This is a genomic window from Enterobacter sp. BIDMC 29 (genome assembly GCF_019378755.1).
Classification (GTDB): domain Bacteria; phylum Pseudomonadota; class Gammaproteobacteria; order Enterobacterales; family Enterobacteriaceae; genus Enterobacter; species Enterobacter ludwigii.
The window spans coordinates 4,660,567-4,717,015 of sequence record NZ_CP080000.1 but is presented as its reverse complement, the minus strand read 5'-3'; the positions used below and the strand labels follow the sequence as shown (position 1 = coordinate 4,717,015).

At 56.5% G+C, this 56,449-nt stretch carries 58 protein-coding genes (1 of these 58 cut by a window edge); 31 read left to right on the top strand and 27 right to left on the bottom strand.

Translation table 11 applies throughout. The features are described from left to right. From hpaE to yjiA, 13 genes are all read left to right on the top strand, one after another. Positions 1-1,174 carry the 3' portion of a 5-carboxymethyl-2-hydroxymuconate semialdehyde dehydrogenase gene (gene hpaE, locus JTA15_RS20445; RefSeq protein WP_219372662.1) on the top strand. Its footprint begins 293 nt before the window's first position, so 1,174 of the gene's 1,467 nt are visible here — the last part of the coding sequence; its start codon lies beyond the left edge, outside the window; its stop codon occupies positions 1,172-1,174. A 2-nt stretch (positions 1,175-1,176) separates the two neighbouring features. Further along, positions 1,177-2,034 (top strand): 3,4-dihydroxyphenylacetate 2,3-dioxygenase, encoded by an 858-nt coding sequence (gene hpaD / locus JTA15_RS20440; protein WP_219372661.1) that lies wholly within the window; start codon positions 1,177-1,179, stop codon positions 2,032-2,034. Between the two features lie 9 nt (positions 2,035-2,043). Next, complete coding sequence (locus tag JTA15_RS20435; protein WP_219372660.1) at positions 2,044-2,424, top strand: 5-carboxymethyl-2-hydroxymuconate Delta-isomerase; 381 nt, start codon at positions 2,044-2,046, stop codon at positions 2,422-2,424. Between the two features lie 78 nt (positions 2,425-2,502). After that, positions 2,503-3,306, top strand: coding sequence for a 2-oxo-hept-4-ene-1,7-dioate hydratase (gene hpaH / locus JTA15_RS20430; RefSeq protein ID WP_020885309.1), 804 nt, complete (start codon positions 2,503-2,505; stop codon positions 3,304-3,306). 9 nt (positions 3,307-3,315) lie between these two features. Next, positions 3,316-4,113: a 4-hydroxy-2-oxoheptanedioate aldolase gene (gene hpaI, locus JTA15_RS20425; RefSeq protein WP_032681713.1), complete on the top strand. Its 798-nt coding sequence runs from the start codon at positions 3,316-3,318 to the stop codon at positions 4,111-4,113. A 21-nt stretch (positions 4,114-4,134) separates the two neighbouring features. Then, positions 4,135-5,487, top strand: coding sequence for a 4-hydroxyphenylacetate permease (hpaX, locus tag JTA15_RS20420; RefSeq protein ID WP_020885310.1), 1,353 nt, complete (start codon positions 4,135-4,137; stop codon positions 5,485-5,487). Positions 5,488-5,496: 9 nt separating this feature from the next. After that, the gene (gene hpaA / locus JTA15_RS20415; RefSeq protein WP_219372659.1) at positions 5,497-6,408 is read left to right on the top strand and encodes a 4-hydroxyphenylacetate catabolism regulatory protein HpaA; all 912 of its coding nucleotides are present in this window, start codon (positions 5,497-5,499) and stop codon (positions 6,406-6,408) included. 164 nt (positions 6,409-6,572) lie between these two features. Continuing rightward, on the top strand, positions 6,573-8,135 hold the full coding sequence (gene hpaB, locus JTA15_RS20410; protein ID WP_014168483.1) for a 4-hydroxyphenylacetate 3-monooxygenase, oxygenase component: 1,563 nt from the start codon (positions 6,573-6,575) through the stop codon (positions 8,133-8,135). Between the two features lie 17 nt (positions 8,136-8,152). Beyond that, on the top strand, positions 8,153-8,662 hold the full coding sequence (locus tag JTA15_RS20405; protein WP_014168481.1) for a 4-hydroxyphenylacetate 3-monooxygenase reductase subunit: 510 nt from the start codon (positions 8,153-8,155) through the stop codon (positions 8,660-8,662). A gap of 178 nt (positions 8,663-8,840) precedes the next feature. Then, positions 8,841-9,758 carry a YafY family protein gene (locus tag JTA15_RS20400; protein ID WP_193163358.1) on the top strand — a complete coding sequence of 306 codons (918 nt, stop codon included), beginning with the start codon at positions 8,841-8,843 and terminating at the stop codon, positions 9,756-9,758. 190 nt (positions 9,759-9,948) lie between these two features. Then, positions 9,949-12,102: a carbon starvation CstA family protein gene (locus JTA15_RS20395; protein ID WP_020885314.1), complete on the top strand. Its 2,154-nt coding sequence runs from the start codon at positions 9,949-9,951 to the stop codon at positions 12,100-12,102. 96 nt (positions 12,103-12,198) lie between these two features. Further along, positions 12,199-12,402: a YbdD/YjiX family protein gene (locus JTA15_RS20390; RefSeq protein ID WP_003856610.1), complete on the top strand. Its 204-nt coding sequence runs from the start codon at positions 12,199-12,201 to the stop codon at positions 12,400-12,402. A 10-nt stretch (positions 12,403-12,412) separates the two neighbouring features. Beyond that, entirely contained in the window at positions 12,413-13,366 is a 954-nt protein-coding gene (gene yjiA, locus JTA15_RS20385) for a GTPase (RefSeq protein WP_047356937.1), read from the top strand. Between the two features lie 46 nt (positions 13,367-13,412). Here the strand turns inward: yjiA and JTA15_RS20380 are convergent, their stop codons facing one another. After that, complete coding sequence (locus tag JTA15_RS20380) at positions 13,413-14,771, bottom strand: esterase-like activity of phytase family protein (protein WP_219372658.1); 1,359 nt, start codon at positions 14,769-14,771, stop codon at positions 13,413-13,415. 412 nt (positions 14,772-15,183) lie between these two features. Between JTA15_RS20380 and JTA15_RS20375 the strand changes: the two genes are divergently transcribed. Next, positions 15,184-15,729 carry a YfaZ family outer membrane protein gene (locus JTA15_RS20375; RefSeq protein WP_014168475.1) on the top strand — a complete coding sequence of 182 codons (546 nt, stop codon included), beginning with the start codon at positions 15,184-15,186 and terminating at the stop codon, positions 15,727-15,729. Next, a complete protein-coding gene (locus JTA15_RS20370; RefSeq protein ID WP_020885318.1) occupies positions 15,729-16,049 on the top strand; it encodes a hypothetical protein in 321 nt (106 codons plus the stop codon). Before JTA15_RS20375 ends, JTA15_RS20370 begins: the two co-directional genes overlap by 1 nt. A 43-nt stretch (positions 16,050-16,092) precedes the next feature. Here the strand turns inward: JTA15_RS20370 and JTA15_RS20365 are convergent, their stop codons facing one another. Next, positions 16,093-17,463 (bottom strand): NAD-dependent succinate-semialdehyde dehydrogenase, encoded by a 1,371-nt coding sequence (locus tag JTA15_RS20365; RefSeq protein ID WP_219372657.1) that lies wholly within the window; start codon positions 17,461-17,463, stop codon positions 16,093-16,095. Positions 17,464-17,617: 154 nt separating this feature from the next. Here JTA15_RS20365 and JTA15_RS20360 point away from each other — a divergent pair, with 154 nt between their 5' ends. The 3 genes from JTA15_RS20360 to JTA15_RS20350 are packed head-to-tail and all read left to right on the top strand — an operon-like array spanning position 17,618 to position 20,338. Beyond that, positions 17,618-18,370 carry an AraC family transcriptional regulator gene (locus JTA15_RS20360; RefSeq protein WP_219372656.1) on the top strand — a complete coding sequence of 251 codons (753 nt, stop codon included), beginning with the start codon at positions 17,618-17,620 and terminating at the stop codon, positions 18,368-18,370. A 39-nt stretch (positions 18,371-18,409) separates the two neighbouring features. Continuing rightward, positions 18,410-19,063, top strand: a complete 654-nt coding sequence (locus JTA15_RS20355) for a LysE family translocator (protein ID WP_219372655.1) — start codon at positions 18,410-18,412, stop codon at positions 19,061-19,063. A gap of 3 nt (positions 19,064-19,066) precedes the next feature. Further along, positions 19,067-20,338 carry a DUF445 domain-containing protein gene (locus JTA15_RS20350; protein ID WP_014168469.1) on the top strand — a complete coding sequence of 424 codons (1,272 nt, stop codon included), beginning with the start codon at positions 19,067-19,069 and terminating at the stop codon, positions 20,336-20,338. On the opposite strand, the gene JTA15_RS20345 is transcribed toward JTA15_RS20350, so the two are convergent. The 7 genes from JTA15_RS20345 to JTA15_RS20315 all read right to left on the bottom strand — a co-directional run bounded on the left by JTA15_RS20345 (position 20,335) and on the right by JTA15_RS20315 (position 25,976). After that, positions 20,335-21,411, bottom strand: coding sequence for a DUF2955 domain-containing protein (locus JTA15_RS20345; protein ID WP_025205646.1), 1,077 nt, complete (start codon positions 21,409-21,411; stop codon positions 20,335-20,337). The two genes, JTA15_RS20350 and JTA15_RS20345, sit on opposite strands and share 4 nt — an antisense overlap. Continuing rightward, positions 21,401-22,468, bottom strand: a complete 1,068-nt coding sequence (locus tag JTA15_RS20340) for an HlyD family secretion protein (RefSeq protein ID WP_086533213.1) — start codon at positions 22,466-22,468, stop codon at positions 21,401-21,403. Before JTA15_RS20340 ends, JTA15_RS20345 begins: the two co-directional genes overlap by 11 nt. After that, positions 22,465-22,935, bottom strand: coding sequence for a MarR family winged helix-turn-helix transcriptional regulator (locus JTA15_RS20335; protein WP_121339948.1), 471 nt, complete (start codon positions 22,933-22,935; stop codon positions 22,465-22,467). Before JTA15_RS20335 ends, JTA15_RS20340 begins: the two co-directional genes overlap by 4 nt. 135 nt (positions 22,936-23,070) lie before the next feature. Next, positions 23,071-23,766, bottom strand: a complete 696-nt coding sequence (locus tag JTA15_RS20330) for a helix-turn-helix transcriptional regulator (RefSeq protein ID WP_138613217.1) — start codon at positions 23,764-23,766, stop codon at positions 23,071-23,073. Further along, entirely contained in the window at positions 23,759-24,136 is a 378-nt protein-coding gene (locus tag JTA15_RS20325) for an amino acid-binding protein (RefSeq protein WP_113656619.1), read from the bottom strand. The genes JTA15_RS20330 and JTA15_RS20325 overlap by 8 nt, the downstream gene beginning before the upstream one ends. Then, positions 24,129-24,452 (bottom strand): antibiotic biosynthesis monooxygenase, encoded by a 324-nt coding sequence (locus JTA15_RS20320; protein ID WP_014168463.1) that lies wholly within the window; start codon positions 24,450-24,452, stop codon positions 24,129-24,131. Before JTA15_RS20320 ends, JTA15_RS20325 begins: the two co-directional genes overlap by 8 nt. A 108-nt stretch (positions 24,453-24,560) precedes the next feature. Beyond that, positions 24,561-25,976, bottom strand: a complete 1,416-nt coding sequence (locus tag JTA15_RS20315; RefSeq protein WP_032681732.1) for an aldehyde dehydrogenase family protein — start codon at positions 25,974-25,976, stop codon at positions 24,561-24,563. Positions 25,977-26,076: 100 nt separating this feature from the next. Between JTA15_RS20315 and JTA15_RS20310 the strand changes: the two genes are divergently transcribed. Next, a complete protein-coding gene (locus JTA15_RS20310; RefSeq protein ID WP_219372654.1) occupies positions 26,077-26,979 on the top strand; it encodes a LysR family transcriptional regulator in 903 nt (300 codons plus the stop codon). On the opposite strand, the gene JTA15_RS20305 is transcribed toward JTA15_RS20310, so the two are convergent. Further along, positions 26,966-27,445 (bottom strand): carboxymuconolactone decarboxylase family protein, encoded by a 480-nt coding sequence (locus tag JTA15_RS20305; protein WP_020885328.1) that lies wholly within the window; start codon positions 27,443-27,445, stop codon positions 26,966-26,968. The two genes, JTA15_RS20310 and JTA15_RS20305, sit on opposite strands and share 14 nt — an antisense overlap. 102 nt (positions 27,446-27,547) lie before the next feature. On the opposite strand from JTA15_RS20305, the gene JTA15_RS20300 reads away from it, so the two are divergent. Together JTA15_RS20300 and JTA15_RS20295 are read left to right on the top strand one after the other, a co-directional pair. Beyond that, on the top strand, positions 27,548-28,936 hold the full coding sequence (locus JTA15_RS20300) for a PLP-dependent aminotransferase family protein (RefSeq protein ID WP_219372653.1): 1,389 nt from the start codon (positions 27,548-27,550) through the stop codon (positions 28,934-28,936). A gap of 81 nt (positions 28,937-29,017) precedes the next feature. After that, entirely contained in the window at positions 29,018-29,272 is a 255-nt protein-coding gene (locus JTA15_RS20295; protein WP_059306415.1) for a DUF4282 domain-containing protein, read from the top strand. Positions 29,273-29,331: 59 nt separating this feature from the next. On the opposite strand, the gene JTA15_RS20290 is transcribed toward JTA15_RS20295, so the two are convergent. Continuing rightward, the gene (locus JTA15_RS20290; RefSeq protein WP_032681737.1) at positions 29,332-29,493 is read right to left on the bottom strand and encodes a DUF1127 domain-containing protein; all 162 of its coding nucleotides are present in this window, start codon (positions 29,491-29,493) and stop codon (positions 29,332-29,334) included. 176 nt (positions 29,494-29,669) lie between these two features. Here JTA15_RS20290 and JTA15_RS20285 point away from each other — a divergent pair, with 176 nt between their 5' ends. Then, a complete protein-coding gene (locus JTA15_RS20285; protein ID WP_219372652.1) occupies positions 29,670-31,085 on the top strand; it encodes a PLP-dependent aminotransferase family protein in 1,416 nt (471 codons plus the stop codon). A gap of 65 nt (positions 31,086-31,150) precedes the next feature. Here the strand turns inward: JTA15_RS20285 and foxA are convergent, their stop codons facing one another. The 3 genes from foxA to JTA15_RS20270 all read right to left on the bottom strand — a co-directional run bounded on the left by foxA (position 31,151) and on the right by JTA15_RS20270 (position 34,706). After that, complete coding sequence (gene foxA / locus JTA15_RS20280) at positions 31,151-33,259, bottom strand: ferrioxamine B receptor FoxA (protein ID WP_219373272.1); 2,109 nt, start codon at positions 33,257-33,259, stop codon at positions 31,151-31,153. A gap of 121 nt (positions 33,260-33,380) precedes the next feature. Continuing rightward, a complete protein-coding gene (locus tag JTA15_RS20275) occupies positions 33,381-34,334 on the bottom strand; it encodes an AraC family transcriptional regulator (RefSeq protein ID WP_219372651.1) in 954 nt (317 codons plus the stop codon). Between the two features lie 138 nt (positions 34,335-34,472). After that, entirely contained in the window at positions 34,473-34,706 is a 234-nt protein-coding gene (locus tag JTA15_RS20270; RefSeq protein ID WP_219372650.1) for a DUF2171 domain-containing protein, read from the bottom strand. A gap of 229 nt (positions 34,707-34,935) precedes the next feature. Between JTA15_RS20270 and JTA15_RS20265 the strand changes: the two genes are divergently transcribed. Then, positions 34,936-35,130: a DUF2767 family protein gene (locus JTA15_RS20265; protein ID WP_020885335.1), complete on the top strand. Its 195-nt coding sequence runs from the start codon at positions 34,936-34,938 to the stop codon at positions 35,128-35,130. A 38-nt stretch (positions 35,131-35,168) separates the two neighbouring features. On the opposite strand, the gene JTA15_RS20260 is transcribed toward JTA15_RS20265, so the two are convergent. The 3 genes from JTA15_RS20260 to JTA15_RS20250 form a co-directional block, all read right to left on the bottom strand. Next, positions 35,169-36,290, bottom strand: coding sequence for a cupin domain-containing protein (locus JTA15_RS20260; RefSeq protein WP_219372649.1), 1,122 nt, complete (start codon positions 36,288-36,290; stop codon positions 35,169-35,171). Positions 36,291-36,405: 115 nt separating this feature from the next. Beyond that, positions 36,406-37,008: an ATP-dependent Clp protease proteolytic subunit gene (locus JTA15_RS20255; RefSeq protein WP_014168451.1), complete on the bottom strand. Its 603-nt coding sequence runs from the start codon at positions 37,006-37,008 to the stop codon at positions 36,406-36,408. A gap of 63 nt (positions 37,009-37,071) precedes the next feature. Then, on the bottom strand, positions 37,072-37,842 hold the full coding sequence (locus JTA15_RS20250) for a DeoR/GlpR family DNA-binding transcription regulator (protein ID WP_041162407.1): 771 nt from the start codon (positions 37,840-37,842) through the stop codon (positions 37,072-37,074). A 93-nt stretch (positions 37,843-37,935) separates the two neighbouring features. Between JTA15_RS20250 and JTA15_RS20245 the strand changes: the two genes are divergently transcribed. Continuing rightward, positions 37,936-38,322, top strand: a complete 387-nt coding sequence (locus JTA15_RS20245; RefSeq protein WP_020885338.1) for a VOC family protein — start codon at positions 37,936-37,938, stop codon at positions 38,320-38,322. Positions 38,323-38,355: 33 nt separating this feature from the next. On the opposite strand, the gene JTA15_RS20240 is transcribed toward JTA15_RS20245, so the two are convergent. Then, a complete protein-coding gene (locus JTA15_RS20240; RefSeq protein ID WP_219372648.1) occupies positions 38,356-39,750 on the bottom strand; it encodes an MFS transporter in 1,395 nt (464 codons plus the stop codon). Positions 39,751-39,795: 45 nt separating this feature from the next. Further along, positions 39,796-40,884 (bottom strand): cellulase family glycosylhydrolase, encoded by a 1,089-nt coding sequence (locus JTA15_RS20235; RefSeq protein ID WP_032679554.1) that lies wholly within the window; start codon positions 40,882-40,884, stop codon positions 39,796-39,798. 185 nt (positions 40,885-41,069) lie between these two features. Between JTA15_RS20235 and JTA15_RS20230 the strand changes: the two genes are divergently transcribed. Beyond that, positions 41,070-42,077 (top strand): LacI family DNA-binding transcriptional regulator, encoded by a 1,008-nt coding sequence (locus JTA15_RS20230; RefSeq protein ID WP_163327017.1) that lies wholly within the window; start codon positions 41,070-41,072, stop codon positions 42,075-42,077. On the opposite strand, the gene JTA15_RS20225 is transcribed toward JTA15_RS20230, so the two are convergent. Next, a complete protein-coding gene (locus JTA15_RS20225; RefSeq protein WP_025205684.1) occupies positions 42,063-42,488 on the bottom strand; it encodes a fosfomycin resistance glutathione transferase FosA2 in 426 nt (141 codons plus the stop codon). The two genes, JTA15_RS20230 and JTA15_RS20225, sit on opposite strands and share 15 nt — an antisense overlap. A gap of 199 nt (positions 42,489-42,687) precedes the next feature. Here JTA15_RS20225 and trpS point away from each other — a divergent pair, with 199 nt between their 5' ends. Beyond that, positions 42,688-43,689: a tryptophan--tRNA ligase gene (trpS, locus tag JTA15_RS20220; protein ID WP_219372647.1), complete on the top strand. Its 1,002-nt coding sequence runs from the start codon at positions 42,688-42,690 to the stop codon at positions 43,687-43,689. A gap of 209 nt (positions 43,690-43,898) precedes the next feature. On the opposite strand, the gene JTA15_RS20215 is transcribed toward trpS, so the two are convergent. The 6 genes from JTA15_RS20215 to JTA15_RS20190 form a co-directional block, all read right to left on the bottom strand. Next, entirely contained in the window at positions 43,899-44,849 is a 951-nt protein-coding gene (locus JTA15_RS20215; protein ID WP_219372646.1) for an aminoimidazole riboside kinase, read from the bottom strand. Between the two features lie 108 nt (positions 44,850-44,957). After that, complete coding sequence (locus tag JTA15_RS20210; RefSeq protein WP_219372645.1) at positions 44,958-45,971, bottom strand: OmpG porin family protein; 1,014 nt, start codon at positions 45,969-45,971, stop codon at positions 44,958-44,960. 12 nt (positions 45,972-45,983) lie between these two features. Beyond that, entirely contained in the window at positions 45,984-47,477 is a 1,494-nt protein-coding gene (locus JTA15_RS20205; protein WP_219372644.1) for a glycoside hydrolase family 32 protein, read from the bottom strand. A gap of 14 nt (positions 47,478-47,491) precedes the next feature. After that, positions 47,492-48,757, bottom strand: coding sequence for an OmpG porin family protein (locus JTA15_RS20200; protein ID WP_014168438.1), 1,266 nt, complete (start codon positions 48,755-48,757; stop codon positions 47,492-47,494). A gap of 92 nt (positions 48,758-48,849) precedes the next feature. Then, positions 48,850-50,283, bottom strand: a complete 1,434-nt coding sequence (locus tag JTA15_RS20195; RefSeq protein WP_219372643.1) for a glycoside hydrolase family 32 protein — start codon at positions 50,281-50,283, stop codon at positions 48,850-48,852. Between the two features lie 19 nt (positions 50,284-50,302). Beyond that, positions 50,303-51,541, bottom strand: coding sequence for an MFS transporter (locus tag JTA15_RS20190; protein ID WP_014168436.1), 1,239 nt, complete (start codon positions 51,539-51,541; stop codon positions 50,303-50,305). A 241-nt stretch (positions 51,542-51,782) separates the two neighbouring features. On the opposite strand from JTA15_RS20190, the gene JTA15_RS20185 reads away from it, so the two are divergent. The 4 genes from JTA15_RS20185 to JTA15_RS20170 all read left to right on the top strand — a co-directional run bounded on the left by JTA15_RS20185 (position 51,783) and on the right by JTA15_RS20170 (position 54,704). Continuing rightward, complete coding sequence (locus JTA15_RS20185) at positions 51,783-52,778, top strand: LacI family DNA-binding transcriptional regulator (RefSeq protein ID WP_020885349.1); 996 nt, start codon at positions 51,783-51,785, stop codon at positions 52,776-52,778. A 50-nt stretch (positions 52,779-52,828) separates the two neighbouring features. Beyond that, positions 52,829-53,401 carry a DUF1349 domain-containing protein gene (locus JTA15_RS20180; protein ID WP_219372642.1) on the top strand — a complete coding sequence of 191 codons (573 nt, stop codon included), beginning with the start codon at positions 52,829-52,831 and terminating at the stop codon, positions 53,399-53,401. 288 nt (positions 53,402-53,689) lie between these two features. Beyond that, positions 53,690-53,947 carry a YjhX family toxin gene (locus JTA15_RS20175; RefSeq protein ID WP_219372641.1) on the top strand — a complete coding sequence of 86 codons (258 nt, stop codon included), beginning with the start codon at positions 53,690-53,692 and terminating at the stop codon, positions 53,945-53,947. Between the two features lie 10 nt (positions 53,948-53,957). Continuing rightward, complete coding sequence (locus tag JTA15_RS20170; protein ID WP_219372640.1) at positions 53,958-54,704, top strand: cyclopropane-fatty-acyl-phospholipid synthase family protein; 747 nt, start codon at positions 53,958-53,960, stop codon at positions 54,702-54,704. A gap of 95 nt (positions 54,705-54,799) precedes the next feature. Here JTA15_RS20170 and JTA15_RS20165 read toward each other — a convergent pair whose 3' ends face one another. Further along, positions 54,800-55,252, bottom strand: coding sequence for a SymE family type I addiction module toxin (locus JTA15_RS20165; RefSeq protein WP_074147066.1), 453 nt, complete (start codon positions 55,250-55,252; stop codon positions 54,800-54,802). A 300-nt stretch (positions 55,253-55,552) separates the two neighbouring features. Between JTA15_RS20165 and JTA15_RS20160 the strand changes: the two genes are divergently transcribed. Then, positions 55,553-56,428, top strand: a complete 876-nt coding sequence (locus JTA15_RS20160) for a phosphorothioated DNA-binding restriction endonuclease (protein WP_219372639.1) — start codon at positions 55,553-55,555, stop codon at positions 56,426-56,428. Positions 56,429-56,449: the final 21 nt, after the last annotated feature.

The following is a 56,449-nucleotide window of genomic DNA, read 5'->3' as shown; positions in this document are numbered from 1 at the left end:
CGTGCTTATTCCACGCGCGTCGCACAACTTCGCGTTCTTCGCCGAAGTGTGCCAGCAGATGAACGGTAAAACCTACCCGGTCGACGACAAGATGCTCAACTACACCCTGGTGCAGCCGGTGGGGGTCTGCGCGCTGGTGTCGCCGTGGAACGTGCCGTTTATGACCGCCACCTGGAAGGTTGCGCCGTGCCTGGCGCTGGGCAACACCGCGGTGCTGAAGATGTCTGAGCTCTCCCCGCTGACCGCCGACCGTCTGGGCGAGCTGGCGCTGGAGGCCGGTATTCCGGCGGGCGTGCTGAACGTGGTGCAGGGCTATGGCGCAACGGCGGGCGATGCGCTGGTACGTCACCACGACGTGCGCGCCGTCTCCTTTACCGGCGGCACCGCCACCGGGCGCAACATCATGAAAAACGCCGGACTGAAGAAATACTCCATGGAGCTGGGAGGGAAATCTCCGGTGCTGATTTTTGAAGATGCGGATATCGAACGCGCGCTGGACGCCGCCCTGTTCACCATCTTCTCCATCAACGGCGAGCGTTGCACCGCTGGCTCACGCATTTTCATTCAGCAGAGCATCTACCCGGAATTCGTCAGGCGCTTTGCCGAGCGCGCGAACCGTCTGCGCGTGGGTGACCCGACCGATCCGAACACTCAGGTTGGCGCGCTGATCAGCCAGCAGCACTGGGAAAAAGTCTCCGGCTATATCCGTCTTGGCATTGAAGAAGGCGCGACCCTGCTGGCGGGCGGCCCTGACAAACCCACCGATCTCCCTGCTCACCTGAAAAACGGCAACTTCCTGCGCCCGACCGTGCTGGCAGACGTCGACAACCGGATGCGCGTGGCCCAGGAAGAGATTTTCGGTCCGGTTGCCTGCCTGCTGCCGTTTAAGGACGAAGCCGAAGGGCTGCGTCTGGCTAACGACGTGGAGTACGGCCTGGCGTCATACATCTGGACCCAGGACGTCAGCAAAGTGCTGCGCCTGGCGCGCAATATCGAAGCCGGAATGGTGTTTGTAAACACCCAGAACGTGCGCGACCTGCGTCAGCCGTTTGGCGGCGTGAAGGCTTCCGGTACCGGGCGCGAAGGGGGCGAATACAGCTTCGAGGTGTTCGCTGAAATGAAAAACGTCTGCATCTCCATGGGCGACCATCCGATTCCAAAATGGGGGATCTGAGTATGGGCAAGTTAGCGTTAGCGGCAAAAATTACCCACGTTCCGTCAATGTACCTCTCTGAGTTGCCGGGAAAAAACCACGGCTGCCGCCAGTCCGCCATCGACGGACATAAAGAAATCAGCAAGCGCTGTCGGGAGCTGGGCGTCGACACCATTATTGTGTTCGATACCCACTGGCTGGTGAACAGCGCCTACCACATCAACTGCGCGGATCATTTCTCCGGCATCTACACCAGCAACGAGCTGCCGCATTTTATCCGCGACATGACCTACGACTACGACGGCAACCCGCCGCTCGGCCAGCTTATCGCCGACGAAGCGGTGAAACTCGGCGTACGTGCCAAAGCGCACAACATCCCGAGCCTCAAGCTGGAGTACGGCACGCTGGTGCCAATGCGCTACATGAACAGCGATAAGCACTTCAAAGTGATCTCTATCGCCGCGTTCTGCACCGTCCACGACTTCGCCGACAGCCGCAGGCTGGGCGAGGCCATCGTCAGCGCGATTCAGAAATACGACGGCACCGTGGCGGTGCTCGCCAGCGGTTCGCTGTCGCACCGTTTTATCGACGACCAGCGCGCCGAAGAGGGAATGAACAGCTACACCCGCGAGTTCGACCGTCAGATGGACGAACGCGTGGTGAAGCTGTGGCGTGAAGGCAAGTTCAGGGAGTTCTGCAGCATGCTGCCGGAGTATGCCCACTACTGCTACGGCGAGGGCAATATGCACGACACGGTGATGCTGCTGGGGATGCTCGGCTGGGACACATACGACGGCAAGGTGGAGTTCCTCACCGAGCTGTTCCCCAGCTCCGGCACCGGCCAGGTTAACGCCGTTTTCCCCCTGCCCGCGTCCGCGTAAGGAGCCACCATGCCGCACTTTATTGCTGAATGCACTGACAACATCCGCGAGCAGGCGGACCTGCCAGCACTGTTCGCCAAAGTGAACGACGCGCTTGCCGCCTCGGGAATCTTCCCACTCGGCGGTATCCGTAGCCGCGCGCACTGGCTGGACACCTGGCAGATGGCCGACGGTAAGCACGATTACGCCTTTGTGCATATGACGCTGAAGATTGGCGCCGGGCGCAGTCTGGAGAGCCGGGAGGCGGTGGGAAAGGCACTGTTTGAGCTGATTAAAACCCACTTCGCCGACCTGATGGCATCGCGCTATCTGGCGCTCTCTTTTGAAATAGACGAGCTGCACCCGACGCTCAATTACAAACAAAACAACGTGCACGCTTTGTTTAAGTAGCGCCCTTACCGGGCCGACAACGGCTTTGAACGCAAGCCGGGTGAGCAGCACGCCACCCGGCAACAACAGGAAATCGCCATGCTCGATAAACACACCCATACCCTGATCGCCCATCGTCTGCATCAGGCGGAGCAGTCCCGGGAGCAGATCCGCCAGATCTCGCTCGACTACCCGACGATCACCCTTGACGACGCCTACGCCGTACAGCGCGAATGGGTGAGCCTGAAAATCGCCGAAGGTCGCGTGCTGAAAGGCCACAAGATTGGCCTCACCTCCAAAGCGATGCAGGCCAGCTCGCAGATTAGCGAGCCGGACTACGGCGCTCTGCTCGACGACATGTTCTTCCACGACGGCGGCGATATCCCTGCCGACCGCTTTATCGTCCCGCGCATCGAAGTGGAGCTGGCCTTCGTGCTGGCAAAACCCCTGCGCGGCCCAAACTGCACCCTGTTCGATGTCTACAACGCCACGGATTACGTCATCCCCGCGCTGGAGCTGATCGACGCCCGCTGCCACAACATCGATCCCGAGACCCAGCGTCCACGCAAGGTGTTCGATACCATCTCCGATAACGCCGCCAACGCAGGTGTGATCCTTGGCGGTCGCCCGATTAAACCCGACGAGCTGGATCTGCGCTGGATCTCCGCGCTGCTCTACCGCAACGGCGTCATTGAAGAGACCGGGGTCGCCGCGGGCGTGCTCAACCACCCGGCCAACGGTGTGGCATGGCTTGCCAATAAACTCGCGCCGTACGACGTTCAGCTGGAGCCTGGCCAAATCATCCTCGGCGGTTCGTTTACCCGCCCGGTGCCGGCCAGCAAGGGCGATACCTTCCACGTGGACTACGGCAAGATGGGCTCCATCAGCTGCCGTTTTGTTTAGGAGACCACCATGGAAAACAGATTCAAAGCGGCGCTCAGCGCCGGAAAACCGCAAATCGGCCTCTGGCTGGGGCTGACCAGCAGTTACAGCGCCGAGCTGCTGGCCGGTGCGGGTTTCGACTGGCTGCTGATCGACGCAGAGCACGCGCCCAATAACGTGCAAACCGTCCTGACCCAGCTGCAGGCGATCGCGCCTTACGCCAGCCAGCCGGTGGTACGCCCGTCGTGGAACGATCCGGTCCAGATCAAACAGCTGCTGGACGTCGGGGCGCAAACCCTGCTGGTGCCGATGGTACAAAACGCCGATGAAGCCCGGCTGGCGGTGCGCGCCACGCGTTATCCACCGGCGGGGATCCGCGGCGTGGGCAGCGCGCTGGCTCGCGCCTCGCGCTGGAACCGCACGCCTGATTACCTGCAGCGCGCTAACGATGCCATGTGCGTGCTGGTGCAGATTGAAACGCGCGAGGCGCTGAAAAATCTGCCGCACATCCTCGATGTGGAAGGCGTGGACGGGGTGTTTATTGGCCCGGCGGATCTGAGCGCCGACATGGGCTTTGCCGGAAATCCGCAGCACCCGGAAGTCCAGGCCGCCATCGAGAAGGCCATTGCGCAGATCCGTGCGGCAGGCAAAGCGCCCGGCATCCTGATGGCTAACGAGCCGCTGGCAAAACGCTACCTCGAGCTTGGCGCGCTGTTTGTCGCCGTCGGGGTCGACACCACCCTGCTTGCACGCAGCGCCGAGGCGCTGGCGGCACGTTTTATCGATATCCCGGTTACGTCAGTAAATAACAATAAATCCGTCTACTAAACGTACGATGTGGAGCGCAACATGACGACCTCTACCCTGCAAACCCATGATAATAAAGCTGTAGAACACCGCGTTATTCAGAAGCTGTTTCGTCGTTTGATCGTGTTTCTCTTTATCCTGTTTGTCTTCTCGTTTCTTGACCGCATTAACATCGGCTTTGCCGGGCTGACGATGGGCAAAGATCTGGGCCTCACCTCGACCATGTTTGGCCTGGCCGCCACCCTGTTTTACGTCACCTATGTGATATGTGGGATCCCCAGCAACATCATGCTGGCGAAGGTCGGCGCCCGGCGCTGGATCGCCGGGATCATGGTGGTGTGGGGCATCGCTTCCACCTGCACCATGTTCGCCACCAGCCCGCACACGCTCTATGTGCTGCGCATGCTGGTGGGCATTGCCGAGGCTGGATTCCTGCCGGGGATCCTCGTCTATCTCACCTGGTGGTTCCCTGCTTACCACCGCGCCCGCGCCAATGCGTTGTTTATGATCGCCATGCCGGTGACCATGATGCTCGGCTCGATCCTCTCCGGTTATATTCTGGCCATGGACGGGCTGTGGAACCTGAAAGGCTGGCAATGGCTGTTCCTGCTGGAAGGGCTACCGTCCGTGGTGCTCGGCGTTGTGACGTGGTTCTACCTGAACGACACGCCGGATCAGGCCAGCTGGCTGGATGACGACGAAAAGCAGGCGCTTAAAACAATGATCGCCCGCGAGCAGGAGTCGGCCATCGCCCGTCCCGTCACGCCGCGTTCGACGCTGCGCGAAGTGTTTACCCCGGCCGTGCTGCTCTATACCCTGGCCTATTTCTGCCTCACGAACACCCTGAGCGCGATTAATATCTGGACGCCGCAGATCCTGCAGAGCTTCAACACCGGCAGCAGCAACATTGTGATTGGCCTGCTGGCGGCGATCCCGCAGTTTTGCACCATCCTCGGGATGATCTGGTGGAGCCGCCGCTCCGACAGGCTGAAAGAGCGAAAAAAGCACACCATTCTGCCGTACCTCTTTGCGGCGGCAGGATGGCTGCTGGCCTCGGCGACCCACCACAGCCTGATCCAGCTGCTTGGCATCATCATGGCCTCAACCGGATCGTTTACCGCCATGGCGATCTTCTGGACCACGCCGGATCGGGTTATTAGCCTGCAGTCGCGGGCGGTCGCACTGGCGGTGATCAATGCCATCGGTAACGTCGGATCCGCCGTCAGCCCGCTGTTGATCGGCATTCTGCGTGACAGCACCGGCAGCTTCAGCTCCGGGTTGTGGTTTGTTGCCGGCTTGCTGGTGGTCGGCGCGCTGGTGCTGACACGTATCCCGATGACGCAGCGGGAGAGCCTTGAGCACGAGCCAGGTATGGCGGCGCAGAAAATCCCGTAAGGAGCGGCTATGTGCCAGAGCCCGATCGCGAATATCGACATCAGCAAAGAGTACGACGAAAGTCTGGGAACGGATGATGTTCACTATCAGTCGTTCGCCCGCATGGCGGCCTTTTTTGGCCGCGACATGCAGGCTCACCGTCACGACCAGTATTTTCAGATGCACTTTCTGGATACCGGACAGATCGAACTGCAGCTCGACGATCACCGCTACTCGGTGCAGGCTCCGCTATTTGTGCTCACGCCCCCGTCGGTGCCGCACGCGTTTATTACCGAATCCGACAGCGACGGGCACGTTCTGACGGTGCGCGAGGATCTGATCTGGCCGCTGCTGGAAGTGCTCTACCCCGGCACGCGGGAAGCCTTTGGCCTGCCGGGGATCTGCCTCTCGCTGGCCGATAAGCCGGACGAACTGGCGGCACTGAAGCACTACTGGCCGCTGATTGCCCGGGAATCGACGGAACAACTGCCCGGGCGCGAACACACGCTGGTTCTGTTAGCCCAGGCGGTGTTCACCCTGCTGCTGCGCAACGCGAAGCTCGACGATCACGCCGCCAGCGGCATGCGCGGCGAGCTGAAACTGTTCCAGCGCTTTACCCAGTTGATTGACGTCCATTTTCATGAGCACTGGACGGTGCCGGAATATGCCAGCGAACTGCACCTGACCGAATCGCGTCTGACCGATATCTGCCGGCGCTTCGCCAACCGCCCGCCGAAGCGGCTGATTTTTGACCGTCAGCTGCGTGAAGCGAGGCGGATGCTGCTCTTCTCCGACAGCGCGGTCAGCGAAATCGCCTGGCAGCTGGGGTTTAAAGACCCGGCCTATTTTGCCCGGTTTTTTAATCGGTTAGTGGGGTGTTCGCCGAGCGCGTATCGGGCACAAAAAGTACCGGTGTCGTCTGTCACCCCACCCCAGCCCTGACCCTCCCCCGGGTTCAGGGTGAGGGAAATCACACTCTGCGATCATATGCGAAAAGTACCAGCCGTTGTCCCAATCGTCCCTTCACGTTCACCCCCGCTCAGGCTTCAATTAAACAACAAAAACAAAACATAAATTTAACATCACTGTTCCGATACGAGGTCCCTATGAAGCCTGAAGATTTCCGCGCTGATGCCAAACGTCCGTTAACCGGTGAAGAGTATTTAAAAAGCCTGCAGGATGGCCGTGAGATTTATATCTACGGCGAGCGCGTCAAAGACGTGACCACTCATCCGGCGTTTCGCAATGCGGCAGCCTCCATCGCACAGATGTACGATGCGCTGCACAAGCCTGACATGCAGGACACGCTGTGCTGGGGTACCGATACCGGCAGCGGCGGCTACACCCATAAGTTTTTCCGCGTGGCGAAAAGCGCCGACGACCTGCGTCAACAGCGTGACGCCATCGCCGAGTGGTCGCGCCTGAGCTACGGCTGGATGGGCCGCACCCCGGACTACAAGGCGGCGTTTGGCTGCGCGCTCGGTGCCAATCCGGCGTTCTACGGCCAGTTCGAACAGAACGCCCGCAACTGGTACACCCGTATTCAGGAAACCGGGCTTTACTTCAACCACGCCATCGTTAATCCCCCCATCGACCGTCACAAACCGGCGGACGAAGTAAAAGACGTCTACATCAAGCTGGAAAAAGAGACCGACGCCGGGATCATCGTTAGCGGCGCAAAAGTGGTGGCAACCAACTCGGCGCTGACTCACTACAACATGATCGGTTTTGGCTCCGCGCAGGTGATGGGCGAAAACCCGGACTTCGCGCTGATGTTCGTTGCGCCAATGGACGCCGAAGGCGTGAAGCTGATCTCTCGCGCCTCTTACGAAATGGTGGCAGGTGCGACCGGCTCTCCATACGACTACCCGCTCTCCAGCCGTTTCGACGAAAACGACGCGATCCTGGTGATGGATCATGTGTTGATCCCCTGGGAAAACGTGCTGATCTACCGCGATTTCGATCGCTGCCGTCGCTGGACCATGGAAGGCGGTTTTGCCCGCATGTACCCGCTGCAGGCCTGCGTACGTCTGGCGGTGAAGCTCGATTTCATTACCGCGCTGCTGAAGAAATCGCTGGAGTGTACCGGCACCCTGGAGTTCCGCGGCGTGCAGGCGGATCTCGGGGAAGTGGTGGCCTGGCGCAACATGTTCTGGGCGCTTAGCGACTCCATGTGTTCTGAAGCCACACCGTGGGTGAATGGTGCGTACCTGCCGGATCACGCGGCACTGCAGACCTACCGCGTCATGGCCCCGATGGCCTATGCGAAGATCAAGAACATCATCGAGCGTAATGTCACCAGCGGCCTGATCTATCTGCCGTCCAGCGCACGAGACCTGAACAATCCGCAGATCGACCAGTATCTGGCGAAATACGTGCGCGGCTCCAACGGCATGGATCACGTGGAACGCATTAAGATTTTGAAACTGATGTGGGATGCCATCGGCAGCGAGTTTGGTGGTCGTCACGAGCTGTATGAGATCAACTACTCCGGCAGCCAGGACGAAATCCGTCTGCAGTGTCTGCGTCAGGCACAGAGCTCTGGCAACATGGACAAAATGATGGCAATGGTCGACCGCTGCATGTCCGAGTACGACCAGCATGGCTGGACGGTGCCGCACCTGCACAATAATTCCGATATCAACATGCTGGATAAGCTGCTGAAATAACGCAGCGGGAGGTTTCAATGCATACAGAACAACGCCTGCGTTTTCGCGATGCGATGGCCAGCCTGTCGGCGGCGGTTAACGTTGTCACCACCGAGGGCGATGCAGGACGCTGCGGTATCACCGCCACCGCCGTCTGTTCAGTCACGGACACCCCGCCATCGCTGATGGTCTGCATCAATGCCAACAGCGCCATGAACCCGGTTTTCCAGGGTAACGGTAAGCTGTGCGTCAACGTGCTGAACCATGAGCAGGAGATCATGGCCCGCCACTTCGCCGGGATGACCGGCATGGCAATGGACGATCGCTTTGCCCTCTCCTGCTGGCAGAAAGGTCCGCAGGGGCAACCGGTGCTGAAGGGCGCGCTGGCAAGCCTTGAAGGCGAGATTAGCCAGGTGCAAACCATCGGCACCCATCTGGTTTATCTCGTTGAAATTAAAAATATCATTCTGAGCGAAGCGGGACACGGCCTGATCTATTTTAAACGCCGTTTCCACCCCGTCATGATGGAGACTGAAGCCGCAGTGTGACCCCCTCCTGCGCTGGCCATTTCCCGGCCAGCGCCAATTTCCACAAAAATTCCTAAGGTTTCCGCTTAATCACGCCGTTATATAGCCATAAGAGAAATTTTCTGTGTCTGAATACTGACAATACATGTCAGTGCTACCCGCATCATTCAGCGCATACCCTAATATACAGGAAGACCTTATGGCTAAATCGACGCGGAGCCGCTCGGCTGAACGTCTGGTCGATATTCTGGTTGAGTTACATTTAAATGGTGTGGTAAACCGCAGTGCGCTCATGGAAAAATTTAAAATTACCGAGCGCACCGTCTACCGGGATTTAAATGCGCTTTCACCTATTGTGGAACATACCGGTAACGGACTGTATCGCCTGATCCACTCCGCACAATCTCCCGGTGGACAAGGATTACATCACACGATTGCTAACTTCCTGAATGCCGATAGCTTTTTCCCGGAAAGAAATACGGAATTCTGGCAGAAACTTGAAACACGCGTTGACGAAAATCATATTCTTATTCTTGGCAACGAAGCAGAGCACACGGTAGAACGTGATATTCGTCGCTATTTATCGAAAATCGAGAAATCGATTAAGAATCGTAATGTATGCCAGATCGTTTATAAGGGTAAAACCCGCCTGATTAATCCCTATAAACTCATTAACAATAAAAATATATGGTATTTACAAGCCACCGAGAATAGCCGGCTAAAATCCTTCTCGTTGAGTCAGATTAGCTGGTTTGATATTCAACAAAAAACCTTCACGCCGGAAGAAAATGCGCTCGGGCTGCTGGAAAAAAGCCTTGATCCGTGGGTGTCGGAAGACACTTTCGAAGTGAAAATATTCATTAAAGATACTATTTCACATTACTTTATGCGCCGCGACCTGCTGCCGGAACAAGAGCTTGTCGGTGAGCAGCACAACGGCGTCACGCTGCGCTGTCAGGCGGCACACGAGAACCAGATCCTGCCGCTGCTGTTCTACTGGCTGCCGAACATTCAAATCCTGGAGCCCAACTGGCTAAAAGAGAAGCTGCTTAAAACGCTGGAAAATTATCTGGTGGTAGAGCGCACAGCAGATAACCACGTGATCTCAATCACATAATTTCTCCCGGCGGCGGCGAGACGGAACCACTCGCCGCCCTCTTTGACCGCTCACCTGGCCCTTTCAACCGCTCATTCATTTACCTGTCTTTACACGCGCGTGGTTCTGGCACGATCGCTCCAGCATTAATCAATACCTCCTCATAACGAACCCTGACCCTTTTTCATTACATAAAAAACCAGGTCTTACTATGGATACGAAAAAACTACTGAAGCACGTGCCCTGGGCGTTACTCGGGATCCTCGGCGCTTTTTGTCTGGCGGTTGTCGCACTACGCCGGGGCGAACACGTAAGCGCCCTGTGGATCGTCGTTGCGTCTGTCTCCGTCTATCTTGTTGCTTATCGCTACTACAGCTTATACATCGCGCAGAAGGTCATGAAACTCGACCCGACGCGTGCCACTCCGGCGGTCATTAATAATGACGGTCTCAACTACGTGCCCACCAACCGCTACGTGTTGTTTGGTCACCACTTTGCCGCTATCGCCGGTGCGGGTCCGCTGGTCGGCCCGGTTCTGGCCGCGCAGATGGGCTACCTGCCTGGTACCCTGTGGCTGCTCGCGGGCGTAGTGCTGGCCGGGGCGGTGCAGGACTTTATGGTGCTGTTTATCTCTTCTCGCCGTAACGGCGCCTCTCTGGGTGAGATGGTGAAAGAGGAGATGGGCCGCGTGCCGGGGACCATCGCGCTGTTCGGCTGCTTCCTGATTATGATCATCATCCTCGCGGTGCTGGCGTTAATCGTGGTGAAAGCGCTGGCCGAAAGTCCGTGGGGGGTCTTCACCGTCTGCTCTACCGTGCCGATTGCGCTATTCATGGGTATCTACATGCGCTTTATCCGCCCGGGTCGCGTGGGTGAAGTGTCGGTGATTGGTATTGTGCTGCTGGTTGCATCCATCTACTTCGGTGGCGTGATTGCGCACGACCCGTACTGGGGCCCGGCGCTGACCTTCAAGGACACCACCATCACCTTCGCGTTGATTGGGTATGCGTTTGTCTCCGCTCTGCTGCCGGTCTGGCTGATCCTGGCACCGCGTGACTACCTGGCGACCTTCCTGAAAATCGGCGTTATCGTTGGTCTGGCGATCGGCATCCTGGTGATTAACCCGGATCTGAAAATGCCGGCAGTGACCCAGTACATCGACGGTACCGGTCCTCTGTGGAAAGGTGCGCTGTTCCCGTTCCTGTTTATCACCATCGCCTGCGGTGCGGTCTCTGGCTTCCACGCCCTGATTGCTTCCGGTACCACACCGAAGCTGCTGGCTAACGAAAAAGACGCGCGTCTGATTGGCTACGGCGCAATGCTGATGGAGTCTTTCGTGGCGATCATGGCGCTGGTTGCCGCGTCCATCATCGAACCGGGTCTCTACTTCGCGATGAACACCCCTCCGGCAGGCCTGGGCATTACCATGCCAAACCTGCATGAGATGGGCGGTGATAACGCGGCGCTGATCATGGCGCAGCTGAAAGATGCGAGCGCACATGCTGCCGCAACCGTCAGCTCCTGGGGCTTCGTGATTTCGCCTGAGCAGATCATGCAGACCGCGAAAGACATTGGCGAACCCTCAGTCCTGAACCGCGCCGGTGGCGCACCGACGCTGGCAGTGGGTATCGCACACGTGTTCCACAAAGTGCTGCCGTGGGCGGACATGGGCTTCTGGTACCACTTCGGTATTCTCTTTGAAGCGCTGTTCATCCTCACCGCGCTGGACGCCGGTACCCGTGCGGGACGCTTTATGCTGCAGGACCTGCTGGGTAACTTCGTGCCGTTCCTGAAGAAAACCGACTCTCTGGTGGCGGGTATTCTGGGAACCGCGGGCTGCGTGGGTCTGTGGGGCTACCTGCTGTATCAGGGCGTTGTCGACCCGCTGGGCGGCGTGAAGAGCCTGTGGCCGCTGTTCGGTATCTCTAACCAGATGCTGGCCGCTGTCGCCCTGGTTCTTGGCACCGTTGTACTGGTGAAGATGAAACGCACCAAATACATCTGGGTCACCGTGATCCCTGCGCTGTGGCTGCTGCTCTGCACCACCTGGGCGCTTGGTCTGAAACTGTTCAGCGCCAACCCGCAGCTGGAAGGCTTCTTCTTCATGGCTAACCAGTACAAAGAGAAAATTGCCGCAGGCGGCGCGGACCTCACTGCGCAGCAGATTGCCAACATGAACCACATCGTGGTGAACAACTACACCAACGCAGGTTTGAGTATTCTGTTCCTGGTGGTGGTGTACAGCATCATCTTCTACGGCATCAAAACCTGGCTGAACGTGCGTAACGCCGAGGGTCGTACGGATAAAGAAACCCCGTATGTCCCGGTACCGGAAGGCGGCGTGAAGACCTCTTCACACCACTAATCCGCCCTCGCATCCCTCTCCCTGCGGGAGAGGGTTAGGGTGAAGGGAAACTACGCCCGGCAGCCCCTGCCGGGCTTTTTCTATCTGGAAGGCACAATGTTTGGTAACTTAGGCGAAGCGAAAAAATACCTCGGTCAGGCGGCGAAAATGCTGATTGGCATTCCGGACTATGACAACTACGTTGAGCATATGAAGACCAACCATCCGGATAAACCGTACATGACCTATACCGAATTCTTCCGCGAGCGTCAGGAAGCGCGCTACGGCGGGAGTGGAGAAGGCGGCGTACGCTGCTGCTAAAGGAGAGACCATGACCCCGATTGCCGTCACCCTGCTGACCGGTTTCCTTGGCGCCGGTAAAACCACCCTGCTGCGCCACATTCTGAACGCGCAGCACGGCTTCAAAATCGCCGTGATCGAAAACGAATTCGGCGAAGTCTCGGTCGACGATCAGCTGATTGGCGATCGCGCCACGCAGATCAAAACCCTGACTAACGGCTGCATCTGCTGCACCCGCTCGAATGAATTAGAAGACGCCCTGCTGGATCTGCTCGACAGCCGCGATCGCGGTGAAATCGATTTTGACCGCCTGGTGATTGAATGCACCGGTATGGCCGACCCCGGCCCGATTATTCAGACCTTTTTCGCCCATGAGATCCTCTGCCAGCGCTACTTGCTGGACGGCGTCATTGCGCTGGTCGATGCGGTTCATGCCGACGAACAGATGAACCAGTTCACCCTCGCCCAGTCGCAGGTGGGCTACGCCGATCGCATCCTGCTGACCAAAACCGACGTGGCGGGCGACAGCGAAAAACTGCGCGAGCGCCTGACGCGTATCAACTCGCGGGCGCCGATTTACATCGCGACGCACGGTGATATCGACCTCTCGCAGCTGTTCAACACCAACGGCTTTATGCTGGAAGAGCATGTCACCTCAACGCCGCGCTTCCACTTTATGGCAGATAAGCAAAACGACGTCTCGTCGATTGTGGTCGAGCTGGATTACCCGGTGGATATCAGCGACGTCTCCCGCGTCATGGAAAACCTGCTGCTCTCTTTTGCCGACAGGCTGTTGCGCTACAAAGGGATGCTGTGGATTGATGGCGAACCGAACCGCCTGCTGTTCCAGGGCGTACAGCGGCTGTACAGCGCGGACTGGGACAGACCGTGGGGAGATGAAACACCGCGAAGCGTCATGGTGTTTATTGGGCTACAGCTGCCGGAAGACGAGATCCAGACAGCGTTTGCAGCACTGCGCAAATAACCGTACGAACGCAGCCCTCTCCGCAATTGAGGAGAGGGCTGTGAGATTATTTCAGCGCGTCGGGCAGCGTCACAATCCACAGTTCGCTTTCTGACGCCGGCTTCGCCAGCGGCTTCACGGCGAGGGTGGTCGCAACCGGTTTATCATCAATCGTGAGCGCGCCTTGCGAATTCACCCGATAGTCCTTGAGCTTCTTGCCCTCGACCGGATTTTCCATCGCCACCTTCACGCCAAAGTCGTTATCGTTCGCGACCGCCAGCGTGTTGTTGTCAATCAGCGCTAACCCTTCGGCCTTTTCCTGCTGCCAGCCAAGCGCGCGCAAATCCACGACCTGGGTTTTAGCCGCCAGCGTAATGCCGCGCTGGGCCAGCGTCTTCTCGTCATCAAACTCCGGATATTCGCCCGGCTTATCGAAGCGTGTCAGATCGCTCGCCTTGCTGAGGTCCACCTTGTAGATGAGGTTGCGCATGCCATCGTTTTTATCGCTGCCCTGCTCAATCAGCAGCAGCTGCTGGTTATCAAGCGCCACAATATCGCCAATTTTGGCGTCACTGTTTTTGCTGTAGGCCGCGCTGTCGATGGGATAACCGTACATCGCGGTTTTCCCGGTCGCCGGGTCGAAGCTCACCAGGCGGGTAAACAGCGCCTGTTTTTTGCTTTTACCGTCGATATCCAGCGTGCTTTGCACCGCGGCAATGATACGCCCGTCCGGCATACGGGTCAGGCCTTCAAAGCCCCGGTTTGGTTGACGCCATTTAATAATATTCGGCAAGCCGCCCGCGATGGATTTCTCGCCTTCCGCCGCCTGCGGACCGTGAATCGCCAGGATCTTGCCTTTACTGTCGACGTTAATCAGGAACGGACCGTACTCGTCGCACAGCCAGTAACCGCCTTTACCGTCCGGCGTGATACCTTCCGTATCCAGCCCGCGATTGTCGCCCTTCAGCACCTTTAACGTGTCACTGAACGCCACTTCATTGGTCGAGCCAATCACGCCGCTTTGCAGCGGCAGACCGTTGATCTCGCCTTTATCGTCATGCAGAGGGCGCGCATCGACGGCCTCCGCTTTGCCATTTTGTACGCGAATCGTCATCAGCAGCGGAGCGAAATCGGGCGTGACAAAGATTTTGGCTTCGTCTTTCCCCACTTTCGGCGAATCCGCATTCGGACCGCGATCGGTCACGGTCACAAACGTCAGGGTATCGCCCTGTTTACCGGTAAACAGCAGGCCAGAGCCGATCCCGACCGGGAGCCCCTTCGGGAACGCACCGGCAAACGCGCCGCTGTAGCTCACGCGCGTGCCTTCGGGGAAGCTGACAACATAGTGTTCAGCCGTGGGCTGCGCCGCCAGGCCAGAGAAAGAGAGCGCACAACCGATAAGCACAGGAATAATTTTTCTTTTCATATTGTTAGTATCCAGAAAGTGAAGCCAACAACGTAAAGAACAAACGTGTCAGGAAAATGACACCGCAGAGATACGCGGACAGGCAATTGCAGGCGCATGAACCGCCAGAAATGTAAAACTAAACCACAAAGTGTAAAATTTGAAATGTTTCTGGAAATTATTAGAAAGCCAATTAATTCATGTCAAACGGTTATCCTCTGTCTCGTTCAGTGTCTATTTAGTCAAAAAACTAAACCTGTCCTAAACGTCCAGGTAATACATATTGACCCGGCGATAACTAAACATGAAAGCAACATTTCAAAAGCCAGCCATTAACAAAAACAGCATAAAAACACGACCTTAATCACATTTGCAGTCATAAACTTCGCTTGTTAAGGTGGCCTCAGATGAAATTAATGACGAGGCACAAAACATGAAAAAACTGAATGTTCTTCTTCTTTCTGCTCTGACCGTCCTGTCGGGTTCCGCACTGGCTATGGGCGGCACGATTGAGCAAGGTAAAAACTTTACTAATCTTAATCTGGAAATGGGTAAATCCTCATCCGGTGTGTACCTTGAAAGCAACTGGCTCAAAAACACCGATGACGGCACGCAAACAGGTGGCGTTGGCGCCGGTTACAACCTGGAAGTGGGCCCGGTGATGCTGAATGCCGGCGCTAAAGCAATCTACCTTGGCCCGAAAAAAGGCGATAACGGCGTGGCATTCCCCATCGGTGGCGGTATTAACGTTGCGCTGACCGACAGCATCCACGTGTTTGGCGAAGGGTATGCCGCACCAGAAGGTCTGAACAACAGCGTGAAAAACTACGTGGAAGCCAACGGCGGTGTGAGCTGGACGCCAATCACGCCTGTGACGCTGAAAGTGGGTTATCGTCACGTAAGCGTTGACGGCAAAGACGGTCGCCCTGGCCACACGCTGATCGACGGCGCATATGTAGGCGGTGGAGTCACCTTCTGATGAAACACCGCATTACCGCGCTTTGCGTTCTGAGCATCACGCTTCTGCTCACCGGTTGCGTCCAGTATAAATGGGTGAAACCGGGAGTCAGTGACGCTGAGATGAATAAAAAGCTCACGGAATGCGAAGCACAGGCCCTGATTGATCTGCCCCCGGACAATGTTGTGACCGGTTCGAGCTCGGAAAAAATGGACAAATCGAAAAAGAAAAAGGATATTTCCACGAGCTACACGGTTGAAGACGCGAATGAATATCGCCGGGATACCTTAGTCGACAGCTGCATGTTCAAAAGCGGCTGGGACAAGATTGAAGTGCAATAACCCAAAAAAAACCTGCCGGATGGCAGGTTTTTTATTCGCGGAGTTACTTACGCACCACCACCAGCTTCTGGTTCACAAACTCTTTGATCCCCAGGTCCGACAGTTCGCGTCCGTAACCGGATCGCTTCACGCCGCCAAACGGCAGCTCTGGGGCGGTATCGGTGAGCCAGTTGATATACACCATGCCGGTCTCAATACGCGACGCCATTTTCTTCGCCCGCTCGATATCCTTGCTGAACACCGCGCCGCCCAGACCATAGTGGGAATCGTTCGCCAGTGCGACCGCTTCGTCATCATTTTTCACCACATAGATCTGCGCCACCGGGCCGAAGAACTCCTCAAAGTAGGCCGGGTTGTCGCGCGAGATATGCGTCAGGATCGTCGGCTCAAAGAAGCACCCGTCACGCTGCACCGGTTTGCCACCGTAATGCAGCGTCGCGCCGTTTTTCACCGCCTCGTTGACCTGTGTGGTCAACGTGTCCAGCGCATCCTGAGAGGACAGCGGCCCCAGGGTGGTGCTCTCGTCCAGCGGATCGCCAATCTTCACCTGCTTAAATGCCTCGGTGAATTTCGCGAGGAAGGCATCCGCAATCTTCTCATGCAGGATGAAACGCTTCGCCGCCGTACAGACCTGGCCGGCGTTATTGAGTCGGGCATTCACGCCCGTCTTCACGGCCTTCTCCAGATCGGCATCATCCAGCACCACAAAGACGTCATTACCGCCCAACTCCAGGGTCGATTTTTTGATGTGCTTCGCCGCCTGCGCCGCGACCACGCTACCCGCTTTTTCGGAACCGGTCAGCGCGGCACCCTGTACACGATCGTCGGCGATGATGTTCGCCACCTGATCCGACGAAATAAACAGGTTGGTCCACGCCCCTTCCGGTGCACCGGCCTCGCGTACCAGATGTGCAAACGTCTCTGCACAGTGCGGCACGATGCTGGCGTGTTTGGCGATCACCGGGTTACCGGCCGCCAGGTTCGGGGCGAGGACACGCATCAGCTGGTAATAAGGGAAGTTCCACGGCTCAACGGCCATCAGCACGCCAATAGGGTGGTGCTCGACCCACGCTTCCCCGAGTTCGGAGTCGTACTTCACCGGGGCGAGGAACCGTTGGGCATTATCCGCGTAGTAGCGGGCGATTTGCGCGCACAGTTTCACTTCACCGCGGCTCTGTTCAATGAGCTTACCCATCTCTTTGCTGGCAATTTTGGCCAGATCCTCCGTACGTTCGTCGATGAGGTCCGCAAGTTTACGCAGTACCGGCAGGCGCTGGTTAATGTCGCCTTTTGCCCAGTCCGAATGGTAAAGCGCATCGGCCGCCTTCAGCGCCGCTTCAACATCCGCGTCGGTATGGGAGGGATATTCTTTGATGAGCTGGTTTGTGGCAGGATTTACTGTCTGGTAAGCCATGTCGAATCTCCTTGTTTTACCGCTTAGGGTATTAAGGGTAGACAATATGACTGGCGATGGACGTAAAGTTGGGTATATCCGGAAGGTTCTTAGCGTGGTACTGCAACATGTCGCGCGGGCATGGTATAAAAAACTTTCCTGACAGGAGTCCCCCATGACCGAGACCCGACACATCCGCCAGACCTTTCATCGCGCCTGCGGCCACGAGCTGCGCAGCACGTGGCAGAGCACCCAGGCGTATAAACGTCATTGTCACCCACAGCTCTCTATTGGCGCGATCCTGGAAGGCCAGACGTGCTGCACAGTCCATGACAGGGAGTATATCCTGACCCCTGGCGACATCATCGTCATCCCGGCGCATGCGCCCCACAGCTGCAACCCGGTGGCGGGGCAGCCACGCAGCTATCATATGCTGTATATCGACACTGACCTTTCGCTGGCACTGCAGGCCATTCGCGACCAAACGCTGTTTAATCATTATCTTGACGTGGTTGAGAACATGACCGCGGCCTCCCTGAACGCACTGCTTTGCGCCCTTCCTCCCTCTACAGGCCCTACAGATAAGCCCCATTCACTGAGTCAGCAGGTGCAAGAGGCGTTTCTGTCGAACCTCACCGCTCCGCCTTCCCTTGACGACCTTGCCCGGCGGTTTTCACTGCGCAAAGAGACATTAATTCGCACCTTTAAACAGGACACCGGCCTGACGCCAGGACGCTTTCTCAACATCTCTCGCGTGGAATACGCCAAAGCGCGACTGCGTGCGGGAGATGATCTCGCCGATGTCGGTTACCAGAGCGGGTTTGCCGACCAGAGCCATTTCCATAAAACCTTCGTCAGCTACACGGCCGCCACGCCTCGCCAGTACGCGACGGGCCGATCAATATCAGACAATAATCAGGATACGTAACGCCGTAAGGTGATCTCCGTTTTTGCTCTGGAGGTCACGATGGAACTGTTCTTCCCTTCCGCTTTTCTCGCCCTGGCGCTGGCGCATTTTGTAGCCCTGTTAAGCCCCGGTCCGGATTTCTTTTTGCTGGTCGGTTACGCCGCACGTTACCGGCTGCGCGGCAGTGCCGGGTTGTGCCTCGGTATCGCCGCGGGTAACGCGCTCTATATTGTGCTGGTGATTATCGGCTGGAGCGCCCTGCGCACGTTTTCGTGGCTGTTTACCCTTATCGAATTATCCGGCGCGATCTACCTGCTCTGGATTGGATCGCGGCTGGCGCGCAGCCGCCCACAGACGCTTGCGCTCAATGAGACTCATCAGCGGTGCCCCTCATTGCGTAAGCAAATCCTGCTGGGGCTCGGTTCGGCACTGTTAAACCCGAAGAATGCACTTTTTTATCTGGCGCTCATGACGGCGCTGTTAGGGCCGGATGTCACGCTGCTTCAGCAGTCAACCTGCGGTGTCTGGATGGTAATGGTGGTGCTGGTCTGGGATTTAGCGCTGGTGTCGCTGATGGGCTTGCCCGTGGTTCAGCGGACGCTCAGCCGTGCACTCTGGCTGATTGAGCGAACCGCTGGCGTGGTGCTGATGGCGTTTGGTGGGTGGGTCGTGTGGCGTTTTTTGCATTTTCTTCCCGCCTCCCTCTATTCTTAAGCCATGGAAAAAATAGCTGAACTTAAACGCGCCAAGCTGCTGGCGCTGTCGCTGCTGCTGATTGCCGCCGCGGCGTTTATCACCACCCTGTTCCTGCCGCAAACCTTCTGGGTGCGCGGCGTAAAGGCCATTGCCGAGGCGGCGATGGTCGGCGCACTGGCGGACTGGTTTGCCGTCGTCGCGCTGTTTCGCCGGGTGCCTATCCCGTTTATCTCACGCCATACGGCGATCATTCCGCGCAACAAAGACCGCATTGGCGACAATCTGGGTCAGTTCGTGCAGGAAAAGTTTCTCGATACCCAGTCGCTGGTGGCATTGATCCGCCGCTATGAACCGGCACAGATGATTGGCACCTGGTTCAGCCAGCCCGACAACGCCCGGCGCGTCGGGCTGCATCTGATTCAGGTAATGAGCGGTTTTCTTGAACTGACCGACGACGGACGCATTCAGCGGCTGCTCAAACGGGCGGTGCACAAAGCCATCGACAAGGTCGACTTCACCGAAACCAGCGCGGTGATGCTGGAGAGCATGACCCGGAACAATCGCCATCAGGTGCTGCTGGACGCCATCATCAACCGCCTGATCGCGCTTATCCAGCGTGACAGCACGCGGGACTTTATCGCCGACCAGATTGTGCACTGGCTTAAGACCGAGCATCCGCGCAAGGCCATGGTGCTGCCTACCGAGTGGCTCGGCGATCAGAGTGCGGAGATGGTGTCGAATGCGGTGAATACGCTGCTGGATGATATCAGCCACGACCGCACGCACCAGATCCGCCAGGCGTTTGACCGCGCCACGCTGAAGTTTATCGACAACCTGAAAAACGATCCGGAAATGGCCGCCAAAGCCGATAACATCAAGCACTACCTGAAGAACGACGAGGCGTTTAACCGTTATCTGGGCGAGATGTGGGCCGACCTGCGTCAGTGGCTGAAAGCGGATATGCAAAGCGAGGACTCGCGCGTCAGGCAGCGCATCGCCAACGCCGGACTGTGGTTTGGCGAAACGCTGTCGAACGATGCCAGCCTGCAGGCATCGCTGAACGAGCATCTGGAGCAGGCGGCGCACCGCGTGGCACCGGATTTTGCCGCGTTCCTCACGCGGCATATCAGCGACACGGTCAAGAGCTGGGATGCCAAAGATATGTCGCGCCAGATTGAGCTTAACATCGGCAAAGACCTGCAGTTCATCCGTGTGAACGGCACGCTGGTGGGCGGGACGATTGGCCTGATCCTGTTTTTACTCTCGCAATTGCCTGCCGTGCTCGCGCATTAATTCGCCTCAGGCGGCGCGATCACATAGCGCGTAGGGGCAAAGCGATTGAGGATCATATGCACCAGGAAGACCATTGTCAGGGTCGCCACCAGCGCAAAGGTCACCGAGGTTATGCGATAGAGATCGCTGAACACCAGGTCGCTGTCCGGGTGCATGTTCTGCCCGAACATAATGCCGATGGTGGTGATGCTGGAAAACCCGACCCCGGCGCCGACCTTCTCCATCACGTGCAGCCGCGCGCCAAATGCCAGCCCAAGGCCGATAAGCGGCATCATCAGCAGCATATGGCTGCTGTGATCGTAAAGGATAAGCTGGACGACCAGAATGTAGAGGCAGCCCAGCACCACGCCGACCACGCGCCAGAGGGAACTCATCACCGCGCCGCGATAGTGCATGGGAAACAGAATCAACACCCCGGCCATCAGCGCGGACAGTGAGTCGCTCAGGTCGCTTATCTGGAAGATGACGAAAATCAGGGTGGCAACGGTCCCGGAAAGCAGCGACTCGTGGCGCACACGGGCGTCATCTTTTTCAATCAGCGGCGGCGGCTTGCGCGGCTCCACGTCCGGCAGCAGGTAATTCATCAGCGCGCTCAGGCACACCGCCATAACGCTCGCTTCGATATTGGAAAACAGCAACGTATGCCAGTCGGTGGTGGGATAGCTCATAAAGTTGAGCATCACGCTCTGGCAGACCACGCCCATCGAACCAAACAGAAACAGCGGTCCCTTACTCATAAAGCGAAAACGCATGACGTACAGGGCGAACACGACTAACGTCATGATCACCGGCCATTGCGACAGATAGCCGATGATAATCACCATTTCAACGCAGTTAAGTGAGGCGCTAAAGATAAATTGCTTCGCCACGTGGCGGTTAAAGACCGGTACCAGCGACAGCAGCATGATGGGGTAGACCACGAAAAACACGCCGTAGTGAGTGTTGTAAAAACTCGAAATGCTCAGCGCAATCATGCCGGCAAAGACGATGCGCAGGGTCTGGCGAAAGTCGTTTGCCGTATAGACGATGTTGCCGTGCGGGGTAAACACCCGCGCCAGAGTGTTAATAGACATAGTGCAGCAGGCTCACCAGGTGGATCTGCATCCCGGAGAAGAAGCGCGCAAACGGCCCTTCGCTGTTATAGAGCTGCACGGTGGCACGCGCACCGGTCGGAAGCTGCTTCGGCAGCGCCTCGTCCAGCGCCACGTGGATTCGCATACGCTGGGCATCACGAACCCACCGGTTGGAGGTTTCTGGCTCGGACAGCTCGCCGTTCACCGCTTCCTGTCCGGCGAGGATCCCCGCATCGCTGCTGGTCACATGCGCACGGAAGACGTGTCCCGGGAAGGCGTCAAACACCACGGCGGCATCGGTTCCCTGATGGGTATGGCGCAGGCTCTTCTCGCGGAAGTCGGCCACGATATCGGCCTGATTATTCACCAGCGCCAGCGCGGCCGAGCCGGAGGAGGCGTAATAGCCGGGGCTGAGCTGCAGGTTACTGACCGTGCCGTCCGCCTGGGCGTAAACCTTCGTCCAGCCAAGATTCAGTTCCGCTTCATCCAGCGCGTTGCGGTATTTCTGCAGGGTGACGTTGCGGTGTTCTTCCCGCTCACCGCGCTGAATGCGCAGGTTACGGATGTTCGCCTGCAGCGAACTGACGGACTGCTCGCTGCTCTGCCAGGTGGTCCGGACTTTATCCAGATCCGCCTGCGACACGTTCTGCAGCGTGCTGAGTTTCTGATAACGATCGTAGGTCACCTTGTCGTTACGCGCGGTCAGCACGGCGGTTTTCAGGCTGGCCTGTGCGGCTGCGATCTGCGCATCCAGCTGTTCGTTAGAAAGACGTGCCTGCTCCAGCGCGATTTGCGCTGCTTCCACTTTATTGCGAAACGGCGTGTCATCCAGCTCAAACAGCAGGTCGCCTCGCTTCACCTGGCTGTTGTTGTGTACATGGACAGCCGCCACGTAGCCGGAAACGCGCGGAGAAACCGGTGTCACCACGCGCATGACGGTGGAGTCCGGCGTCAGCGGGATCCAGATGTCCGCGACGACAAAGTAGACAAACATCAGCAGGAAAGAGGCAATACTTACCCTTACCCAGCGGGCAAACTTTTGTTCAGGAGTCATTATTTTTCGGTCTTGTTATCTTCTTCGCGGATTTTCCGCAAATTGCAGGCGATTTGATTCAATGTGGCGCTGAAAATATCGAGATGCTCCGGCGCGATGTTTTGCGATACGCGCGCCTGAAATGTCTCGATCACCCGGGAGAGCGTCCTGAGTACGGCGTTCCCCGCCGGCGTCAGCGTGAGTAGCCGGATACGCTTGTCATAAGGCGATACAGTGCGTAACAGGTAACCCTGTTTTTCCAGCTGTGTCAGCGTGCGCATCAGCGGCGGCAGTTCAATACCCTGCACCTCCGCCAGTTCACTCACCGAGACGTTATCCCCAAGCTGTTGAAGCTGCATCATCACCGTCCAGCTCGACTGAGTTAACCCGGTCTCGAGAATGGCGTCGTCAATCACGGCGCGCCACTGACGCACGATCATGGCCATCCGCATCCCCATCGGTCTGCGGCTAAACAGTTCTTCTTCACGCATGGGATATCCTCTCGTAACACGCGGTCAAGATAATAGTTACCAGGATAAGTATCAAGAAACGAGAGACAAAAGAGCAGGAATTGCGAAAGACGAATGCCCTCTCCCGGTGGGAAAGGGCATCAGACCGCCGAGACTTTAGCGGCTAAAACGTTTTTTAATGGCAACGTTTCCCGACGCGGTGACCACCACGTCCCGATATCCCGCCACCCGCTGGATCCAGCCGTTGCTGTCCAGGTACGCGAGGAGCGCCGCGCCCGCCTCGCCCCCAAGATGAAACCGCCGCTCGCTCCAGTCAAGACAGGCACAGCAGGCCTTACGGCGCGGATTGGCGCTTAATGAAATACCGAGCGTCAGGAACTGTTCGCGTCCATACACGGTCAGGGCTGACCCGTCCGTCTCCAGCCAGCCCTGCGCCTGCATAAAATCATAGATTTGAACGGCCACCGTCCCTGCCAGATGGTCGTAACAGGTGCGGGCTTCACGCAGGGCTTTCGGGGCGGTGGTTTCCGGCGGGGTGATGCGGCTCCACGACAGCCCCATCATCTGCTCGACCAGTTCCGCCACGTCGTGTCCTGCCAGGCGGTAATAGCGATGCCGCCCCTGTGACAGACAGGTAATCAGCTTTCCGTCCAGCAGACGGGTCAGGTGCCCGCTGGCAGTGGAGGGGGCGATATCCGCCGCCGCGCTCAGCTCGGTGGCGGTCCACGCCCGGCCATCCATCAGCGCACAGAGCATTTTCACACGCGACGGATCCGCCATGGCGGCGGCCACTGCCGCCATAGCCTGTTCCAGCAGCGCGCTGTTGTCAGGGGGTAAACGGGTCTTAAGCATTGACTGCCCATGGTCTGGTGATCTCTGCCGCCAGCTTATCATTATCCGTCAGCAGAATGAGGTGATTCGCATGGTCGCTGTACTGGATCAGTACAGACACACCGTGAGCCGCTAACGCCGCGGCAATCTCGCCCAGCTCACCGGGGCGCGCCTGCTGCAGTTTTCTGATCAGCGGTTTACGGACTGATCGGACGTTAAACCCGCCCTCAAGCAGCACACGACGGGCTTTTTCGCCCTCTTCCACCAGGAAATGGGCTTCGGTACCAAACACGCCGCCGCCCTCCAGCCCCACACCATTACACCCCAACAGCTGGCCAAATCGCGCCAGTTCCCCTGGCGTATCGTCGAAAATCACATGGACGTCATACATCCGCATGCCCTCCGGTTTCTGAGGCGTATTCCCGCACCACCTGCGCCACCCGAATGCGGTAGTAGGTAAAGATGGCCTCCCGCCCCTCCCTCTGCGCCGCCTGATGAAAGACGTTCTGCTTCCAGCGGCGGACCGCTTCTTCGTCCCGCCACCAGGAGAGGGAGAGAATTTTGCCGTCGGTGGTCAGGCTCTGGAAACGCTCGATATCAATAAACCCGTCGATATCCGCCAGCAAGGGTTTGAGTTCGGCTGCGAGCTGCAGGTAACGCGCCTGGTGGGCAGGCGCGGCCTGGGCTTCGAAAAGGACTGCAATCATGGTTGTCTCTCCGTTGTGAGGGTGCGGAGAGCATGCAGGAAAGAAAATGCGGATGCTTCGGTGAAGGGCGAAGTATTGTCGCCCTCTTACCGGGAGGGCGACAAACGGTTATCCCAGAATCGACTTCGGCTCCATAAACGCGCGGATCCCCCACTCGCCCATCTCACGCCCCACGCCGGAGTGCCTGAACCCGCCAAACGGCGCTTTAGGCTCATGGGCCAGCGTGTTCACCAGCACGCGGCCCGCGACAATCTGCTGCGCCACGCGACGCGCACGTTCGACATCCCTGCCCAGCACCATCGCACTCAGGCCATACTCGGTGTCGTTGGCAATGGCGACGGCTTCGGCCTCGTCCTGATAAGCGATCACACACAGTACCGGGCCGAAGATCTCTTCCCGGGCAATCGCCATCTGGTTAGTGACGTCAGCAAACAGCGTCGGGCGCACAAACCAGCCGTCCTGCGTGCCTTCCGGACGCCCTTCGCCCCCCACCAGCAGGTTTGCCCCTTCGTCGAGACCTTTACGGATATAGCCCTGCACCCGCAGCCACTGTTTTTCGCTGACCATCGGGCCAATTTCTGTCGCGTTATCGCGCGGATCGCCGGATTTCACCGCCGCGACGGCCTGCGCCAGTGCAGTTTCGATTTCCGCCTTACGCGACTGCGGTACCAGAATGCGCGTTCCGGCCACGCACGCCTGCCCGCTGTTCATAAACCCGGCCTGCACCACCAGCGGGATAGCCTGCGCCAAATCGACATCATCGAGCAGGATCGTCGGCGATTTACCGCCTAACTCCAGCGTCACCCGCTTAACACTCTGCGCCGCGTTGCGCAGTATCGCTTTGCCGGTAACGGTCGAACCGGTAAACGAAATTTTCGCCACGTCCGGATGGCGGCTGAGGGTCTCACCGACCGTATCGCCCCGTCCGGTGACAATGTTAAACACGCCCGGCGGTAACCCGGCATCGCGCAGCGCCTCGGTGACAATGCGGGTTTGCAATGCGCTCATCTCGCTCGGTTTAATCACCGCCGTGCAGCCCGCCGCGAGCGCAGCCGCCAGTTTGCCGCAGATAAACCCCGCGTCGCTGTTCCACGGGGTAATAAGCCCGGCGACACCAAGCGGCGTCATCTGCACCGTTGCCGCCCCCGCCGTGGTCACAAACTCAAAGGCTTCCAGCGCCTCGATGGCCTGGGCAATGACATCTGCCGGGTAGCGGGCCATCCACGCCGAGCGCGAGGCTGGCGCGCCGTACTCTTCAATCACCGCGTCCAGCAGCGCATCATGACGGGCGGCCACGGCGGCATGCATGCGTTTCAGCGCGGCAATGCGTTCCTGTCGGGGGGTTTGCGACCATGCCGGAAATGCCGCTTTCGCGGCCGCGATGGCATGCTCAGCGTCTACCTCATCGGCCAGGCGAACCTGGCCGATCACCCGCGCCGTCGCCGGATTGTATAAATCAAAACGTTCGGTGCCGTGCGGGGTAACAAATTCGCCGTTGATAAAGATCTGTTCGATGTTGTGCATATAAACCTCCTCAGGCTGTATGGACACAGTCTGGCACGGCTTCTCCGTTGCGATAATCCACGCTATGCTGCAAAGGTTGTTTCGATTTTCAGGATAATCTATGCATCGTTCGGGTCTGACAGAGCTGGAAGTGGTCATGGCGGTGGTGCGGCGCGGCAGTTTTCGCGGGGCGGCACAGGAGCTGGGCATGTCCGCCACGGCGGTAAGTAACGCTATCGCCGGGCTGGAGAGTCGCCTGGAGACGCGCCTGTTTAACCGCACCACCCGCAGCGTGGCGCTTACCGACGCCGGGCAGCGCTACGTGGCGCGTATCGGCCCGGCACTGGAGGCGATACGCCAGGCCAGCGAAGAGATCCACAGTGATACCGGCGAACCTGCCGGCACCCTGCGCTTAAACGTACCGAACCATATCGGTGCGCTCTTTCTGGATCAATTGCTGATCGACTTTATGATCCGCTACCCGAAAATGCGCGTCGAGACGCTAAGCGAAGCACGAATGATCGACATCGTCGCAGAAGGTTACGACGCCGGGATCCGTCTTGAAGAATCCGTGCCACAGGACATGATCGCCGTGCCGCTGACCGGTGAGATCCGCCAGCTTGTCACCGCCACGCCGGATTACTTTGCCCGCCACGGCACGCCGCACACGCCGGAGGATCTGCTCTTACATCAGGGGATCGGTATGCGCATGGCGCACGGTGGGATCTACCGCTGGGAGCTGGCGCGTCACGGGGAACAGTACGCCCTGGCGGTACCGCCGCGCTTTGCCACGTCCGATCTCTTCACCTCGATCCGGGCCGTGAAGGCGGGATTAGGGATAGGGTTTTTACCGGAACTGTATATCCGGGAAGAGCTTGAAAGCGGGGAACTGGTGAGCGTGTTAAACGACTGGACGCAGCCGTTTGCCGGGCTGCGCTTGTACTATCCGGGGCATCGCCACGTCCCGCCAGGGTTACGGGCGCTGGTGGCGATGATCCGTGAGCGCGGGGTTATTCGAGGTTAGCTTTATTCAGCCCGTAAGCCGCGTCCAGCGAGCCCGGCTCCATGCGGGACGTGATCCCCAGACGGTTCCAGGCGTTGATCGCCACAATGGCAAAGTTCAGCTCTGAAATCTCCACGTCCGAGAAGTGCTCCGCCACGCTGCGGTAGAGCGCATCGCTCACGCCATGCACGCTAATTTGCGTCAGCGCTTCGGCGAAGGCCAGCGCCGCTTTCTCACGGGCGCTGAACAGCGGGGACTCGCGCCATGCCGCCAGATGGTACAGGCGCAGCTCGCGTTCTCCGGCGATTTTGGCCTCTTTCGAGTGCATATCCAGGCAGAAGGTACAGCCGTTCAGCTGTGAGACACGAATGTCGATCAGGTGCTTCAGCGCCGGGTCGAGAGAGGTTTTCGCCACTTCCATGCTCAGGTTGGACAGCGCGTTGGCGAGGGCAGGTGTGATCTTATGGTGGTTTACGCGGGTGCTCATTGTCTTTCCTCTTTTTTGTGCGGCATATGTCATGCGATGAGGACAATCTACGCGGATAATGACATAGTAAAAAGATACAAAAACCGTCAAACGAGGTAGGACATGAAACCGGGCTATCACGCTATTTATACCCGCTATCGCGACAACATCACGCGTGGCGTGCTAAAGCCTGGCGACAAAGTCCCCGCCATTCGCGTGCTGGCGGAAGAGCTGAAGGTGGCGCGCAAAACCGTTGAAACCGCTTACGCCATCCTGACGGGCGAAGGGTATCTGGTAAGCCGGGGGGCACGCGGCACGCGGGTCAATCCGGACCTGTTACTGCCCGCGCAGCACGCCCCTGCGGAGCAGACCACCGGCACACTTCCGGCCTCGCTGATCGGCCAGCGCGAACGGGCAGGTTTTCTGCGCCCCGGCATTCCCTCCCTCGACAGCTTTCCCTATAAAAAATGGCTGCTGCTTTCAGGCCAGGCGACGCGCGCCATGCGCCAGGAAGAGATGCTGAATCCGCCCGTGCTGGGCTGGTATCCGCTGCGCCAGGCGATTGCCAGCTATCTTAATATTTCACGCGGGCTCGCCTGCACCGCCGAGCAGGTGCTGATCACCAGCGGCTACAGCGGTAGCCTGCGCCTGATCCTCGATACGCTGGCCAGCCGCAGCGACAAGGTGGTGTTTGAAGATCCGGGCTACTTTATGGGCCAGCAGTTACTCAAGCGGATCGTACCGCGCCTGCACACCGTGCCGGTCGATCGCGCCGGGATCGATACGGAATACCTGCTGCGCCACCATCGCGATGCCCGCTTCGCCATCGTCACCCCGTCGCACCAGAGCCCGCTGGCGGTCACCCTCTCTCTGCCGCGTAAACAACAACTTCTCGACTGGGCGAGTCAGAACGAGGCCTGGATTATTGAGGATGACTACGACGGGGAATTTCACTACACCCGCAAGGTGCTGCCGTCGCTAAAAAGCCTCGACCGGCACGACCGGGTCATTTTTATGGGCACCTTCAGCAAAACCATTATGCCGTCGCTGCGCATGGGCTACGTGGTGATGCCCGCCAGCACCCTCGGGGCGTTTACCGACTGCGCGGACATCGTTACCAGCGGCCAGCCGGTGCTGACGCAAAAGATCCTCACCGCCTTTCTCAACGAAGGCCATTTTTTCCGGCATCTTAAGAAGATGCGGGCCCTGTATCAGACCCGGCGGGAGTGGATGATTAAGGCTTTACAGGAGGTGTATGGCGACCTGTTTTTCACCGAGCAAAACGACGGTGGGATGCACATCGTGGCATTCCTTTCGAAGGGGAGTTGTGACCGGGAAATCGCGCACTGCTGGCAAGCGCAGCAGCTACAGGTTAACGCGCTCTCGGAGTGGTATCGCGGCTCCGGCAAGCGGTACGGCCTGGTGATGGGCTATAACAACGTGCGCACGTATCAGGAGGCGGTGGCACTACTTGAAAGGCCAAAACAAGAAACGCTGGAATTACTACTCTGAAATCAGATAGCTATCCACGCTATAAAAGAACGTGATAAAGATACAATCTTGAGCCTTTTTTATATTTCTAAGGAAAAGAAAATGAAAGCCATTCTGGGATTTGACTACTTATTAACGCCACGCGTGCTGGTCTTCTTCTACTGGATCGTCATGCTGGTGATTTTGATTGCCGGCGTGTATTCCATGTTTACCGATCATCTGATCACCGGATTTATCGGGATGATTTTCAGCCTGATCGGCTGTCGCGTGACGTTCGAACTGATCATGGTTGCGTTTAAGAATAACGAATATCTGCGCCGCATCGCTGAAAACACCGCGGTGAAATCACTCGAATAATCTCTCCGTTGCGCCGGGTAGGGGTTTCTCCTTACCCGGCCAGCGCCGACCCTGCCCGCTTACACATCATAGCGCGACAACCCGACATCCTTAAGCTGCTCGTCACTCATCTTGCTCAGGATGCGACGTGTGCGGTGAATACGGTACCAATTGCGTAGCGTTTTGCCGATCCAGACAAAAACAACAAACGGACGTTTTGAACGGTTCTCGTAAAATTCCATGATGCTCTCCTCACTGTGCCAGTAGCGTTATCATCGTGGAATTCAGGTCGTACAATACAGATTCAAAAACATCTTTTGTTTAACATACAGATCCGCTAAAAGTGTATCTGCATGCCGTTTTTTGCGGCAATCTGTACTGGTTTTACAATCTGTATGGCGAAAACAAAGGATACAGCATGACGCGCTACCAACATCTCGCCAACCTTCTGGCGGAACGCATTCAACAAGGGCTGTATCGCAGCGGTGAACGTCTGCCGTCGGTGCGCGCGCTGAGCCAGGAGCATGGCGTTAGCATCAGCACCATACAGCAGGCCTACCAGATCCTCGAAAATCTGCAGCTGATCACGCCTCAGCCACGCTCCGGCTATTTTGTCTCGCAACGTAAGGCCATGCCGCCCGTACCGGCAATGACGCGTCCGGTGCAGCGTCCGGTAGACGTCACCCAGTGGGATGAAGTGATGATGCTGCTGGATGCCCGTGCCGACAAAGAGATGATCTCCTTTGGCGGCGGCTCGCCGGACGTCAATCAACCGAGCCTGAAACCGCTGTGGCGCGAAATGAGCCGCATCGCGCAGCACAATCCGGGCGAGATGCTGAGCTATGACGTGCTCGACGGTCGGCTCGAGCTGCGCGAGCAGATCGCACGGCTGATGCTGGACGGCGGCTCTACCGTGGCCGCGAATGAGATTGTCATCACCAATGGCTGCCACGGCGCGCTGTCGATTGCCCTGCTCTCGATATGCAAACCGGGCGATATTGTGGCCGTGGAATCCCCGTCGTTTCACGGCACCATGCAGATGCTGCGCGGGTTCAACATCAAAGCCATCGAAATTCCCACCGATCCCGAAACCGGGATCAGCATTGAAGCGTTAGAGCTGGCGCTGGAGCAGTGGCCCATTAAAGCGGTGATCCTGGTGCCCAACTGCAATAACCCGCTGGGTTTTATCATGCCGGAAGCGCGGAAGAAGCAGGTGCTGGCTCTCGCCCAGCGGCACGATATCGTGATCGTGGAGGATGATATTTACGGCGAGCTGGCGGCGGAATACCCGCGCCCGCGCACCATTCACTCCATGGACATTGATGGCCGCGTGCTCCTGTGCAGCTCGTTTACCAAGACCGTGGCCCCGGGCCTGCGCGTCGGCTGGATTGTGCCGGGGCGCTATTACGACCGGGTGATGCACATGAAATACGCCGCAGGCGGCTTTAACGTGCCGGGAACGCAGATGGCGGTGGCGGCGTTTATTCGCGACGGCCATTATCATCGTCACGTTCGCCGTATGCGCCAGATTTATCAGCAGAATATGGAAACCTATACCTGCTGGGTGCGGCAGTACTTCCCGGCGGAGATCTGCGTGACGCGCCCGCAGGGCAGTTTTTTGCTGTGGGTGGAGTTACCGGAAAACGTCGACATGGTGTGCGTCAGCAAGCAGCTGTGCCGGCTGAAGATCCAGGCGGCAGCCGGGTCGCTGTTCTCTGCGTCCGGCAAGTACCGCAACTGCCTGCGGATCAACGTTGCGTTACCGCCAACGGAGAAGCATCGCGAGGCGCTGAAGAAGATGGGTGAGGCAATTATGATTGCGATGGAGGCGTAGTGCGGCCTGATGCCTCCACCGCCAGGCCGGGCAAGGCGTCACCGCCGCCCGGCACTGTCACCGACTCAAAACGTCCATGAAACGCTGCCAACGATACTGCGTTCCGCGCCGAAATAGCAGTAGGAGAGCGAGTTACACGCCGCCACATAGCGTTTATCGGTCAGATTATTGACGTTCAGCTGCGCGCTCATACCCGTGAGCCCCACCTTCGACAGGTCATACCCCACCACCATATCCACCAGCGTATACGACGGCAGCGTATGGGTGTTCTGGCGATCGCTGGTAATGCCGTTAACGTAACGAACGCCGGATCCGACGGTCAGACCGTCCAGCGGGCCCGTTTTCACGTCGTAGCTGAGCCAGGCACTGGCCATATTCCGCGGCGCATAGACGGCGCGCTTGCCCTCCTCTTCCGGGCTGCTCTTCTTGTAGCGAATGTCGGTATAGGTGTACGCCGCCTGCATGCGCAGGCTGTCGGTCAGTTGACCCACCGCTTCCAGCTCAACGCCCTCGGACTCGATTTCACCGATGGAACGGTACGGATCGGTCGGCTCCTCTTTGGTGGCGATATTCTTCTGGTTGATGCGGAACACCGAGGCGCTGAACTGGCTGTTCATCCCCTCGGGTTCATACTTCACGCCCGCTTCCCACTGCTTGCCTTTCATCGGGTCCAGAATGTTGCCCTGCTCATCGGCGAAACTGGTCGGCGTAAAGGCCGTGGAGTAGCTGACGTACGGCGCGACACCGTTATCAAACAGATACAGCAACGCCGCGCGGCTGCTGACGTTGTTCTTATCCAGGTCGCTGCGGGTATGGTTAACGTTATCAACGTTCGACACGCTTACCTGGTCATAACGCCCGCCCAGCGTCAGGCGCCAGCGGTCAATGGACATCTGATCCTGCAGGTAGTACCCGGTCTGGCGCAGCTTATGTTTTTCCTTGCTGTACTGGGTGATGTAATCCGGTTTCGCACCGTAAACCGGGTGGAACGCGTCAATGGGCGGGAAACCGCCGTAGTAGCCGGTCACGTTATTGGTACGGTCCTGATAATCCAGGCCAATCAGCACGCGGTGGTTAACTGCCCCGGTATCGAAACTGCCGTCGACCTGGTTATCCAGCGTGATGGCATTCATCTTCTCGTCAGAACCGGAATAGCCGCGGTTGAGCTCGGTATCGTTCAGCCAGCCCGCGGCATATACCTGATTCAGCTCCACTTTGGTGTGCAGATAGCGCAGCTTCTGGCGCACCGTCCAGCCGCTGTCGAACATGTGCTCAATGTTGTAGCCCACCATGTTTTCCCGACGATCGTACTTGTCGTAATCATCCTCACCTTCAAAGAAGGTGTTGGTGATTTTCTTACCGTTATGCGGCACCACGGTGCCGTCATAAGGCAGGCCGGAGTGGCTCCCTCCTTCCGGATCGCGGTGCAGATAGGCCATCAGATCCAAACGCGTGTTATCAGTGATGCGCCAGGTCAGGCTCGGCATCAGCGCGTAGCGCTCTTCCTTCAGCGGATCAAACTGGGAATCGGCATAGCGGGTCATCCCGCTGAGGCGCACCGCCACGCGGTCGTTATCATCAACCGGGCCGGTGACATCGAACATCGCCCCGCGCTGGTTATTGTTCCCGGCAAATAGCTTAATCTCCCCACCCGGATCGAACGACGGCTTGCGGGAGGTCAGCGCCACGATACCGCCCGGCGATGAACGGCCGTACAGCACGGAGGCCGGGCCACGCACCACCTCGATATTGTCGAGGAACCAGGGATCCACCACCAGCGAGCTGTGAGAGTTGGTGTCTCCCATCATCTTCAGGCCGTCGAGGTAGACGTTATCCAGACTGCCATCGGAGAAACCGCGCAGCACCATGTAGTCGAAGCGGTTTGACGCGCCAATCTGGTTGCTGTAAACCCCCGGCGTATAACTCACTGCCTGGCGCACGCTGGTCGCACCCTGCTCTTCAAACTGCTCGCGGGTAACGATAGAGACCGACTGCGGAGTCTCTATATCCGGCGTTTCAAGCTTGGTGGCAGCAGATTGCATCTGCGACGTGACCACAACGGTGTCCGTTTTTTGGGCATCCTGCGCCAGTATAGGAAAAGCGACGCTACCGGTAACCCATCCCACCAGCAGTGCCAGACGTGACTTAGCAAACATAACCCTCTCCAAAGGTATTTCTTATTGTTAATAAGAATTATTACCTTTTTGAGAGGGCAAACAGCTATGCGCGCCGCCAGGATACGTATGCGCGGTGCTAAACCGCACGGGTTGCGTTCGCGCGAAGAGAGAAAGTAGGTTAGCGGCGTTTGCGCACGTCGCCCGGTGCAATACCGTAATGGCGACGAAACGCGGTAGCGAAATTGGTGGCGTGCTGATAGCCACACATCCACGCCGCCTGCTGCACGCTATAGCCTTCAAGCAGATAGCGACGCGCCAGCGCGAGCCGACACTCGCGCAGGTAATTGAAAAGGGTGCAGCCGTAGCGTTGACGAAATTTGCTGCGCAGGCTGCTCGGGCTCATGGCGGCGAGGGCGGCCAGCTGCGCAAGAGTATGATCCTGCTCCGGAGACTGTTCCAGCCTGCTGCGCACGCGTTCAAGACGCGCATGCTCTGGCCGGCACGGGAAGGATTGCTGGCGCTGCGCCAAACCCTGGCCCAGAAGCTGATACATCAGCCCTTCCAGCAACAGCTGACGGGATAATGCGCTTAGACCCTGCTGCTGAGCATGCTGGATCCCCGCAAGGACAAACTCAGGAACGTGCCAGACCAGAGTGGGCGCATTCAGGCTTTGCCATTCCTGGAGCAGCGACTCAAGCAGGGTCTCGCGCCTGGCATCGTGTGGGAACAGACCAAACGAGAGCGTTTTCAGCGTGCTGTCGGCATCGTGACGCGCGCACATTATCTGCTCTTCACTCAGGCGGGAGCTGAAGGCCATGCCGGATCGTACGACATATTCAACGCCATTAAGCGCGATCGTGACGCCCCCTTCCAGCACCACCAGCATATAGAGTGGGCTGCTATGGCGAGAGGTGGTTTCGTAAGGTTGTAAAACGCGAACGTTGGAGTGGGTCAGTGAAATGCCGGATGAAAGCGTCATCTCTTCCACATTCCCCTGCAGCACGGCGCGGTTGTTGACCTGCGCATCTTTTAACTGCGGGAACCGGTAGTCGATGCCGTAGCGCTCACCGAATATCTGAAAATCCTCAACAAAAAACAGGCGTTTCGCTGATCTATTTTCACGCTGGAGCATATGACGGTGCCTGCATCGGGGAAAGGACAAACGAAACAGTACCATTCATTGGTGGTGGCAGCAATCACTGGGCATAAAACGTATTACGCTCCGGTCTGAGCCGGAGCGAAGAAATATATTTCAGTTAAAGAGATATATTTATGCTTGCTGCCACTCAGCAAAAACCTCTTTATGGTTTTTGGTCAGGACAACTTTATTATCATTCACTTTGTCCACCCAACCGAGCGGTATAAAGTGGTGCTTCCCACCGGATTCCGGATCGCTTTTCGCAAGCTTGATGCGCTCACCATCCAGATGGTCCACAACACCGACGTGTGTTCCGCAGCTGGCGACAACCTGAGCGTGATCCATAATTGCGTTTTTATCTACCATAATAATTCTCCCGTTTTGGTTATTTGGCCGTTGCACGGAATTAACTATAGCGCATAAATTTGGCTTACGGGCGCTTATTAGCATTTTGAAACATCATTGACACAACAGAATATTATAGCTACCGCGAGGCATAGCGAAGCATAATGAAAAAATAAGAATAAGATGAATTATTCTCGCAGTTTATTTTTTATTTCATAATTACATTATCGCAACCAACGAGGAGGCATTAATGACGATTCGTAATATTCGTAATAATCGTACAGAAATTTCACTGGCTCTTGGTGAAGCGGTTTTAGACATTGTGCAAAAAGGCCACGAGCTATCGCGTGAAAATCTGGCGCAGGCGATGAAAACAAAAGCAGAGAAGGAGCGCGACGATGAGCGGCTCCTGAATTACTGGAAAGCCTGTAATATGCTGGTCTGAACGAGGCGGCGTTTAGCCTGGCTAAACGCCGCCAGCCGTTACTCGTCGAAGAACCAGTAGCCCTGGTTAATCAGTCCGGTCAGTTCGTCAATAAACGCCGGATTGTTCAGCGCCTCGCCCAGCTCAGCCTGGCCGAGTTCCGTGTAGCGACACAGCACGTCCGCAGCCTTTGCATCTACCGTTTCCAGCAGTTCGCTGTTGATGAAGACGCTGCCGTTGATATTCAACACGCGCAGACCGCTCAGGCGAGACAGCGTTTCGCCACCCTGCAATGCATCACGCACTTCTTCTGCCGTGTACGGCGGTTCTGCGGTGGCAATATCCAGCTCATGGCGCGGCGTCGAGACAAAGCTACCGAACCATTTCGTGAAATCATCAGGCTTGCTGATCATGTCGATCATCATCTGGCGAATACGATCCAGCTCGTACTGTTCCACGCGTCCAGGGTGTTCGCGGCAGGTCAGATCCGGATCGCTGTAGTGCTCGCCGCCCAGATCGTTTTCCAGCGCGTAATCGGCAAAGCTGCTGATCAGATCGCGGCCGTTCGGCCCACGGAAACCGACGGAGTAGTTGAGCGCCGTTTCGTGGGTAAAGCCGTCGTGCGGGAAGCCAGGTGGAATGTAGAGGATATCACCCGGGGCCAGATCTTCGTCGATGATCGGCTCAAACGGATCAACGTGCAGCAGTGCCGGATGCGGGCAGAACTGGCGCATTGGCAGCTTGTCACCCACGCGCCAGCGGCGGCTTCCCATCCCCTGAATGATAAACACATCGTACTGATCGATATGCGGGCCCACGCCGCCGCCAGGGACAGAGAAGGAGATCATCAGGTCATCCAGACGCCAGTCTGGCAAGACGCGGAACGGGCGCACCAGCTCCGCTGCAGGCATGTGCCAGTGGTTCACCGCCTGCGCCAGCAGCGACCAGCCGGTTTCGCCCAGGCCATCGAAGTGCTCAAACGGCCCATTGCTGGCCTGCCATTTACCGTTGGAATGGCTGACCAGACGGCTATCGACTTCAGGCTCCATCGCCAGCCCTGCCAGTTCGTCCGGGGTAATCGGGTCGACAAAAGCAGGGAAGGCATTTTTCAGCACTACGGGTTGTTTCTGCCAGTATTTTTCAAGAAATTCCGGCCAGTTCAGGTTCAGTTGATACGCCATGGGTAGCACCAGTGAGAGGGTAAACAGGCGCGATTATAGGGGAGACGGTCCAGGGGGAACTTGTCATGGGTCAAACGAGAGGAGAAGGCCGGCGCAAACGTCCGGCCCTGAGGGATCAATCCAGCTTCAGATCGTCATAATGCGTAATCAGTTTACCCACAATGCCGTAGTCCAGCGCTTCTGCCGGAGACATCCAGAAGTTGCGGTCGGTGTCTTTTTTCACTTTTTCCAGCGGCTGGCCGGTGGCGTCCGCAATCAGCTTGTTCACGCGATCCAGCATGCGGATGATCTCGCGCGCTTCAATCTCAATATCCGTCGCCTGACCACGCACGCCACCCAGCGGCTGGTGGATCATAAAGCGGGTGTTGGGCAGAGAGTAGCGATGCTCTTTTTTCGCCGCCAGGAAGATGGTGATCCCGGCGCTCGCCACCCAGCCGGTACCGATGATGTGTACGTCCGGACGGATGAACTTGATGAAGTCATGGATGGTATCACCCGCTTCCACGTGACCACCCTGGCTGTTGATGTACAGCTTGATCGGATCGTTGCTCACGCTTTGCAGCAGGATCAGTTGGGTAATGACTTTTTGCGCCAGTTCCTGGTTGATCTCACCGGAGATAACAATCGAGCGGGACTCGAGCAGTTTTTGCTGCAGCGCGCCCGCGCCGTTTGACCCTTCCGCTTTATCCTTATCGCCTTCTTTCAGTGTGTAGTGCATTGTTATGTCCTCAGCATTTAGCGCTCAAAACCAGAGTGTAGCCTGTTTTACCGGTCAAAGTCCTCAGGCGCACACAATGCGAACATCCTGCGCCGCAAACGCGTCGATAACGTCCTGTTTAATATTCGCGTCCACCACCAGCACATCAATGTCCCGGCTCTTTGCCACGACAAAGCGCGCCACGCCGGGAAGCTTGTCAGCAGTCAACGCCACGATGGTCTGGTTGCTCTGGGCGATCACCGCTTTTTTGAACGCACAGTCGGCAAAATCAAAGCCGGTCAGCCCCATCTCAGGATCCATCGCACAGCCACCGATAAAGGCCTGATCAAAGATAATCCCCTCAAGCTGGCTTGCAGCCGTGGCACCCACCGTCGCGCCGGACGCCCGCTGGATCTGCCCGCCAGTGATGATCACCTCACACAGCGGATGTTGCAGCAGCGCGGTCGCGATGGCCGGGGAGTTGGTCACCACCGTCACGCTGAGTTCGGCAGGAAGGGCTTTCGCCAGCGCCAGATTGGTGGTGCCCGTATCCATAAAGATACAGCCACCTGCTTTGATCAGCGTTGCCGCTTTCTGCGCGATTGTGGCTTTTTGTGCACTGTTTTCCTGCTCGCGGCGGCTAAATATCCCCGCATCCGGCAGCTGAAGTACCGCGCCACCGTAGACCTTTTTACAGAAGCCCTCTTTGCTAAGCTCATGTAAATCACGGCGAATGGTGTGCTCGGAGACCTTCATTTGTGTCGCCAGTTCGGTGCACACCACCCTTCCGCTCTCCTGAAGGATCTGACGGATCAGCGCTTGTCGTTGCTCCGGAAAAGCAGCATAATCGAGCATTATAAGTCCTTTAAAATAACAAAACCGAGCATCAAAGCGCATAATGTTGCACTGCGCGTGCTCTGTCAATCAGCACTCACCGCGAGGATAACAATGAACATTGCCCATGTTGCACTCTGGACCCGACACCTTGATGCACAGGTACAGTTCTGGGAAACGGTTTTTGGCGGACGCCGTAATGAACGCTACCTCAGCAAAAATCGCCCGGGCTTTGCGTCACATTTTATTACTCTGGATGGCGGGCCAACCCTTGAACTGATGACGGTGCCGGACCTGCCCGACGCCCCGGCTCATCCGGAGTTTATTGGCTGGGCGCATATCGCCATTCACGTCGGCAGCCAGGCAGATGTGGACCGTATGGCGGCGCAGGCGCAGTCAAACGGCACCCTGCTCAGCGCCCCCCGCATGACCGGGGATGGGTTTTATGAGGCGGTGATTGCGGACCCGGACGGCAACCGGATTGAGCTCACAGGAGAGTAAAAGCCATAACGCCTGCCATGCAGGCGTTAATGTTTAATTCACCGTGGCCGGGCGCGCCAGATTTTCCTCGTCCTCACGTTGCTGCGCTTTCTCGTGCTGACGTTCCGCCAGCAACCGGCAAATCTCCGCATGCTTCTCCTCGGTAAAGGTAAAGCGCGACATGAACCCAAGCCGGATCAGCGAGCCGATGGCCGGCAGCAGACAGATACCAAAGAACAGCCCCGACAGCACGCCGTCACTCTGGGTTTGCGCCTGCGGGACATAGCCGATCATCGTCAGAAACACGCCGATTAGCCCACCGCCGACCGCCACCGACATCTTGCCGGTAAAGGTCTGTCCGGAGAAGGTGATCGCCGCACAGCGCTTGTGGGTGTGGTACTCCGCATACTCAATGGTGTCGGCAATCATCGACGAGGTGAGGATGTTGGACATCATCACAAACAGCGTACTCAGGCCAAGCAGGATAAACAGCATCGCCGTCTGCTGATAGCCCACAAACCACATCACCACGCGTACCGCGACATCCAGCCCGCAGAGGATCATAAACAGCTTCCGCTTCTGCATCCTGCGCGTCAGCGTCGGGGCGACGAGACACACCACCGCCGCCATAATCCCCATCACGCCGATCGCCATCTGCAGGCTGCCGTCACCCATATTGTTGATAAAGAAGTAGATGTAGAGGCCGCCGGCCACGTTATGGAACACGCAGAAGAAGAACGAAAGCAGCACGATAAACAGCGGCTTGTTCTGGCGCAGGTTATGGAAGGTGTCACGTATCGTCACCTTTTCCGGACTCGGCGGCACACGCTCCTTAATCTGCATAAAGCCGTTGAGCATCAGCGGCAGGCCGACCAGCATCATCACCAGCGCCGCCATAAAATAGCCTTTGTCGTTGCTGTACTGGGCAAAGAACGCCGCCAGTTTCGGAAAGAAAATGTTGGCGCAGGCAATCCCGGCATTAACCCCCAGCATGGCCGCCGTCACCGCACGGGTGCGCTGCCCGGAGTCGTTAGTCATCACCGACGACATCGACCAGAACGGGATATCAGAGATGGCGTACAGCGTTCCCCACAGAATGTACGTCACCCCGGCGTAGAGAATTTTGGTGGTCATGTCCGCTTCGATTTTATAGAACGACAGCAGCGTGACGCCGGTAATGAGTAACGGGGCGATCAGCAAAAAGTGGCGAAACTTGCCGAACCGGGTGTTAATGGTGTCCATTATGCTGGCAAATAGCGGGTCGTGAACCGCATCCCACGCGCGGGCAATCAGGAAGATGGTACTCGCCGCCAGCGCCGAAATCCCCAGCACGTCGGTGTAAAAATAGTTAATAAACGAACCCACTAAACCAAAGCTAAAACACTGACCTAATCCATAACCAAAATAAGACCACAACTCGCGAGACGGTATTTTCATTGTCATTGCCATAGTACGTACCTGGTTGCCCGGCGGCAGGCCGCCGGGTCGATATTATTAGCCCTGCGCTTTCGGGGCGATCTTACGGAGCTTCTTCATTAAGGCCATTTCACTGCGCGAGAACGGGATACCGTTCTCCTCAAAGACGTCGTGGAACCAGAGGCGGCAGTAGTCCGTAGACTCCTTCATCACCACCGGCCACGGCAGCCACGTCTGGGTTTTACCGCGCACCAGCCCCCACTGATACGGCGCGACCTTCGCCGTGTACATCAGCGGGAGCTGCTCCTCGAGGGTGCTGCCCACGTGGCGGGCCAGCCATTCGGTGCAGAAGATTGGCCGCCCAAGCGCCTGCAGCTGCTGGATAATCGCGGTCATACGTCCGGTGTTGGTGTAAGCGTGGAAGCTCACCACGTCGGATAGTGCCAGCGCGGTTTGATCCAGCGGATGCTGATAAAACGTCTCGCCCTCCTCTTCCGCCGGCAGACGCCACGCGCAGACGGTGAGCGGCTGAGTGGGATCCTCTTCACGCACCCACCGGAACGCCAGCTTCATCAGCTCATGCGCGCAGGTCTCCAGCTTCGCGTCGTACTGCACCTCCTGCGTACCGGTCGCAAAAATGCCGCGGTTGCCCGGCTCGTTATACAGATCCCACAGCAGTACGCGCTCATCGTCGCGGAACTGGCGGATAACGTCGCGGATATAGCGCTCAATCTGCGGCCAGCAGTCGGGATCGCAGACTTTATCGCGCCCCGGGCTCGCTGCCGCCTGGCTGTTGTGCTTGCCCGGCACCGGCGGCTTTTGCGGCCCCAGATACGGTTCATCGCCGGAGAAACCGCAGTCGTCCATCAGGGTCAGCATGGTGCTGAACCCGTGGCTGTCGGCCATCGCCAGAAACGCGTCGATGCGCGCCATCAGGCCGTCGCGGTCGTGTTCCCAGACAATAAACGGCAGGTTGATGCGCAGGGTGTTGTAGCCCGCCTCCGCCGCCCAGCCCAGTTCGCGATCGATGGTATCGGCATCGAAGGTCTCTTCCTGCCAGATATCGGTCCAGTTCACCGCCGTCGACGGTAAATAGTTAAACCCACACAGCCAGCCTTTTTGCTGATACCACGCCTGTGCCTGCTCCCTGCTCCACTGCTCTTTCATTACGCGTCCTCTTACTGATAATATTTAGCTAATAAATATTAGTTGCGGGATAAATGCGCAATTCATGACGCTCCGAAAAGCGACAGCCTTCACAAAGTTCATGCAGGCGCGAATAAGAAACGTGATCGACGGCGCGTAAGCGAACAGTTAGGGTATGATGCGGTGTCGCGAGAGGGAGAGGACGGATGAAGCGAAAAACAAAAGTCACGATGAACGATATTGCGCGGACGGCGGGGGTGTCGCAGGCGACGGTATCGCTGGTGCTCAACCAGTCCCGTAACATCAAGCTCAGCGACGAGACCCGCCAGCGGGTGATCGGCGTGGCGACCGAGCTCGGTTATGACCGCCTGCCTGCCATTCACGCCCCGCGCAACCAGGAGGAAATCGCCCTGCTGGTAAGTTCCCTGCAAAGCTTTGATCCCTTTATCGATGCCATCAGTCAGGCGCGGGAAGCCGCATGGCGCAACGAAGCGCTGCTGACGGTGTACGACTACGGTGATGACGTAGAGCTGGCGCTGAACATTATCCGCCAGCTGGAGAAGCGTAACTGCGTGGGGATTATCCTCGCCTCCCCCGTTACCACGCTTGTCGACATGACCGCTTTTCAGGACTGCACCCGCATTCCACTGGTGCTGCTCAATCAGCGCGACCCCGGCTCGCCGCTGCTGCCGTCGTTTATTCCGGACGACTACGCCAACGCCTTCCAGGTGACCAAACACCTGATCGCCTGCGGTGCAACGCGTATCGCCCACATCACCGGCGAGAGCTGGATGGAGGCCTCCCGCCAGCGGCTGGCCGGCTATCAGGCCGCCTTACAGCAGGCCGGTTTAGCCTGTGACGAGAGTCTGGTGCGCCAGACCAACTGGCAGTTCAGCGAATCCTTTACCGCCACCACCTCTCTGCTGGCGCTGGACAAACGCCCGGACGCCATCTTCTGCGCCAGCGACTGGCTGGCGATCGGCTGCTATCAGGCGCTGGCGGTAAACGGCGTGCGCATCCCGCAGGATATGCTGCTGGCGGGCTACGACGACCAGAAGATCTCTGAGCAACTCACCCCACCGCTGACCAGTATCCAGCTTCCCTACAGCGAACTGGGACGGCTGGCGGTGGAGTACCTGTGCAATCAGGAAGATGCCGCCACCCACGTGACGCTGGCGGGCAGGCTGAAGGTACGGACCTCAAGCCTCGTCTGAGGTGAAGACCATTCCGGCATAGGGTTTCTCCCGGCACGCCGCCAGCCGCGCGGCGAGGCTGCCCACGTGCAGCTCCAGCTTGTGCCCGTCCGGGTCGAGAAAATAGAACGATGCCCCCTCGCTTTTGTTTTGCTTCCAGACGGTAACGCCCGCCTGCTCCAGCTTGTGCGAGAACGGCTCAAAATCTTCCGCCGCAACGGTAAACGCGTAATGGGTATAGTCGCTCTCCTGCGGCGGCACGTAACCGCGCGCCTCGTCATAGGACAGGCAGACCCACAGATCGCCGCAGGTAAGATAGGCCCCGGTATTCCAGCGGGCGTGCAGCGTCAGCCCCAGCAGCTCGTGCCAGAAGGTAACGCTTTTTTGCAGGTCGCTGACCGCGAGGGTCAGATGGTTGAGTGATTGCAGCATGACGTGCCCTTTTGTTTTTTGCGCCAGACGTGGTACGGTAACTTCATGAACATAAACCACGCCGTGCTCACCGTAAACCGCTGGTGGCTGCCTTCTTAAAGGCGGCATGGAGTAGTTTTCCCCATTTTCAGATAGCCGCCGAAAGGCGGCTTTCGCATTTCTAAGACCCCTTTCGGCACTTGCACATTAAGGAGTCTTTATGAACGTTCAAACCATCCTCACCGGCGACCGCCCAACCGGCCCGCTGCACCTGGGCCATTTCGTCGGTTCGCTGCGCCAGCGCGTGGCGCTACAGCAGACGCATAACCAGTATGTCTTGATTGCCGACCTGCAGGGGCTGACCGACAACGGCAGCAACCCGCAAAAAATCCGCGACAACATCCCTGAAGTGCTCGCCGACTACCTCGCCGCCGGCATCGACCCGAACCTGACGACACTCTGCCTGCAGTCCGCCCTGCCCGCTCTCGCCGAGCTGACAATGTTGTATATGAACATCGTCACCGTCGCCCGCGTCGAGCGTAACCCGACGGTGAAAAATGAGATTGCGCAGAAAGGCTTTGCCCGCTCGCTGCCGGTCGGTTTTATGGCCTACCCCATCAGCCAGGCGGCGGACATCACTGCGTTCAAAGCCGAGTGCGTCCCCGTCGGCGACGACCAACTGCCGATGATTGAGCAGACCAATGAGATTGTGCACAAGATGAACAGCCTCTTGCCTGCCCCGGTGCTGCGCCACTGCAAAGCGATGCTCAGCGACACCGGCCGCCTGCCCGGCATCGACGGCAGCGCCAAGATGTCAAAATCGCTGGGCAACACCCTGCACCTTTCCGCCAGTGAAGAGACGATTCACCGTGCGGTCAGCGCCATGTACACCGACCCGAACCACCTGAAGGTGAGCGACCCGGGGCAGATTGAGGGAAACGTGGTGTTTACCTACCTCGACGCGTTTCATCCGGACAAAGCGAAAGTGGCAGCGATGAAGGCGCATTATCAGGCGGGCGGACTGGGTGACCGGGCATGCAAGAACGAGCTCGAGGCGTACCTGCAGGAGCTGATTGCACCGATGCGGGAACGGAGGGCGATGTACTTGCAGGATAAAGGGGAGTTGATGGCGATGCTGAAGCGCGGCACCGAACGGGCGCAGGCGGTGACGCAGGGAACGCTGAGGGAAGTGAAGGTTGGGCTGGGGGTGCCGGTGTTTTGAACTCGCGATTACAGTCGTCTTCTCCTCAGTCGGCGCCGCATCTGTGGCCTTCACAACCAGAACCACCGCACTCTCGCAGCAGTGGCGGCGGTAGTAAGTCTGGAGGGATGGCGTCAGGGGATATCTCTACCGATGCGGCTAGCCGCCCTGCTCAATGGTCTGGACGGCGCTGATATCCAGGATGAGAACAAAACATGTTCTCACCCTGTTTAGCCCTTTTTCACCTCGTAATCCGGTAGCGAGAATCGAGTGATAAAGGTATTGAGTGCGTTGGTATCAGGTAGCGCGGTCAGCGCCCCTTTGCGCGTTGTCGCGAGGGCACCGCAGGCGCTGGCCTGAGCAATGGACTGGTGGAGTTGTTCAACATTCTGCGGCATCCCGCGATGTGCAATCCAGGCCAGCAACCCTGCGACAAACGCGTCGCCAGCCCCGGTTGTATCAACACTGTTGACGGTATAACCGTCGAAATGAATAACGCTGTCGCGCCACAGCACCATGGCACCTTGCTCACCGTAGGTCACGACTTTGAGTTGCGCGGGCAGAGCATTGAGAGCGTTGAGAGCATGGGAAAAATCGTGAGAGCCTATCATCCAGTGCCATTCTTCTTCCGAGAGTTTAAGAATGTCGGCCTGCGCGGCGAAATGACGCACCGTCTCGAGCATTTCATGCTTATCGGGCCACATTTGCTCCCGTAAATTCACGTCGAAACTCAGTAATCCCCCACGCTGTTTTACATGGCTGATGGCGGTGACGAGCGTATGACGACACGTTTCGGCGACCAGGGCCAGAGAGCAGAAGTGCAGAATATCGTCGCTAAAGTCGGGCAGCGCATCGGGTGTTAAAAATTGATCCGCGGAAGGGTTGGTTAAAAAGGTAAATCCACGCTCGCCAGCGCGGCCCAGAGAGACCAATACCGTGCTGGTTCTGTGCTGATTATCCAACTGCAGACTTTCGGTTGAAACGCCTGCGTCAGACAGCGTTTTCTTCAGAAAATAACCAAAGTCATCCTCACCGACCCGGCCAATAAAACCACTCTGGCAGCCCAGACGCGCAGCGCCAATTGCCACATTGAACGGGGCACCTCCTGCGCAGGCCTGATATTGCATGTCTGAAAGCGGTAGAAGATCCACCACTGCATCGCCAAGAGTCCAGATATTCATGACATTTCCTCAATAATAATTAACTTTTTAAATGCGACCTGCGGGAAGGTCAGTTTTTTAATAATGCTTAAGCGTGAACAGGTGCCATGGATTATCCAGGCATACGGTTTAAAAGTTATAATCCAGCATCAGCTTATATTCGGTGGTAACAGCCTCACCGTGGGTCACCCAGCTTCCGTCCTGTTTTATCAACGAGCCAGTAACTTCTCCGGACACGGTAAAACGAGAGGTCAAAGGATAATTCGCCGATACCTTTAGGAAGCGGTTGCGGGTATTCTGGAAGACTTCGCCATCTTCAGGCTGCGCATTGTATTTCTTATAATGGCCATACCCGCCGCTGAGCGTTGTGGATAATTTCCCCCAGTTGCGCCAGACGCCGACAGACGTGGTCCAGCTTTTTTCGTCAATATCGCCCCACTGCGCCCTGTCTAAAACGGCAGAGGCAAATTGCTGGCGGAACCAGACGCCGGTAGTGTTATTAATAATATATTGCACGCCAGGCTCAATCTGAAATGAACGCACGTCGCGGTCATTTTGCGATCCACCGCTGCGGCGGTGATCGATCTGCTGATACAAATAGTTAAAGAATGAGAAATTGTCCGTAACCCGAAGATCGGTAAAGAACTTAACGCGGCCTTGCCAGCGGTCCTCGATTGAGGCGCTTCCACCCATGACATCCCAGCCATAGCGCAGACGTTTGTAAAAATATTCATGGCCGATGATCAACTGAGTCCACTGGTTTTGGCTAAGGTAAGACTGATCCTCCCACGTCCCGTTATAGTGGGTGGTTCTGCCCTCAGAGAAAGCCAGATACCAACCGGGTAACGCATCGTGTCGCATCACGCCTTGTACAAACGTCAGTGAATCATTCCCGTTGTGGAAATGGCTGTTACGCCAGTTATTGTCCTCAATGGCATATTTCATCTTCAGTTGGCCATGAACGCGGCCACCGGCAGGATTGGAGGAGCGGGCTGAGGTCCACATTACCTCTTCATCCAGATAGGACCACGGGTCCACGGCAACAACCTTTCCCGAGGGATCCTTCATGATGCTCATGCTCGCATTCGCCAGCGCGGGAAACAGAAGAGCAAAAATAACAGACAGGGCATGATAGTTTTTCATAATAATATCCCGTTAAATCATTTCTTTTATTTTCAACGTTGCGTGAAAATGGTCGTTTTGAGGCAGGCTAATACTCCACGGCTTCTCCTGCATGGAATACATCCGGGTACTGAATGCCGCTTTATTGTTTATATAAAAGACAGCAATTGAGTTTTGAATGAGAACGCGTAACTCAATTTTTTCCCCGATCGGAACATCCACCCAGGATTCCGCGTTAGCCTGATGAATCGACGCGAGCGGCGCGTTGAAAAAATAGACTTTTCCTTTGCTCTTATTGAACACAACGTTCAGCATCGCATCACTGACTCTGTCGTCGGTCAGACCAAAGCTCATCACCATTCCGGCAGAAGGAACATCGATGGTTGCGCTCAACTCACCGCGTTCAGGCAAGGCCGGGTACAGCGCCGACTGTAAGGGGCCGAACGACGTGGCCGTTTTAAGCGTTTTGGTGCTCGTTAAGGTGGTCACCGGACCAGGATTCTCACTGATGACCTTCTGAAGCTCCTGGGGCAGGATGCTGTTGAGCTGGCCCTGATCATCTGCGGTGAGCTCATGTGCAACCAGATTCCCTGCCCAGTCAATGTTGCCGCTGTCACGGTTACCGGCTTTCGTCGGGATCCAGCCGAAAACAAACAGCCGATCGTTTTTGAGTACCATTTTCCCCGCGTAAAAACCCGAGCCGTCGACCACATAATTGCCCGGTTTCCGCCACGGCCCCTCCGGATTATCCGCAACCCGGTATTGTGTCAGGCGTAACGGCCATTGGTCGCTAAAGCTGAGATACCAGCGTCCGTTGAAGTAAACCAGTGTCGGGCATTCGAGGTTGGCATTGCTGGTGATGGTGTCGTTATCAAAAAATACGCCGCGATCTTCCCAGTGCGTTAAATCCGTTGAACTGTACCGGGCAATAACCCCACGACCGTTACTGCGGGTAGTAATTAACATCCAGTATTCTTTCTTTTCCTCAACCCAAACGACGTGAGGGTCCCGGAAATCATTACCCCGATAGTTACCGCCGGGTAAAATGGTGTCCTGCGGGTGTTTCACCCAGTGAAGGCGGTCCTTACTGGTCGCGTGCATAATAGACTCAACCGGGAACACATTTTCATTGTGTGCGGTGTACCAGGCATGCCAGGTATCGCCGACCTTAATAATCGAACCGGTTCCCAATAACAGTTCAGGATCGTCAACGTCGTTAACGTAGGGGATCACTTCGGAATGGCTCTGATAATCATACAAGTTGGCACTCGATAAGAGATGAAAAGCATGTACCCCCAAATCGCTGCCGCCGCGGACATCATTAAGATAATAAATATCAAATTTGCCATCGTTAAACACGGGCATAGGGTCGCCCACAAATGAACCGTCAACCCGCGGGAAAAAGCCATTAATATGGGTGATACTTTTATTCTGTAATGTTTCTTTCGAAGGCTGCGCCCAGGCAGGATTATTGCCGAGCGAAAGCGCAAGCAACGCGACAGATGCCGCAACTATTAATTTTTTCATGCTACACCTGAATGTCAGAAGTTATAATTCACGCCAACCACGGTAAACGGGTTCCATGAGTGACCGGTCGATGTCCAAAGTCCGGTTTCTTTCGTAAATTGTGCTTTGAATTCACCGTATAATCGCACTTCACCAAATACCGGATAACTTAGCGTGCCACCGATAAACTTATACCGACCGTCATAGAAAACTTCGCTGGCATTGCTGGCGTTATCTATTTTGTCCTGGCCAAATCCAACATACAGGGAGGTTAATAATGGATACCAGTTTCGCCAGAGTCCGGCCGTGACTTTCCATTCTTCTTCGACAATATCGCCCCAGCTCTGACGCTCCTGGCGGTTATGGTAATAATAGGGTCGCAAATAGAGTCCGAGATCCGGATTCACGCGGTATTGAATGGCTGGCTCAATTTCGAAAATGTACTGCTCCAGATCGCCATTCCCCGGTTCGTTCCCCTGAGGCTGGTATTCGCCATACGCGTATCCGGCCAGGCTCCATTTGCTGGACAGTCGCAGGTCCTGCCAGACTTTGAACCGGTTTTTCCAGCGTTTCGTTGCCGTTTCGGAGCCGACCATAACTTCCGTACCGATATTACCTCGCCAGGTTTCGAAAATATGGCCCACAAAAAATTCATTGATGGTATTGGTGCCTTGATAGTCCTGATTACTAAACTGTCCTTTATAACTGTCTTCTCTGGCATTCCAGAAACCGAAATACCAGTTAGGCAATTCATCGTGCCTTAAAAAAGCCTGAATGGTGGCGAGTTTAAACTTGCCGCTGTTTTTCTTATTATTGCTCCAGCGAACATCGTCAATTTCTATCTGAGACCCGATGTTTCCATGCAGGCCACCCACTTCCATATTACGACCGATACTGTTCCAGTGAACCGGTGGATCTTCCTGCCTTAAACGCAACAGACTGACGTCTTCGGGGTTATCCCCTTTAGGACGCTTTTTCACTTCCGCTTTTTTATTCTCCGTTTGCGCCGATAACGTCACGGGCTTTGACGAGGTCGTGAGTTCTGGTTTTTGACCTGCAGCAACCGGAGAAGACGAAGCACGAAGGGACGATTGTTCTTTGCCGTTATTGGCTGATGATACACTCGTACCGTTGGTGTCTGATTCATCCTGAAAATAGCTTTGATAGTTTCCTGTAACGTCTTCAGCAATGGCAGGAAATGCCGCTAATGTCACCATTAATGCCAGCGTCTGTTTTCCTGGAACAAATATGTTTTTATCTTTCGCGGTAATGCAATTTTGAGGTATTACGCTTTCATCCATTTTGCTCTCTCATTATTCCAGACAATAACATGCCAGCCAAAGACTGGCAGAAATAAAAACTCACCCTGCAAGAAACAAGTCGGAACGGAGAATTATTTATCTAAAGACCAGTATCCCGCATCGTATAATGAGGCCTTCCCCTGATTTGCAAACAATGAAATATCGCGCTTGCCCGGCTGCGGATAAATACGACTGCTTAAGCAAGCGTCACCATCGTTAACAAAAACTTCCACCGATGAGCGGTCAATAAAAATTCGCAGTGACAGAACGCTGTCCGCTGGTAGCGGAATACTGCGCGTGCCTTCCAGCGAATATTGCGGATAGCGACGCTCCACCACCAGACGCCCGGCCTGATCGTCGACGTAAATTCTCAGCCCGTCGCCCAATGCGATACCAAACTGTTCAGCCGTCGATGCGCTCAAATCCCATGCCAGCTGAACTTCGACCGCGTCGGCATCTGCCGCGACAAGGACGTTCTGATTGTTCAGGCAGCGGACGGGCGTGGGATAATAGCTGCCACGCAGCGCGGTCACTTCGGCAGCCGGTTTCATTCTCACCCGGCCATCGACAAGGCTTAATTCGCGCGGAAGCGAGAGCATTCCGGCCCAGCCATCCTGCTGTTCGGGCATCGGTGATTCCCACATATCGAGCCACCCGATGACAATGCGTCGGCCATCCGGGGTCACGAAACTCTGCGGGGCATAAAAGTCGTGGCCGTGGTCCAGCTCAGTAAATTGTCCGCTGTGGGTGAACGGTTGACCTGGCTGCCAGTCCCCAAGTAAATAGCCACTCTGGAACAGGTTGCGATAGTGATACCCTTCCGCCGCCATGCCCTGTGGCGAGAACATCAGGACACGCTTCTCTCCCAGGGTGAAGAAATCCGGGCATTCCCACATAAAGCCCTTGCCTTCATCAGCCTCGGCGAAAATACCGTCGTCATGCCATTCGCGGAGATCGGTGGAACGGTACAGGCGCACCTGGCCGGTATTTTCCACGCGGGAGCCGACAACCATGTACCAGAACTCCCCTTCGCGCCACACCTTCGGATCGCGAAAGTGATGCAGTCCGGGCGGTGTATCAATCACCCTGCCGTGCCGTTCAAAATGGATGCCGTCACGACTGGTCGCCAGACACTGCACCTGGTAGAGGTTGTCGTCTGTGTCCGACGGGCCGTGAAATTTATGTCCGGTGTAGATGAGCGCCAGCGTATCGCCGTCCACCACGGCGGAGCCAGAGAAACAGCCGTCTTTGTCCGCCGGGCCTTCCGGCGCTAGCGCGACGGGCAGATGTTCCCAATGCACCAGATCTTTGCTTCGGGCATGCCCCCAGTGCATCGGCCCCCATTTCGGGGAATAGGGATGATGTTGATAAAAGGCGTGATACCAGCCGTCAAACCATACCAGGCCATTAGGATCATTCATCCAGCCTGCGCGAGGGGCGAGGTGATAGCGCGGATACCAGCGCGGATTAATCCCGGATTGTGCTTTTTCAAGCACCTGTTCAGCCTGTTCTAATAAGGATGTCATCGTCTTTACTCTCAGTACATTACACAGCGTTTTGCTGCAGAAAAGATGGCTCAGATGAGGATTTAGTTGAGCGCAAAAGGAAAATGGAAATAAACGTGGTGCTGAACACCATGATGCCCATGATCAGATAGGATTGGGCGAAGCCAAATCTCTCATAGCTAAAGCCTGCCAGCGGGGACAAGACGGTGCCAATGACGGAGCTGGTGCAGGCAAATCCCACCAGATAAATGGTGGAGGAGAGACGTTTGTCGAAATTCAGGCTGTTGTATTTAAATATGGCGACTAACAATATTGGCAGTTCGACCGCGTGAAGCAGTTTGGTAATGGAGATAAGCAAGGGGCCTTCCACCAGCCCGGAAGCAATCATGCGCAGCGCCATCACCATACCTGCGAATATCAGGCCATTTTTAGCGCCAATGCGATTAACCAGCCATGGCGCACAAAACATACCCGCGGCCTCGAGAAAGACCTGGAAAGAGTTTAAATAGCCAAACATCTCGTTCCCTTCTCGTAATGTCGGGAACTGTGACGAGAAATAGACCGGGAATTGCTGATCGTATACGCCGTAAATGCAGGTTCCGACCACGAAGAATATCAGCGCCCAGAAGCGCGGCAGAGTAAGCAGACGCAGGGCGTCTTCCAGAGAAACTTTTTTAGCACCAATTTCGAGTTTCTCCATGCTTGCCGGTGCGGCCACCTTTAAGCGGGCCAGCAGACAGAAGAAGATTAACCCTGAGCATGACGCCACCAGGAAGTTAAGGTCAGGGTTGATATTAAACAGTAACCCGGCAAAAAACGTGGCGACCGCCCAGCCCAGAGACCCCCACATGCGTGCCCGCCCAAACTCAAAGGTACTCTGACGCGCAACGCGCTCGGTATAGGACTCCAGAACGCCGATACCGCCATTAAACGTCAGCCCGATAAATAACCCCCCGAATACGCTGCCCAGCAGAATATTAACGCTCAGCAGGTAGCTAAAAAGCAGATAAGCCGGGCCGGAGAGGATCAACAACGCGGTGATAAACCATAACAAATGTTTGCGCAGACCGAGTCGGTCCTGGATAAAGCCATAACAGACCTGCGCGAAGAGCGCGGAGACAGATAACACGGAAAAAATAATGCCGGTTTCCGATGCCTTTAGCCCCACTTCCTGGTGAAGCCAGATTGAAAGAAGTGAACTTGATGAGGACCAGGTCACAAAGAAAAAGAACAGCAGAGCGCTGAGCAGCATGTAACTTCGAGTAGGCCGTTTTTTCATCTACGTAATCTCGCAAGAAGGATATGCTAAGATGGTAACGTTAACATTTCAGGCGTACACTCGATTTTGATGTGATACTCGATGTTAATCACAAAAGTTAACGTTAACATTAATGTGTTGAGATCGCGCTCAAACTTTTGAGTGTGACTTGCGTAACCCTGGGTGTCGGTGCCTAGAATAGGACATTCGCATTGGCTCACAACACCTTACCGGGTCGAATGCATTCAGATAATGGAAAGCTATGGCGTCTTTAAAAGATGTGGCCAAACTGGCCAATGTATCGCTCATGACGGTTTCCCGGGTGCTCAATGACCCGAAACGCGTAAAGCCTGAAACCCTGTCCCGGGTGCAGGAGGCGATCCTGCAGTTAAATTACGTGCCTGACCTCTCAGCCCGGCAGGTTCGTCGTGTCGGCTCCCGGAACAAAACCATCGGCGTGCTGGCGCTGGATACCGTCACCACCCCTTTTTCGGTAGAAATCACGCTATCTATCGAAGAAACCGCACGGGCGTACGGCTGGAACAGCTTCGTGGTGAATATGTTTACCGATGATAACCCTGACGATATTGTCGACCTGCTGCTCGCCCACCGGCCCGGGGGGATCATTTTCACCACCATGGGGCTGCGTGAAGTGAGCATCCCGCCCCGACTACTGGAGCACCCTTGCGTTCTGGCCAACTGCGAGAACATGGGAGAACCGGTTGCCAGCTATATACCTGACGATGAACAAGGCCAGTATACGGCCGTACAGGCCTTGCTGGCGGCGGGATACAGCCGCCCTCTCTGCCTGCATTTACCTGTCAACCATCTGGCGACGCGTCGCCGCCGTCAGGGGCTTGATCGCGCCTGCCGTGAAGCCGGTATCGATCCTGATACGCTTGAACACTGCTATATGCAATTTGGCGATGAGCACTACCGGGATATTCCGGAGATGCTGCTGGCGCATATCGTTCAGGGGAAACCGCAATTTGATTCGGTCATCTGTGGTAACGACCGTATTGCCTTCATGGTGTATCAGACGCTGTTAACGCAGGGGATCCGAATCCCACAGGATATTGCCGTTCTTGGCTACGATAATCTTGTCGGCATCGGAAATTTGTTTTTACCCCCGCTATCCACGGTCCAGCTGCCGCATTATGAGATTGGGCGCTTAAGTACCCTGCACATTATCAATGGCGACACCCACCGGGATAAAGTGCTGGTCGAGAGCCCCTGGCTCAGGCGCGAATCCTGTTGAGCAAGAGAGGCCGCATACCGACGACCTTTTGACAGTCACATGGGGACATTATGCAAAACGAATTTTACTGGATAAACGAACCGGCCGAATGGCATAGCGAGAACAACACGTTATCGGTCGTGACCGACGACCACACCGATTTCTGGCGCCATACGTGGTACGGATTCGAGCGTTTCTCGGGCCACATCTACGCGACTGACACGGCGGGTGATTTCACGTTTCAGACTAACATCCGCGCTGAGTTCAGCACGCTCTATGACCAGGCGGGGATCATGCTGATGTCGGACGAGCAACACTGGCTCAAGGCCGGGATTGAATACAATGATGGGGCGCCGGCCATTGGCAGCGTACTGACGTTACAGGCCTCCGACTGGGCAACCGGTATCTTCCCGGGTAACCCCAGGGAGTTCTGGCTTCGCCTGACCCGCAAGGGAGACGCGTTGCGGTTACAGTACTCAGCAGACGGGCTTTCGTGGCCTTTGCTGCGTTTATGCCATTTCCCGTCGGGGCCAGTGAAAGTCGGTGTCATGTGCTGCACGCCTGAACGCAGCGGCTTAGCCGTCGAGTTAAGTGATTTCAGTCTCGCTCCGGCCATGGATAAAGCGCTGCACGATCTCAGCTGATTTACATCGCGCCATCCGGTTCTACGATCCGTTGATGGCGCAGCCTGAGCTTCCACCTGGATCACACTTTTCCCACCCGACCATTCCCTTAAAATAAACAGGTGWTATYATTCWCCCCGTAAATACCTCTCAACTCAACCCGAGGCTTTGATGCTGGAGAATGTMATCATCCGATAATCAGCTCCCCGACCTTTCAGGCCGGACTGATTATCAATGCGCCGAAATCGAATGCGGACACCGCRGTGTGTTTGCACGTTTTGCACATGATGATTAAACAGRTTTTCCAGTATGAATTTATCCCGTCAGGAACAACGTACCTTACACGTTCTCGCCAAAGGTGGWCGTATTGCGCACGTYCGYGATASSTCWGGCCGCGTCACCGCCGTTGAATGCTACASCCGCGAAGGGCTGTTGCTCRCCGACTGCACSCTCGCCRYYTTCAAAAAACTCAAAACCAAAAAGCTGATCAAGTCCGTCAACGGTCAGCCCTACCGCATYAACACSACCGGGCTGAAYARCGTTCGYGCMCAGCCAGATAAYCGYTAAGGAGAGSATGATGGATATCCCACGTATTTTTACCRTCAGYGAAAGCGAACACCGCATYCAYAACCCGTTCACCSMRGARAAGTACKCCACGCTGGGYCGCGTGYTRCGCATGAAGCCTGGCACGCGCATTCTCGATCTCGGCAGYGGCTCGGGSGAGATGCTCTGCACCTGGGCSCGSGATCAYGGCATTACSGGSACYGGCATCGACATGAGCCGACTTTTCACCGAACAGGCAACGCGCCGTGCTGACGAACTCGGCGTCAGCGATCACGTGCGCTTTATTCATGACGACGCGGCCGGATACGTCGCAGATGAAAAATGTGATGTGGCGGCCTGCGTAGGCGCCACCTGGATTGCCGGCGGCGTCGCCGGAACAATGGCGCTGCTGGCAAAAAGCCTCCGGCCTGGCGGGATGATACTCATCGGTGAACCCTACTGGCGTCAGGTTCCTGCGAGCGATGAGGTAGCCCAGGCCTGCGGCGTCTCGTCCATCGCAGACTTTCTCACCCTGCCCGACCTGGTCGCCTCGTTCGACGCGCAGGGCTATGACCTGGTGGAAATGGTCCTCGCAGACCAGGAAGGCTGGGACAGATACGAAGCGGCGAAATGGATGACCCTGCGTCGCTGGCTGGCGGAAAACCCTGACGATGACTTTGCACAAGAAGTTCGGGCGGAGCTGACAATTGCGCCCAAACGCCACGTCACCTACACACGAGAGTACTTTGGCTGGGGGGTGTTTGCGTTGATTGCCCGATAGCCTGAAACAGGCGGTATAGCCTTAACGACTATACCGCCTTCACGCATCAGGTATTAAGGCGGCTCAGGATAATATGAACGCGGATTCCGTCACGTTTACCCGCGCTTAATCACCGGGATATCGCCCGTATCATTTAACGCCCCTGGAAATGTTTTTAACCACTGAGCGACTTTTTGTTTATTGATATTCACCACACTCATCCCTTCCAGGCATCCCCATAATTCTCTTGTATGCTGCGGCGTGATCACAATACAGTCTTTCATCACCCGGATTTTAACCGGCATACCGCTGATAAACCCTGCCCGGGTTAGCCAGTCTCCCCCCAGCGGAAGATATTTATTATCTATCCGGGCATAGAGTTCACAGCAGGCGGAACTTGCTTCCGGCGTTTCTGCGCGGGGATGGACTGGCGCGGCACTGGTCTGGTTGCCGTGAAGTCGGCGGGTACTGTTTTTGCGTACCAGCTCGCGGTTTTCAATCATGCCGGTGAAAGCATCTGATTCTGTTTTGCAAACCGTAAACTCTGGCATAAAATTCGGCGCAGCCATTTTCAACTCCTCAGTAGTTGCTTGTGGTTAGCGGTATGGGGGTGTTGCAGCACCTTCATATCGCGTCTCGTTGTAAATAATTCCTGTGAAACTCACTCTGCCGTTCGGCGTTATTTCTGATGCGTATTATACCAGGCTGAATATAAATACAGCGGTTTGGTGTGGGGTAAATTTGGAATTTGCGAGGGGGATTCAGGAAATAGTGTTGTGTGCGCTAAGGCCATGTTTTTGCTCGTTGTGGGTTGATTGGTCTGGGTTTTGCGAGCATCATCGCAATTATTTACCTTCTTCCGTAACGCGATGGCTTCCAGCAAAACACTCGAACAGGCAATTGCCAACATCACCATCTGGCGCAAGGGCGAACAGCGTGCGCCGCATAAGCCCTTATTGCTTCTGTATGTGCTGGCGAACTATCAGCAGGGGCATGCACGTCTGTTTGATTACGGTACCGAGGTACATGCTCAACTGCTAAGCCTGTTAGAACGCTTTGGTCCAGACAGGAAAGAACATTACCCAAACATGCCCTTCTGGCGGCTCAAAGGGGATGGATTCTGGGATCTTGAGAACAGTGAAATCTGTTCCACCACTGGCAGCAAACAACCACCGGTAAAAGAGCTTGTTGAACATAAGGTCGCTGGCGGTTTTGATGAAGAACACTATGCGCTATTGAGAAAGAACAAGAAGCTGATCGGCTCGCTGGCACAGAAGATCCTTGAGGCGCATTTCCCGGAAAGCATCCAGGAAGAGATCGCAGATGAGATGGGTTTTGATATTCAACAGATCCGTAAGGTTCGCGATCCGTTGTTTCGCCAGCAGGTGCTTCGCGCCTATAACTATGAATGTGCAATCTGCGGATTCAACATGCGACATGATAACACCTCCGTTGCGCTTGAAGCCGCGCATATCAAGTGGAAACAGTTTGGCGGGCCGTGTGAAATCCCGAACGGGCTGGCGCTGTGTGCAATTCATCATAAAGCGTTTGATAAGGGATCGATTGGGCTGGATGACAGTTTGCGGGTTCTGGTGTCTGAGGCGGTAAATGGCAATGGGAATGGGATTGTAGGAAGACTTTTCTGGGATTTCGCCGGGAAGCAGATAGCACTGCCGATGGTGAAAGGGAATTATCCAGGGGAGGGTTTTGTTGAATGGCATCGGAGGGAGGTGTATAGGGGGTGAGTGCGAAGGCCGGACTCGAAC

Coding starts and splice junctions, on each gene's coding strand:
- hpaD (WP_219372661.1), top strand. CDS start 1,177: ATGGGCAAGTTAGCGTTAGCGGCAAAAATTACCCACGTTCCGTCAATG.
- JTA15_RS20435 (WP_219372660.1), top strand. CDS start 2,044: ATGCCGCACTTTATTGCTGAATGCACTGACAACATCCGCGAGCAGGCG.
- hpaH (WP_020885309.1), top strand. CDS start 2,503: ATGCTCGATAAACACACCCATACCCTGATCGCCCATCGTCTGCATCAG.
- hpaI (WP_032681713.1), top strand. CDS start 3,316: ATGGAAAACAGATTCAAAGCGGCGCTCAGCGCCGGAAAACCGCAAATC.
- hpaX (WP_020885310.1), top strand. CDS start 4,135: ATGACGACCTCTACCCTGCAAACCCATGATAATAAAGCTGTAGAACAC.
- hpaA (WP_219372659.1), top strand. CDS start 5,497: ATGTGCCAGAGCCCGATCGCGAATATCGACATCAGCAAAGAGTACGAC.
- hpaB (WP_014168483.1), top strand. CDS start 6,573: ATGAAGCCTGAAGATTTCCGCGCTGATGCCAAACGTCCGTTAACCGGT.
- JTA15_RS20405 (WP_014168481.1), top strand. CDS start 8,153: ATGCATACAGAACAACGCCTGCGTTTTCGCGATGCGATGGCCAGCCTG.
- JTA15_RS20400 (WP_193163358.1), top strand. CDS start 8,841: ATGGCTAAATCGACGCGGAGCCGCTCGGCTGAACGTCTGGTCGATATT.
- JTA15_RS20395 (WP_020885314.1), top strand. CDS start 9,949: ATGGATACGAAAAAACTACTGAAGCACGTGCCCTGGGCGTTACTCGGG.
- JTA15_RS20390 (WP_003856610.1), top strand. CDS start 12,199: ATGTTTGGTAACTTAGGCGAAGCGAAAAAATACCTCGGTCAGGCGGCG.
- yjiA (WP_047356937.1), top strand. CDS start 12,413: ATGACCCCGATTGCCGTCACCCTGCTGACCGGTTTCCTTGGCGCCGGT.
- JTA15_RS20380 (WP_219372658.1), bottom strand. CDS start 14,771: ATGAAAAGAAAAATTATTCCTGTGCTTATCGGTTGTGCGCTCTCTTTC.
- JTA15_RS20375 (WP_014168475.1), top strand. CDS start 15,184: ATGAAAAAACTGAATGTTCTTCTTCTTTCTGCTCTGACCGTCCTGTCG.
- JTA15_RS20370 (WP_020885318.1), top strand. CDS start 15,729: ATGAAACACCGCATTACCGCGCTTTGCGTTCTGAGCATCACGCTTCTG.
- JTA15_RS20365 (WP_219372657.1), bottom strand. CDS start 17,463: ATGGCTTACCAGACAGTAAATCCTGCCACAAACCAGCTCATCAAAGAA.
- JTA15_RS20360 (WP_219372656.1), top strand. CDS start 17,618: ATGACCGAGACCCGACACATCCGCCAGACCTTTCATCGCGCCTGCGGC.
- JTA15_RS20355 (WP_219372655.1), top strand. CDS start 18,410: ATGGAACTGTTCTTCCCTTCCGCTTTTCTCGCCCTGGCGCTGGCGCAT.
- JTA15_RS20350 (WP_014168469.1), top strand. CDS start 19,067: ATGGAAAAAATAGCTGAACTTAAACGCGCCAAGCTGCTGGCGCTGTCG.
- JTA15_RS20345 (WP_025205646.1), bottom strand. CDS start 21,411: ATGTCTATTAACACTCTGGCGCGGGTGTTTACCCCGCACGGCAACATC.
- JTA15_RS20335 (WP_121339948.1), bottom strand. CDS start 22,935: ATGCGTGAAGAAGAACTGTTTAGCCGCAGACCGATGGGGATGCGGATG.
- JTA15_RS20330 (WP_138613217.1), bottom strand. CDS start 23,766: ATGCTTAAGACCCGTTTACCCCCTGACAACAGCGCGCTGCTGGAACAG.
- JTA15_RS20325 (WP_113656619.1), bottom strand. CDS start 24,136: ATGTATGACGTCCATGTGATTTTCGACGATACGCCAGGGGAACTGGCG.
- JTA15_RS20320 (WP_014168463.1), bottom strand. CDS start 24,452: ATGATTGCAGTCCTTTTCGAAGCCCAGGCCGCGCCTGCCCACCAGGCG.
- JTA15_RS20315 (WP_032681732.1), bottom strand. CDS start 25,976: ATGCACAACATCGAACAGATCTTTATCAACGGCGAATTTGTTACCCCG.
- JTA15_RS20310 (WP_219372654.1), top strand. CDS start 26,077: ATGCATCGTTCGGGTCTGACAGAGCTGGAAGTGGTCATGGCGGTGGTG.
- JTA15_RS20305 (WP_020885328.1), bottom strand. CDS start 27,445: ATGAGCACCCGCGTAAACCACCATAAGATCACACCTGCCCTCGCCAAC.
- JTA15_RS20300 (WP_219372653.1), top strand. CDS start 27,548: ATGAAACCGGGCTATCACGCTATTTATACCCGCTATCGCGACAACATC.
- JTA15_RS20295 (WP_059306415.1), top strand. CDS start 29,018: ATGAAAGCCATTCTGGGATTTGACTACTTATTAACGCCACGCGTGCTG.
- JTA15_RS20290 (WP_032681737.1), bottom strand. CDS start 29,493: ATGGAATTTTACGAGAACCGTTCAAAACGTCCGTTTGTTGTTTTTGTC.
- JTA15_RS20285 (WP_219372652.1), top strand. CDS start 29,670: ATGACGCGCTACCAACATCTCGCCAACCTTCTGGCGGAACGCATTCAA.
- JTA15_RS20275 (WP_219372651.1), bottom strand. CDS start 34,334: ATGCTCCAGCGTGAAAATAGATCAGCGAAACGCCTGTTTTTTGTTGAG.
- JTA15_RS20270 (WP_219372650.1), bottom strand. CDS start 34,706: ATGGTAGATAAAAACGCAATTATGGATCACGCTCAGGTTGTCGCCAGC.
- JTA15_RS20265 (WP_020885335.1), top strand. CDS start 34,936: ATGACGATTCGTAATATTCGTAATAATCGTACAGAAATTTCACTGGCT.
- JTA15_RS20260 (WP_219372649.1), bottom strand. CDS start 36,290: ATGGCGTATCAACTGAACCTGAACTGGCCGGAATTTCTTGAAAAATAC.
- JTA15_RS20255 (WP_014168451.1), bottom strand. CDS start 37,008: ATGCACTACACACTGAAAGAAGGCGATAAGGATAAAGCGGAAGGGTCA.
- JTA15_RS20250 (WP_041162407.1), bottom strand. CDS start 37,842: ATGCTCGATTATGCTGCTTTTCCGGAGCAACGACAAGCGCTGATCCGT.
- JTA15_RS20245 (WP_020885338.1), top strand. CDS start 37,936: ATGAACATTGCCCATGTTGCACTCTGGACCCGACACCTTGATGCACAG.
- JTA15_RS20240 (WP_219372648.1), bottom strand. CDS start 39,750: ATGGCAATGACAATGAAAATACCGTCTCGCGAGTTGTGGTCTTATTTT.
- JTA15_RS20235 (WP_032679554.1), bottom strand. CDS start 40,884: ATGAAAGAGCAGTGGAGCAGGGAGCAGGCACAGGCGTGGTATCAGCAA.
- JTA15_RS20230 (WP_163327017.1), top strand. CDS start 41,070: ATGAAGCGAAAAACAAAAGTCACGATGAACGATATTGCGCGGACGGCG.
- JTA15_RS20225 (WP_025205684.1), bottom strand. CDS start 42,488: ATGCTGCAATCACTCAACCATCTGACCCTCGCGGTCAGCGACCTGCAA.
- trpS (WP_219372647.1), top strand. CDS start 42,688: ATGAACGTTCAAACCATCCTCACCGGCGACCGCCCAACCGGCCCGCTG.
- JTA15_RS20215 (WP_219372646.1), bottom strand. CDS start 44,849: ATGAATATCTGGACTCTTGGCGATGCAGTGGTGGATCTTCTACCGCTT.
- JTA15_RS20210 (WP_219372645.1), bottom strand. CDS start 45,971: ATGAAAAACTATCATGCCCTGTCTGTTATTTTTGCTCTTCTGTTTCCC.
- JTA15_RS20205 (WP_219372644.1), bottom strand. CDS start 47,477: ATGAAAAAATTAATAGTTGCGGCATCTGTCGCGTTGCTTGCGCTTTCG.
- JTA15_RS20200 (WP_014168438.1), bottom strand. CDS start 48,757: ATGGATGAAAGCGTAATACCTCAAAATTGCATTACCGCGAAAGATAAA.
- JTA15_RS20195 (WP_219372643.1), bottom strand. CDS start 50,283: ATGACATCCTTATTAGAACAGGCTGAACAGGTGCTTGAAAAAGCACAA.
- JTA15_RS20190 (WP_014168436.1), bottom strand. CDS start 51,541: ATGAAAAAACGGCCTACTCGAAGTTACATGCTGCTCAGCGCTCTGCTG.
- JTA15_RS20185 (WP_020885349.1), top strand. CDS start 51,783: ATGGCGTCTTTAAAAGATGTGGCCAAACTGGCCAATGTATCGCTCATG.
- JTA15_RS20180 (WP_219372642.1), top strand. CDS start 52,829: ATGCAAAACGAATTTTACTGGATAAACGAACCGGCCGAATGGCATAGC.
- JTA15_RS20165 (WP_074147066.1), bottom strand. CDS start 55,252: ATGGCTGCGCCGAATTTTATGCCAGAGTTTACGGTTTGCAAAACAGAA.
- JTA15_RS20160 (WP_219372639.1), top strand. CDS start 55,553: ATGGCTTCCAGCAAAACACTCGAACAGGCAATTGCCAACATCACCATC.